Below are 52494 nucleotides of genomic sequence, written 5' to 3'. Positions count from 1 at the left end.
CGGCTGTGCGCTGCTGTCGGTCGCGATGATCGCGCTGTCGCTCGCGATCGACCCGCCGATGCCCGCGCATCGCGCCGCATGGGCGGCCGGGCTCGCGGCGCTCGGGCTGGCGAGCGCGCTCGCGTACCTGCCGTATGCGCGGCGCCGCGCGCAGCCACTGTTCCGGCTCGGGCTGTTCCGCGAGCCGAATTTCGGTTCGGGGCTGCTCGGCAACCTGCTGTGCCGGATCGGCACGAGCTCGGTGCCGTTCATGCTGCCGCTGCTGATGCAGGTGCAGCTCGGCTATACGCCGCTGCAATCGGGGCTGATGATGCTGCCGGCCGCGATCGCGGGGGTCATCGCGAAACGCTGGATCGCCCCGCTCGTGAAGCGCTTCGGCTATGCGGCGTTCCTGGTCGTGAATACGGGGATCGTCGGGTGCGCGATCGCGGGGTTCGCGCTGGTGTCGGTGCGGCCCGCGCCGCTACTGGAAAGCGCGCTGCTGATCGTGTTCGGCACCGCGAACTCGATGCAGTTCGCGGCGATGAACGGCGTGACGCTCAAGGGGTTGTCGCATGCCGACGCCGGCAGCGGCAACAGCCTGTTCACGATGATGCAGATGCTGGCGATGGGGCTCGGCGTGTCGATCGGCGGCGGCCTCGTCAACCTGTTTGGCGCCTACCGGGGCTCGATGGCGCACGGATTCATGCTGTCGTTCGCGTGCATGGGTGGAGTGACGCTGTTGTCGTCCGTCGTGTTCCGGCGGATCGACACGGTCGCGCCGGCGGCCGGTGCCGCAGCGCGCCCGTCCGCGTAAGCGCGGCCGTCAGTTCACCTGACGGCGCTCGACGACGCGCTTGAGCACCCAGCGAATCGACGAGCCGTCGGCCGGCGGCTGAGCCACGCGGTATTCGTCGATTTCGAGCGTGTACAGGTATCCGGGCTGGTACGCGAAGCCTTCGATGCCCGCGTACCACAGGCTCCACGGCTCGTTCGGGCTGTTTCGCACCTGCAGGCACTCCATCGGCGCGACGCCCGTGCATCGCGCGGATTGCGGCGCGACCTGGACGGTTCTGGTCACCGGCTTGCCGTCGTCGGCCGGGCGCACCGCGTTCGGCGCCGTGGCGACCGCGTCGGTCTGGCATCCGGCGACGAGCGTGCTGCCGGCAATGACGGCCGCGCCGAGCAGCGTTCTGGATTGGCGAATCATCTGATGTTCCTCAGGAAGCGTTGGCGGGCCGATTAGAAACCCTCGCCGCAAGAAAGTTCACAAACACCTTACGGAAACCGGGCCACCACCTTCATTCGTGGGACGCCGCGCGCGCGCCGGTACGTTACCGTGATCCGGTTCAGCCGCGCGCATCACCGCCGGCGGCTCGCACGCGCACACCGGACGACGTGGCCTGTTCAGCCCTGCCGGCCCGGTGCCCGCAACAGGAGACAACCCGAATGACCACGGCGCCCGCGGCCCCGCCGCCGTATCGCGCCCAGCACGGGCCTGCGCACGCCCGACGGAATCGAGTGCGGTTTCCGCGTGTGCCACGGCGGCAACGCTCGTTCGACGAGCACCGGCCGCCCGGAAAACCGCGACGACAACGCGCAACGCACACCAGCCACGCCGATGGCGCGGCGCGGCGAGTCACCGCCACATCGCGAAAACGATGACGCGGCTGTGCTCGCCCGCCGCGCGCTTCATTGCCCGTCTGGCAATCGCCGTCGACGGCGGGTTCACCGTGTGATGATCGTGTACCATCGACGCTTCCTGATTGGCCTGTTCGCGCCGCGTTCGTCCGCCCGCCTCCACGCGTACGATCCGCTCAGCGCACCCCGTTTCGCATGACCTCACCCGTTCCGTCCGACGCCGCGCTGCGCCCGCTGCCGATCGATGCGCTGACCGTGCCGGCCGCGCTCGATGGACGCACGGGCACCAACCGCTCGACCGGCACGCATCCGCAGATTGCCGCGACCAACGACCTCGACGCGGTGCGCGCCTGGCTCGCGCGCTTCGTCGACACACCGACCACGTTCCAGAACTACCGCAAGGAAGCCGAGCGCCTGCTGCTGTGGGCCGTGATCGCGTGCGGCAAGCCGCTGTCGTCGCTCACGCACGAAGATCTGATCGTCTACCGGCAGTTCCTGCTCGCGCCCGCGCCGGCCGAGCTGTGGTGCGCGAACGGCGGACGCAAGCATCCGCGCGACGATCCGCGCTGGCGGCCGTTCTACGGGCCGCTGTCGGCGGCCAGCCAGCGGCAGGCGCTGGTGATCCTGAACGTGATGTTCTCGTGGCTCGTGCAGGCCGGTTACCTGGCCGGCAATCCGCTCGCGTTGTCGCGCCAGCGGCAACGCCGGCCCGCACCGCGCGTCACGCGCCATCTCGGGCAACCGCTGTGGCAGTCGGTCAAGGAAGCGATCGCCGCGATGCCGCGCGACGACGCGCGGGCGAGCTTCCATGCGGACCGCGCGCGGTGGCTGTTCACGCTGCTGTATCTCGGCGGGCTGCGCATCACCGAAGCGGCCGACACGACGATGGGCCAGTTCTTCTGCCGGCGCGACGCGGACGGGCGCGACCGCTGGTGGCTCGACGTGACGGGCAAAGGCGGCCGGCAGCGGCTCGTGCCGGCGACCGACGAAATGATGGCCGAGCTGTCGCGCTACCGGCGCGCGCACGGCCTGCCCGCGTTGCCGTCCGACGGCGAGCCCACGCCGCTCGTGCTGCCGGTCGGCCAGGCGCACAAGCCGCTCACGCGCGCGGCGCTGCACCGGATCGTGAAGCAGGTGTTCCGGCATGCGGCCGACCGGCTGCGTGCGAACGGCGAAGCCGGCGAGCAGCAGGCACGCGTGCTCGAACAGGCATCCGCGCACTGGCTGCGCCACAGCGCGGGCTCGCACATGGCCGACGGCCGCGTCGACCTGCGGCTCGTGCGCGACAACCTCGGCCACGCGTCGCTCACGACGACGAGCCAGTACCTGCATGCGGACGACGACTGGCGGCATCGCGAGACGGAGGAGAAGCACCGGATCGGATGGTAGGCGCGCACCGGCCTGGCGGCTCCCGGCTCGCACGCCACGCCGGCGCTCAGTGATCGAGTTCGAGCCCGCCCAGGCCGCCGTTGCTGCGGCATTTCGCGCGGTCGCTTTTCGCCGGCACGTCGATCTGGCCGCACAGCACGTCGATGCGCTTGCGGTAGCTGTCGATCAGGCACTGCGTCGTCGTGCAGCGGTTACGCGTCTTCAGCCACGCCCTCTGCGTCGCCATGAACTGCTCGTACTCGGGCGGATCCTCGACCGGATAGTTGCTGAAGTCGTAGAGCATGTGCTGGAAATCCGCGTTGAGCGCATCGTCGAGACGCGACAACGTCGGATTGGTGCAGATTTCACGCTCCACGAACGTGGACGCCTTCGTGCAGTTGAACGACGCGGCGTGCGCGCCGGTCATGCCGGCGACGACGGCCAGCGCAACGAGCCATGCTTTCATGTGGGTGCCGTAACGAAGAAACCGGCGGCCGCGGATCGGCTCGCCGTGGCGGACGAACGGGAATGCGCGTCGCCGGAAGCCCGTCGCCGGAAGCCCGTCGCCGGATGCCCGTCGCCACGATCCGGCAGCTTAGGGCAACGCGCATCGCAGTTCAATACGCAGCGCCGCTTCCCCGCACCCTCGCCGCACGCCGCGCGGCACGTCACGCCCGATCAGTACACGCCCACCCAGTGCCCGGGCACCCACGCCCAGTGATTGCCGGCCCACCGGTAATGCCCCTTCGCCCAGCGATAGCCCGGCGCGGGCATCGGCGGCGGCACCTCGACGACCGGCGCCGGCTGCGGCGGCCGCACGGGCTCGACCACGCAGGCGGACATCAACGTCGCACTGGCCGCTACCAGCACGGTGAGCGAAACGGAGCGGATCTTCATCATCTTGCATTCTCCCTTTTGTGTCGTGATTGAATCGGCGAGGAAGCGGCAACCCGGCGCATCACGCCGTGCCGCGAATCAGCCCGCTCATCGGCCGCATCGCGCCGCTTTCGACGAACAGCGCGGACGCGGTGCGGTGCGGATCGAGCCGCAGGCTTTCGGCGGCGGCGCCCGAGATCAGCGCGTCGAGCGACGCGGTCGGCTTCAGGTCACGCCCTTCGTACAGGTCGCCGGGCCGCAAACCCGGCCAGTCGGCGATCACGCGGCCGCCCGCGACCGCGCCGCCCGCGAGCATCGCGACCGACGCCTGCCCGTGATCGGTGCCGCCCGTGCCGTTCGCGGCGGCCGTGCGGCCGAACTCGGTCGCCACCAGCACCGTGGTCTGCTGCCATGCGGGCCCGAGACCGTCGCGCAGCGCGGCGAGCATCGTGTCGAGCGCTTTCAGCTGATTCGCGAGCCGCGCGTTCTGCGCACTGTGCGTGTCCCAGCCGCCCGTTTCGATCATCGCGATGCGCGGGCCGTCGTCGCGCGCGAGGAACGTCGCGGCGAGCTTGCCGACACCCGCCGGATCCTGCCGCGCATGCGCATCGCCGGCGAGGCCGCGCGCATCCATCGCCGACTGCCACAACGGGCCGAGCTGCGCGTCGGCCTCGTAGAGCGCCGACACGCGCGCGAGCAGGTCGTCCGGCGCGGCCGGCAAACCGGACGGCGCGTACGACGCCGCCTGCACGGTGCCGCGCAGCGCGAGCGGCACGGTCGGTGCGAACGCGATCGCGCTTTCGCGTGTCGCCGGCAGCAGCGCGGCGAGCCGGTTCAGCCATCCGTCCTTCACCTGGTACGGCGCACGGCCGCCCGTCTCGAGCACGTTCTGGCCGTCGAAATGCGAGCGGTCGCGATACGGCGACGCGATCGCATGAACGAACAGCGCCTGCCCGTCGCGGTACAACTGCGCGGTCTGCACGAGCGACGGATGCAATGCGAACGTGCCGTCGAGCCGCGTCGCGGCCGCCGTGTCGATCGCCAGCGGGCCGCGCAGCGACGCATATGCGGGTTCGGCATACGGCACCAGGGTGTTCAGGCCGTCGGCGGCGCCGCGCTGGATCACGAACACGAAGCGCCGGTCGGTCTCGACGTTCGCGAACACGATTCGCGGCGCGACGAGCATCGCGCCGGCGCCGGCGGCCGCCACGCGCAGGAATTGTCGGCGGGACAGTGCCATGGTCATCTCCGTTGGAAATCGGGCGATACGAGCAGCAACGCGAGCGACGTGGCCGCGCTTTCGGCACGCGACAGCGCGGTCGCCGTCGGCGCGCTCAACGAACCCGCGAGCAGCGTGTTGCCGAGCGTGCGCGGATCGAGCCGGTCGCCCGTGCGGGCGGCCAGCCGTTGCGCCAGCTCGACGCGGCGCACGAGCGCGTCGGGCGCGGCCCAGCTCGCGGCCACGTCGTCGTAGCCGGCCGGCGAGCCCGGCCGCCACACCGGCTGGCCGAGCTGCGCGAGCAGCGGCGCGGCCTTCAGGTCGCCCGTGTCGTGCCAGCCGAGCCCGCGCAGCGAAGAAACGGCCCACTCCCACGGCGTCTTGAACTTGCGGTTGACCGGCGACCACGCATCGGGCGCGTCGACGAGCGCGCGATAGACGGTCGGCAAATCGCCGCCGCTCGCGTCGAATGCGCGGGCGAGCCGGTCGGTCAGCGCGGGCGGCGGATTGTCGGCGACGAAATGACGGGCGAGCTGGAACGCGATATGCCGACCGGTCGCCTCCGAATGCGCGAGGTCGTGCAGGATCGCGCGGGCCTGCGATTCGCCGGGCTGGTCGTAGCTGCGCCCCATCACGATCCGCACGCCGGGCTCGTGCAGTTTCGGGCGAAACACGAACGCGCCGGGCGCCGCATCGCCGGGCTGCTGGCCGCGCCCGCCGGCGATGCTCCAGCCGGTCAGCGCGCGCGCGAATTCCGTCACGTCGGCCTGCGTATAACCCGTGCGTACGCCAAGCGTGTGCAGCTCCATGATTTCGCGCGCGAGATTCTCGTTGAGCCCGCGCCTGCTCGACGGATTGCGCGCTTCGGCACGCAGCGCGGCCGGGCTGTCGGGGCCGACCGAGCGCGCCTGGTCGAGGAACAGCTGCATCGCGGGATGCTGCTCGACGGCGACCAGCATGTCCTCGAAACGGCCGAGCACGTGCGGGCGGATCGCGTCGCGTTCGAACGCGCCCGCGTAGGCCGCCACCGGCCCCTTGTCGACCGATACCGCGAAATGGTTCGCCCAGAAATGCACGAGACGCTCGACGAACGGCGCGGGCGTGTTCAACGCACTGTTGACCCGCGCGACGACGGCACTGCGATACGTGTCGTTGCCGTCACGCCGGATCGACCGCTCGGTCGCGCGCTTCGTTGCGGGATCGTCGCCGGTCATCGCATTGCGCGCGTTCGCGAAGCGCGTGGCGAGCGCCACCGCGTCGGGCTCGCCGGCCCACGCGGCCGGCCGTACTTCGTAACGGTCGAATTGCGCGACGAGCGCCGCCTTCGGGTCGGCAGGCGGCGCTTCGTCGGCCCGCGCGCCGAGACCGAAGCGGTTCAGCGCGATGGCGGCCGGGGTGATGTCGTTCGGGTGGTCCATGACGGGGCTCGTGCGATGCGTACCCGTGTTAAACGTCGGCCGGCGGGAAATCCGTCGCCGGGAAGACGAATATTTCGGGTTTGGCGCGCGGGGGTTGAAAACGTGTGTGTCGGCGTGCGAGTTTCCTGCGCGGACTTGAATGCGTGTGTGTCGCCGTGCGAGTTTCCTTCACGGATTCGACCGACGGTGGCAACGCATCGACAGATCGCTCAGCCGCCGCAACGCGGCCCCGTGCCCCGCCGAGGGACGGGCACGCTTCGACATTCGGCCGACAGGCTTTCACCCGCCTGACCGGCGTGGGCCGGCCGGATCGTGCGTCGGCCGAAACCTCGGATGGGTCGAATGCCGCCTTGTCGCCCATATCCGCCCGGCGCTTGCCGTTCCCGGAAAGCGGCCTAGACTCAATGGAATGTATCGCTCCGGGTCACGGAGGTATCGTCGCCCCGCGCCGGAGCAAGAATTCGACGCAACCGGAGATCGGCCATGACCACGCTGCTCGCCATCCTGCTGCCGGCTCCCGTTGTCGCCTTTGCCGATCGGTTCGCATGAAGGACGACACGCGCGACCTCAAGCGCTACACCGGCGAAATCGTTCAGGTTGCCGAATCGCCTTGAACACCGCGCGTCTGGGGAACACGACGGTTCGGGCAGCCACGGCCCGGCATACTCGCGTCGACGTGGCGCCGCTACATTGAACAGGAGAAGCTGCCGCACTCCGTCCGGCCACGGTGGAATGCGCCGGCCACCGCTACGATGAATCCACTCCCTGTCAGCTTGCACGCGCGGTTTCGTTGCTTCGGTGCGAAGCGTCCGGCCATGCGCCGCGCACGCGCGTGGCTGCTCGCCATGGTGTTGGCGCTGCACGGTTATCCCGCTCACGCGCAGGGTCAGCCCAAGGTCGTCGACGTCCCGACCCGCCCCGGGGTCACCCAGCGGTTTCTCTTCATCGCGCCGGATGCGCCGAAAGCCGCGGCCATCCTTTACGCCGGCGGACACGGCGGGCTGCAACTGGACCCGTCCGGCCGGTTCGGATGGGGCGCAGGCAACTTTCTCGTCCGCACCAGGCAGCTGTTCGTGAATGACGGTATCGCTGTCGCGGTCATCGACGCACCGAGCGACCGGCAATCCGCGCCCTACCTCAACGGCTTTCGACTCTCGAAGGAACACGCCGACGACGCGCGTGCCGTGATCGCGTGGTTGAGGGAGCAACTGCACGTACCGGTCTGGCTGGTCGGGACGAGCCGCGGCACCCAGTCCGCCGCTGCCGTCGCGATCGCGCTGGCCGGCGGCGGCGGGCCGGACGGTATCGTGCTGACGTCCACGATCCTTCGTGAAGATCGAGGCGGTACCGCGGTCACAGACATGAACCTGGCCAGCCTCAGGATTCCGGTGCTCGTCGTTCATCACCAGAACGACGGCTGCAAGCATTGCCCCGTGTCCGATACGGATACGCTGTTGAAGAAACTGGATGCATCGCCGAAGGCCGAACGGATGATCGTGTCGGGCGGCACGTCCCGGGGCGATCCATGCGAAGCGTTCGCCTATCACGGCTTCAACGGCCTGGAGAGCAGTGTGGTCGACGCGATCTCCGCCTGGATGCTGGCACGTTGAGCGTCTCCGTCGCGTCACGCCGCCGTGGTCGCATTGCGATCGCTCGCGAACGCGTACCTGAAAGCATTACCGACCGGCGTTCGGCGTAGGCGTTGCGCAGCGCAGCGCAGCGCAGCGCAGCGCAGGAAACGCGCGCCGCCGCACGTCTCCCGCGCCGCGTTTCCTTACTGACTCCCCGCCTCGCCCTGCTTTTTCTGCAACTTCGGCGGCAACCGCCAGTTGCCGCTACGCCGCAACCCGTCGACGAACTTCGCGCGCTCGTCCGGCGTCAGCGTCGCCGCGAAATCGACGACGCTGCGCTCCACCTGCGCACGCAGCGCGATATCGGCCGCACGCGTGCGGTCGAGCGCGGCGTCGATCGCCGTGCGATCGAGTTGCGGCGCGGCGAGCAGATCCAGCACGGTGATCCGGTCGTCGCGCCCTTCCCGCGCGAAATCGCGACCGTCCTTGCGTGCCGCCTTCAGCGCGGCGGCGAATTCCTGCTGGCGCGTGTCCGGCAACTCGTCCGCGGCGAAACGCAATGCGGTGCGCGAAGCAGGTGCGCCCGCGGCCCGCAGGTCGCGATGCGTCGAGAACCACTGATACGCGCCGCCGCCGATCGCGCCGAGCATGAATACGTTCAGCAAGACCGAACCGACGAGAACGAATTTCCAGCCACGCTCACTCATTCATCACTCCAGTCCACGCTCGGTCCGCCGAACGTCGTTGTCAGGTAGCCCTGCTCGTGCGCAGGCGGCACGCTCCCGAGCATCAGCATCGACACGGCCACCGCGCCCGCGAGCGCGCCGGCCAGGCCCACGCCCGCGAATGCCGCGCCCGACCACCACACGGTGCCCCGCCGCCGCGTGCGCCGCGGCGCCGGGGCCGGCGCCGTCGCGACGATGCGCTCGACGAGCGCCGGCGCGGGCGGTGCGACCGTATCGTTGGCGAGCCACGCGTCGAGTTCGGCGGCCTCGTCCAGCGCCGCCAACGCGTCGCCCGGATGCGCGCGCGCCCATGCCTCGGCAGCCGCGCGCTCGCCGTCCGGCCAGCGCCGCGCATCCGAGCCGTACGCGGCGACGATGGTACGAAATCGTTCGGGTGTCATCGGATGTCCTCGCTAGGTGAATCGCCGGCCAGTTGCGCGCGCAAGTTTCGCCGCGCGCGCGCAAGCAGGCTTTCCAGCGCGTCGACGGTAATGCCCATCAGGTCGGCCGCCTCGATGTTCGACATGTCCTGATAGTACTGGAGCACGAGCGCTTCGCGCTGCCGCGCCGGCAACGCCGCGAGCGCCTGCCGCACGCGCGCGTCGCGCGAGCGGGTCTCCGCGCGGGCGGCCGGTTCCGGTTGCGGATCGGGCACGTCGGGCAACACGTCGACCGGTTCCTCGCGGCGGCCGCGCAAGCGGTCGTAGCACAGGTTCAGCACGACACGATGCAGCCACGTGTCGAACCGTGCCTCGCCCTCGCGCCAGCCCGGCGCCTGTTTCCAGATCCGCAAGAACGTCTCCTGTGCGACGTCCTCGGCTTCCGTGCGGTCGCCGAGCATGCGCGTCGCGAGTGCGAGCAGCCGCGGCAGCTTGCGCGCGACGAGCATGCGCACGGCCGACGCGTCGCGCGCGCCGACCCGTGCCACCAGCGCGGCGTCCGGATCGCCGTCGCTCAACGCGGGGCGCTCCAGCGCATCGCGCGTCTGTGCCGCGGCGCGCTCGTGAATGCGCCCGCCGTCAGACCGAAGCTCATCGTCGTGCTCTCCTTGCATGCGCCGCGCCATTACCCGGCCCCGCCACGCTGGCGGTTCGGGATCGCCGCACGCATCGCGCACGGCATCGGCAAGGTCCGTTTCATCGGCATCCGTTTCAGGCCGCATGGCGATCGTGTCGATCGGTTCGATCGGATGCCGGCCGCCCGGTCGCGCGAGCGGCGGCCGGCGCGCTCAATATACGACGACCGGCGCGGGCCGGTAATAGACCGGACGCGCCGGCACCACGACACAGCCGGCCAGCACGATGGCTGCGGCTGCCAGTATCACCACGGTTCGAAAGGGCATGGCTGCGACTCATGACGTTGCGGGAATGCGCCGCCGCGCCGGCACCGCGTGCCGTGCGGCGGCGTGCGCATCAGGCCCAGTGACCCGGAACCCAGCGCCACGCCGGACCGCGCGCGGCCCAGTGGCCCGGCACCCAGTGATAACCGACGCGAACCACTTGCCAGTGGCCTGGAATCCAGACATAACGACCCTGGCGCCAGTGCCAGTGGCCCTGGTCCCACACGTAGCCCGCGCGCGGCGCCGGCATCACTTCGACGCGAGGCGGCGGCGGCGCGTAAGGCGCGACGATGACGGCCTGCGCGAACGCAGCGGACGCAGCCAGCGCGGCCACGCATGCCGTGGCAAACCGCAACGGGATGGAAAGCTTCATGAAAGACTCCGATGTAGCAGGTATCGACCGGAAGCGGCCGTTCATGCGTTAAACGGCGCGAGTGATCAGAATCCGTCGCGATGTCGGCAAATAAATATCGGCGCGAAGCGGACGCGCGTCAGCGCGGATGGGATGCCCCGATCCGCAAGCTCGGCAGGTGCTGGCGTTCCCGCGGGGCTGCCGTGCTGTCACAACCCGGCAAAACTGCGCTCCGACAATGTCCGGCACCGGGATCCCGCTCGTTTCCGGCCCACGCCCCGGCCACGCTCACGCGCGGCCGGATGGTTCCGCATCTCGCGTCTCCACCCACGAAAACACCGACCATGTCGAACCAGGACAACTCCCCGATCCAGCCGAACGAGCCCGCCGCGTCCGTCTCGCGCCGCGGCTTCCTGAAACTCGCCGGCGTATCCGGCCTCGCCACCGCCGCCGGTGGCCTCGCGGCAGCCCGGGCCGCCGCGTCGACCCCGGACGGCACACCCGAACAGGTCCACCTGACGTGGGGCAACGACCCGACGTCGGAAGTCGTGATCTCGTGGGCATCGCTCGCGTCGGCCGTCAATCCGCGCGCGCGCATCGTCGCCGACGGCGAGCCGCCGCGCACCGTGCATGGCGTCCAGCGCCTGTACACCGACGGCCTCAACGGCGAGACCGTGTTCGCGTACCACGCGCGCGTGCACGGCCTGAAGCCGAATACGCGCTACCGCTACGAGATCACGGCCGACAACGACAGCAATGCCGCGCAGCCGTTCTCCGCGAATTTCTCGACCGCACCGCGCGGCCGCGCGCCGTTCCGCTTCACGAGCTACGGCGACCTTGCGACGCCGAACGGTGCGTGGGTGCTGTCGTCGCCGCAGAGCCGCTTCGCGGTGCAGGCCGTCGAGCAGTTCCAGCCGCTGTTCCACCTGCTGAACGGCGACCTCTGCTACGCGAACCTGAACCCCGCGCACCAGCCCGAGGTGTGGCGCGATTTCGGCAACAACAACCAGACGTCGGCCGCCAATCGTCCGTGGATGCCGTGCCCCGGCAACCATGAGATCGAGTTCAACAATGGTCCGCAGGGGCTCGACTCGTATCTCGCGCGCTATACGCTGCCGGAGAACGGCACGCGCTTCCCGGGCCGCTGGTACAGCTTCCGCGTGAGCTCGGTGCTGTTCGTGTCGCTCGACGCCGACGACGTCGTCTACCAGGATGCCGCCGCGTTCGTCGGCGGCCCCGCGCCGCTCGTGCCGGCCGCGAGCACGGGCCGCCCGCCGATCGAGCCCGGCACGTCGTTCTACGTGCGCGGCTACAGCAACGGCGAGCAGACGCGCTGGCTCGAACACACGCTGCGTCATGCCGCGCACGACGACGACATCGACTGGATCGTCGTGCAGATGCACCAGGACGCGCTCAGTTCGTCGAAGACGGGCAACGGTTCCGACAAGGGCATTCGCGAAGCATGGCTGCCGCTGTTCGACCGTTACGGCGTCGACCTCGTGCTGTGCGGCCACGATCACGACTACGAGCGCAGCTACCCGGTACGCGGCTGCAATCACCGCGCGGGCGTCGATGCGACGACCGGCGAAGTGGTCGAGACGCTGCAGCCGCGCCCGGTCGGATCGAACGACCCGGACCGCACGACGTTCGACACGAGCCACGGCACGATCCACCTGATCCTGGGCGGCGGCGGCACCAGCGCGCCGCTCGACGTATACGGCGAGAACCCGGCAACCGGCTTTGCGCGGGCGAAGGTGTTCACGAAGCCGAACCGGCCGGTGCCGGGCACGGCGCCGAATACGTTCGTGCGCCAGCCGGCCGATGCACTCGAGGATGCGATCTGGTCCGCGCGTCGCGATACGGGCACCGGCTACGGGATTGCCGTGTTCGACCACGACCCTGGCAAGCCGGGCGGGCATACGACGATCACGATGCGCTACTACCACGCGCCGGGCGCCGACCAGCACCCGACCGCCGACTACGCGCTGTTCGAAACGATCGAGCTGAGCAAGAAGCGCAATGACCGGTGATCGGTCAGGCGCCCGTTGCGACGGGCGCCTGATGCTGCGCGCGCAGGATTCGTTGCATGCGCAACGTCATGGGGCAATCAGGATGCCGCGGTTCGCGAAATAGCGGTCGAACGTGGCGCGCGGCATCGCCACGTTCCGCTGCGTGCGCACGTCGAACCCGGACGGGTTGTGGAACAGCCAGTCACCGGTGTCGCGATTCGTGCCGAACACGAGCACCAGGTGCCCGCCCCGCGACGGCGGCTCGAAGCCGTCGTGCCGGATGCCGGGATGCACCGACGCCATCAGCATGTGCCCGTCATGCAGCTTCGGTTCGAGCGCGGCCGAATCGACTCCTTCCACCACATCGCCATCGATCCCGTAGCGCTCGCGCACCCAGTGCACGAAGGGCCGGTAATGCAGGCGCTTGCCGGTGTCGCCGAGTTCGGGCCGGTAGACGCCGAACCCGACGGCCTCGCGTACCAGTTCGAGCAGCGGCACGATCGTGTTCAAACGGTATGCGAGCAGCATCTTCAGGCACGCGATACCGCAGATGTTCGGGCTCCACTGCGCGTATTCCTCCGGCGTGCTGGCGCCGGAGCGATGCCACAACGGGTCGTCCTCCGCGCGCAATTCGCGGGACACGAACCGCGAAACCAGGTGCATCGATTCCCACTGCGAGAAATACGGCACTTCCTTCATGGCTTCCCTCCCTGAAAGCGCGATACCGGCGACTGGCTGCAACGAAAACCTGACCAACTGCTCGATGCGAATCTGCTGCGCGACTATACCGCGATGGCGCACGGTGACGTGTTGTACGCCCATCACAAGCCATTGCGCGACGACACGCGGTAGACTGCGCGCCTCGTACTCCGCCATGAGCGAGACGTTCGCGACCGTCAACTGCTTCGGCGAAGACGACGGGACGACGCCGTTCGACAGCGACGAGGCGTCCGGGGTCGGCGGCCGTGACATGTCGATCTCGGTGCGCGGCCAGCACACCGGGATCGAGATCGTCCGGATCGACGTACCCGTGGGCCCTGCGCAGGCGGAACCGAATCATCCGATAGCGAATTTGAATGTTGAAACAGGCAGGACGCATGAAGCGCAAGAATAAGGCAACGCTCGCCGGGCTCGGCGCGGTGTTGTTGTGGGCCTCCGTGGTCGCTCTCGTTCGTGGAGTCAGCGAAAGCCTCGGCGCGACCGGTGGCGCCGCGATGATCTATACGGTGGCATCCGTGCTTCTGCTGTTCTCGATCGGGTTCCCCGACCTGAGCCGGTTCCCGAAAAACTATCTGCTCTGGGGCGGGCTGCTGTTCGTCTCGTACGAGGCGTGCCTGTCGCTGTCGATCGGCTATGCCAGCAACGGCCGGCAGGCGATCGAAGTCGCGATGGTCAACTATCTGTGGCCGAGCTTCACGCTAGTCGCGGCAATCGTGTTCAACAAGCAGCGCGCCAACCTGCTGGTCGTGCCCGGCGTCCTGCTGTCGATGCTCGGGATCTGCCGGGTGCTCGGCGGCGACCAGGGGCTCGATCCGGCCGGCATGCTGCACAACGTCACGGACAATCCGCTGAGCTACGGCCTCGCGTTCTTCGGCGCGCTGATCTGGGCCGGCTATTGCACGGTGACGGCGCGCATCGCCGACGGCAAGAACGGCGTCACGCCGTTCTTCATGCTGGTTGCGCTGGCGCTCTGGATCAAGTTCGCGATCGAAGGCGGCGGCGGCATGACGTTCAGCCTGCAGGCGGCCATCTACATCGTGCTGGCGGCATCGGCACTGGGGTTCGGCTATGCGGCCTGGAACACCGGCATCATGCACGGCAACGTGACGATCATCGTCGGCGCATCGTATTTCACCCCGGTGCTCGCCGCCATGCTCGCCGCGACGCTGCTGCATGCGCCACTGTCGATCGAATTCTGGCAAGGCGCATCGATGGTATGCGGCGGGTCGATCCTGTGCTGGCTCGCGACGCGCGGCCGGCGCAACGCAAAAGCCGCGCCCGTGCAGGCCGGCAATGAAGCGCAGGGCAACTGCCAGCGCTGACGATACCGGGTGCGTTCGTCACGATGCAACTCGGGAGCCCCCTGCTATCCCGCAACCCGTCGGCCACTCGCGTCAGCTGCGCGACTCCAGTGCGATACGCACGGCGAGTCCCGCCAGCACGGTGCCCATCAACCAGCGCTGAACCGACGCCCAGACCGGCCGCCCCGCCAGAAAACCCGCGATGGCGCCGGCCATGCAGGCAATCAGCGCGTTCACGCTGACGCTCACCGCGATCTGCACGCTGCCGAGCGCCAGCGATTGCGCGAGCACGCTGCCGTGCCCCGGCAAAATGAACTGCGGCAGCAGCGACAGATACATCACCGCGATCTTCGGATTCGCGAGGTTCGTGACGAAGCCCATCGTGAAGAGCCTGGCGCGGCTATCGTGCGGCAGTTGCCTGACCTGGAACGCCGAGCGGCCGCCCGGCTTCAGCGCCTGCCACGCCAGGTACGCCAGATAAAGCGCACCGGCAAAGCGCAGCACGTCGTACGCATACGGCACGGCCAACACCAGCGCGGTGATGCCGAGCGCCGCGCACACCATGTAGAAGACGAACCCCAGCGCGACGCCGCCGAGCGACACCAGCCCGGCACGGCGGCCCTGGCAGATCGAGCGCGACACCAGGTAGATCATGTTCGGCCCGGGCGTCAGCACCATGCCGAGCGACACGAGTCCGAATGCAAGCAAGGTGGGCAACGCCGGCACGGCAATCTCCTTCGGGGCAAAGCGGTCAGGGGCGAGTTCGATCAATGTATTGCATCTCGACCACCGCCGGCATGAATAAACTGCAAGCCGCCCATGAGCGCTTTTCATCGCATCGGCCGTTCGTCACCGGCTCCTTTTCGCGCGCGCGTGAATCGCCTTCGCCGCCTTCGCGCGTTGCGCGTCGACGAGCCGCACGAACGCATCGGCGATCGCATTGCCGGACGTGTTCCACGACAGCCGGACGGAACGATGCAGCCGCGGCGAAAGCGCCAGCACGCGGCCACCGAACGGCGTGTACGTGAGCGTGATGCGCGGAACGATCGACACACCCATGCCGGCCTCCGCCATCGACAGGATGGTGCGCATCTCGACCACGTTGAACGCGGCGCGAAGCGGCGTGCCGCTGCGCGCGAAGTAATCCGCGATCACCGGCCCGCATCCTGCCTTCGAGAAAATGAACGGGGCCGCGGACAACTGCTTCGCCGACACGCTCTTGCGGCCCGTGAACATGCCATCCGCCGCCACCGCGACGAAGTCCTCGTCGAGCAGCGGCAGCGTGTGCGCGAAGGTCTTCGTACCGGCCACCACGCCGACGTCGGCGGTACCGTCCTCGATCCACCCTTCGACTTCGCTGTCCGTGCCTTCGAGCAGCACCGCCGACACGCCCTGGTGCATCTCCTTCAACGCCTCGAGCGCAGGCACGACGAATGCCAGCGACACGCTCGGCAGCGACGCGACCACCAGCTTCCCTTCGAGCTTGCCGCGCGACACGCTGAACTGCTGGCGCAGCAACTGCGATTCGCGCACCACGTTCTGGATGTACGGCCACAGGCGTTCACCCGCCGCCGTCAGGACGACCGGCTGCCGGTCGCGCCAGAGCAGCTTGACCTCCGTGATGTCTTCCAGCTCGGTCAGCGCATGACTGATCGCGGATTGACTGCGGCTCAGCCGGTCGGCCGCGGCCGTGAGCGAGCCGAGTTCGACCACGGCCGCCAGGGCCTGCAACTGCGCAAGCGTCATCGGGTCTCCTTGTTCCAGTGAATGCATATCGCGCATGAGGCGACACATGGTCATGAATTATATTGAACCTCGTACCTGATCGCGCCGACGATACCGGCGGCATGCCGCGCCTCGCGCCGAATGCCCTCCGCAACGCTCGGGTAAGATGCATCCTCGAACCGCGCGTCGATTGCCTGCGCACCCGGCCGCGCAGCGGTGCGGCGCCGTGCAATCGACGCCCGGTCAAGCCGATCCAGAACACATGCGTGCAACACGCACGCGCCGCAACGGGCACCTTCGACAGCGCTCGCTGCCGGATATGCCGCGACAAGCCAATCCATGATGCATTTCAATCTGACTGAAGGTGTGCTGGTTTCCAGCCTGCAGGGGCTCGGCGCGTTCGATCTGGCCGGTATCGCCGTCGCGCTGCTGCTGGGCGGCATGGCCAAGGGGATCACGGGCATCGGCGTGCCGTTGATCGCGATGCCGATACTCAGCCAGTTCCTGCCGATCCGGCATGCGGTGCTGCTGCTGTCGATGCCGATCATCCTCGGCAACATTCCGCAGGCGCTGGAAGGCGGCCAGGTGCTGGCCACGGCACGCAGGATCGCCGCGCCGATCGCGGGCACCGTGATCGGCAATATCGTCGGTGTCGCGATCCTGCTCTCGCTCAATCCGGGTCATGCGCAGGCGGCGTCCGGCGCACTGCTGATCGTCGCCGCGACGCTGATGCTCGCCGCGCCGAAGCTCAACCTGCCTCCCGCATGGCAGAAGCCCGTCGGCTTCGCACTCGGCTTCGGCGCCGCGCTGATGGAAAGCATCGCGTCGGTTCCCGGCCCGCTGCTCGCCACCTACCTGATTTCGTCCGGCGCGACCGGGCGCGCCTTCACGAAGCAGATCGCGATCATCCTCGTGGTGTCGATCGTCACGCTGCTCACGACGTTCAGCGGCGCCGCGCACGCGAGCGCCGCCGACCTCGCGATCTCGGCGGCGGCCAGCCTGCCGGCCATTGCCGGCATGTGGCTCGTCCGCCCGTTGCGGGACAAGATGTCGCCCCGCAGCTTCAGGATAGTCGTGCTGCTCTTCGTGCTCGTCGCGGCATCGCAGATGATCTGGAAATCGGGCGTGTTCCGGCACGGCGGATCGCACGTTACCCAACTGGACAACACGCACGCGGTCAAGCAATGACGGGCGGCGGATTGCCATCGATCCCGCATGCGTTCTGAAAGCTGCCGAGCGTAGTATTCGCGGACCCGGCGTATCGCCGCGCCCGACGACGCGAACGATACGTCACCGACTGTCCTGCTCGCACGCCGATGTCCGCATCGGCGCTGCCACGCTTTCAGAGACCTGCAATGGAAACCTACGTGTTGCTCGGCTGCGGATTCGGCCTTGGCCTGTTGATCGCCATCTGGGGTATCTGGCAACTCAAGTAACGCTCGCCAGCCGCGTCCGTGCGCAAGCATTCCGTATGGAGACGGACGGGAAATCGTAGTGTGCGGCGGCACTCGTTTCTCAACTACTTCGCACTCCGACGCAGCCATCCGGCAGCTTCGGCTACCCGTGCCGGCTTCCGTTCGAAAGCAGGCGTGACCGAGCCGCCTCGAAGCGTGCGCACTCGGCCTTGAGCCAGTCCGAAAAAACCGTGGTGCGCGGATCGTCGGGATTGCGTGACAACAGCATGTAGCGCGCCGGCGCACGCACGTGCCTGCCGAATACATCCACGAGCCGTCCGCTCGCGATCTCGTCGTGTACCAGCGCGGCGCGCCCCATCGCGACGCCCTGATGGTTCAGCGCAGCCGTGATTGCCAGGCTGGAGAAATTGAACTGCGGGCCGTCAAGATGCGCCATCCACGCGGGACGAACCGCCTCCAGCCACGTCCGCCACTCCACGAACTCGGGTGCGCCGCCCCACGGAGCCGCGTCGTGCAGCAGAACGACGCCATCCAGCGACTCCCCGCCGGCAAAGGACGGATGCTGCGCCAGAAACGTGGGCGTGGCAACCGGAAACAGGATTTCGTCGAGGATGGCCTCGGCATGCAGGCGCCCGTATTGCACCGGGTCGTAGCGCACCGCCACGTCGATGTCGTCGGTCTCCATGGCCTGACGATCCAGCACCTGAAACTCGGCCTTCACGCGAACCGGCACGTCCGGTTGCAGCCGGTGAAATTCGGACAGGCGCGGCATCAGCCATTGCAGCGCGAGCGACGGCAGACAGCTCACCTGCAGCGGCGCGTCCGGCATGCCGAGCGCCTGAAGCGTGCGATGGATGTCGCCGAACGCACTCGACATCGTTCCGAGCAGGGTCGCGCCCTTCTCGGTCAACTTCAGCCCGCGCGCCTGACGCACGAACAGCGGGTAACCCAGCCGGTCCTCCAGATTCCGGATCTGCTGGCTCACGGCGCTTTGCGTCAGGTTGAACGCCTGCGCCGTCTTCGTGAAGCTCAGCAACCGGCCGGCTGTTTCAAAGCACAGCAACGCACCAAGGATCGAACCATCGAGTCGCATCGTTATAAGTCAGGCTAATGTAGCCATTAGAAATCAGCGCTTTTGCGCAACCGGTTCGAATCGTAGCATTCAAGCCTGATTCGCCGCTCATCCGACGCAAGACCGATCCATGACCTTCACGCTCCAGCCTTCCGATCTATTAGCCAAGCTGCAATCGCGCCACCCGCTGCTGTGGCTGAACCCCCACGCCGGCAGCCCGCTGCCGCACGACGCACCGGCGATCGACGCCATTGCGATGGCCGAAGCGCGGCTGGCGCGCTGCGAACCGCTGATGGCCGAGCTGTTTCCCGAACTCGCGGCGAGCGCGGGAAAAATCGAATCGCCGCTGATGCCGGCAGACAGCCTGCAGCGCAGCCTGTCGCTCCCGGCAGACGAACACGGCGCGTGGTTCATCAAGCGCGACGACGCACTGCCGGTCGCCGGCTCGATCAAGGCGCGCGGCGGCTTTCATGAAGTGCTCGCGCTCGCGGAGTCGATCGCGATCGAACATGGCCTGCTCGAACCCGCGGGCGACCGGCGGCTCCTCGCATCGACCGCCGCACGCGAACTGTTTGCCGCGCACACCGTCATCGTGGGCAGCACCGGCAATCTCGGCCTGAGCATCGGCGTGATGGCCGCCGCGCTTGGGTTCGAGTCGGTCGTCCACATGTCGACCGACGCGAAGCCGTGGAAGAAGGCGCGCTTGAGAGCACGCGGCGTTCGCGTGATCGAACATGACGGCGACTACGCGCAAGCCGTCGCGGCGGGACGCGCGCAGGCACGCCATCAGCCGCGCAGCCACTTCGTCGACGACGAAGGCTCGCTGATGCTGTTCCTCGGCTACGCGGCCAGTGCCCGGCATCTCGCCGCGCAGCTCGCCGGGGCAGGCCGCGCCGTGGATGCCGCGCATCCGCTCTTCGTCCATGTCCCGTGCGGCGTCGGCGGCGCGCCGGGCGGGATCGCCTATGGCCTCAAGGCGCTATTCGGCGAGCACGTGCATTGCTTTTTCGCGGAACCCGTCGCTTCGCCGTGCATGCTGGTCCAGCTGGCCGCCGGCCCCGGGAAGCCCGTCTCCGTCTACGACGCGGGACTCGACAACCGGACCGAGGCCGATGGCCTGGCAGTCGCGCAGGCGTCGCACCTCGTCAGCCCGCTGATGGCGTCCCAGCTGTCGGGCGTCTTCACCGTCAGCGACGCGCAGCTTTACGCGCAGTTGCTCGCGGTCCGGCGCGCGACGGGCGTGGAACTCGAGCCGTCGGCCGCCGCTGCCGTCGGCGGCCCCGGCTGGCTGGCGCACTCTCCGGCCGGAAAGGACTACGTGCATCGCCATACGATCGACCTGCGCCAAGCGACGCACGTCATCTGGGCGACGGGCGGCTCGCTCGTGCCGCCGGAAGAACATCGCCGCTTCCAGTCGCATGCGAAAGCGCTCGCCGATGCCGCACCCGGCGCGTGATCCACTCAGGCCGGCGTCCTTGACTTTGGGGAATACGTATCAGTTCGCGTACGGCGGGATTTGTTCTTTTCTCCCGCCCCTAGAGACGACAAAAAACTACTGCCGCAGTCACTGCGGTGCCTGCTAAATCTGCCCTATCAGCATTTGTTGCTTGAGACGTTTACAAATTCCATCAATTCCTGGAAATAATGTGGCTGGGGTGATACCCATGTAAGCTAAGTCGCTGAGCGCAGCCTTAGTCTCACTCACCGGAATGTCAACAGCCAACAGAAAGTCGTTGTTCGGCGTCACTACCCTAGCAGTAAGATAGCGCTCGATGTCTTTGACGGTGGATAACGTAAAAACACCTTGTTGTGCCAGCAGACGTGGATTATCGCGTGAAGATATGTGAATATATGCAATCCCAGCCTCTAATTCCGTCAATCCCACAATTGGAGGCGAATATTTTGTCGCGAAATTTTTTGTTAGCGCATACACCCTAACGTGCGTCGCATCAGAATTTTCTAATTTTTCGAGCGCATCGGAAAATGCGAAATATGCCGCGATATACGGAGAAAGCGTCCAATCTAGAAGAGGCGTAGGAAATCCATGATGCTGAGCAATGGCGATGAGTCGAGCAAAATCACCGGGGCGAGACCGATCCAAGGTTAGGGATGTTGACTCCAATTGTTGATGAAGTTGCGTGACCGCATGTGCATTGTAGTACCAGAGATCATTTCTGCCAGAACGATGAAAAGAGGATTCGAGTTTCCACCGGTTATCTGATTGACCACGAAATGCTGCCGGACACTTTTCGTCGCCTCGAACATTTGTGGCCCAAAATTTATAATCATTCCATGTTTGACACACTGGTACTTCGCCTAGTCCATGTTCGGTTTCGACAAGACCAAATCCTGCAATCCCGTTTCTCCCATCACTGATTTTCCACTCGCCCATGAACCGGCAATTTTTTTCATCGAATTTCCCGCGAAGTTCCGCGTATATCGGCTGATAGTCTTGGACAGGAAACGGCACTAAGCACGGGACCCCCTGGTCGTTACGCTGATAGAACGATTCAGCACGCGCGACAAATTCAGGAAATACCGACTCAATTCTCACTCCGATACCGTATGGCTTAGCGCCACTACTCGGCCGGGCAACGAGAACAATCCCGCGATCTTGACGATTGCGGTCGACGTTCAGAATAAATTGAGTGTCTTGCGGCGTGCCAGTGGGACCAACTGACCGGAATACGCCAAAAAACTGACCGTAGAACGCCATGGAAGCCCTTCTTGCGGGGACTGTGGGAGTTTGAAGTGTACCGCGCCGAACCGCGATGCCGCCCCTAGACGTATCCTAAAATGTGAGGCTGTGAGCGGCGTATGTCCGTCTTCATCCACTTTGGTACACTGGCCTGCCACGGAACAAACGCTGAGGTCGAAAAATCCACTTCCATCGCTCGTTAAGTTGTTGATTATTAACGAACAAAGGAAATGGTGAAGGTCCGGATGGAACAATGCCGTTATTGCCAGAGAATCCGCGATGAATGGGATTGCCACGGTGACGAATGCCGCCGGGCAATCGCCAAGGCGCTGCGCCGGCAGCGCGCGGGCCTGCCCATGGTGCCCGATCGCATCCGCAACGAACTGCCGTCCGGCGCGCCGACCCAGCAGGTGATCGCCGTGCTGTCGCGCCAGCGCCTGCGCGCGCGCCGCGGCAACGAGGAACGCCGGGAACGCAAGGAAATCGACGACGACGTCTGACCCGTCGGCAACGCAACCCTTCCGCCGCCTCTCCACCCGCGCCTTCGCCACCCGGCACCCGTCCGCGTACGCCGTCCGCGTCGCGCGCATTCGCTCCGCTCCCTTGCAAATCCAGCAACATCGAATAGGGACGGAACGCGTATATTCCGGAATTATTACTCCAGCGACAACGATCTTTCACCAAAACTCACGTTTACCCTAGGTCGACCGGCGCCTACGATGTAATCAACCGCTTACGACATGGTGTCGAACGCGGAAAGCCAATAAACATCGGAGGTCATCATGAAACCGCTCGTTTCCGCAGTCGTTGCCGCTGTCGCCCTGTCCGCTTCGTTCGGCGCATTCGCCCAAAGCACCGTGACCCGCGCGCAAGTGAAGAACGAACTGATTCAGCTCGAACAAGCCGGCTACAAGCCGAGCCAGGCGAGCCCGCACTACCCGGCCGACATCGAAGCCGCGCAAGCCCGCGTGCGCGGCGCCGACAACAGCGGCTACGGTGCGCAACCGGCCGCGACCGTCCAGGGCGGCGCACCGGCCGTCAAGGTGCAGAACCCGCGCGACTCGGTCTACTTCGGCCACTAAGCCTGCCGCCGCGCGCCTTCGCGCGCAGCCCGCACCATCAACGAGCCCGTCCCGCGACGGGCTCGTTGCGTTTGCATCGCACGTATCGTGCGGCCGGCCGTCACCGGCTTCCGCCCGACGCGACGCGGCCGGCCGCTTCATCCGCCCCGCCGCCGGCGGCACGCCCGCTGCCGACCAGCTCCTGGTAGCGCACGTATGCGCATTGCGCAGACGCCTTCGCCGCGTACATCGCCGCGTCGGCCTTGACGAGCAGTTCCTCGGCGGACGCGCCGTCGGCCGGAAACTCGCTGACGCCGATGCTCGCGCCGACGGCCATGCGCCGATCACCGAACTCCAGTTCTTCAGCCATCACGAGCTGGATGCGCGACGCGACGTCGCCGATCACCGCCGGTGAGCGCACGTCCGCAATCAGCACGATGAATTCGTCGCCGCCGAGCCGCGCGACCATGTCGCCGCCGCGCAGGACGAGGCTCAACCGCTTGGCGACCGCGACGAGCGCGCGGTCGCCGGCCGAGTGCCCGTGCTGGTCGTTGATCTGCTTGAAGCGGTCGAGATCGACGAACATCACGGCCAGCCCTTCATGCATCGCGGCCGCCCGCCGGATCGCGGCGTCGAGCTGCTCCATGAACAGCAGGCGGTTCGGCAGCGCGGTCAGCGCATCGTGGCCGGCGAGGTGCGTGAGCTCCCGCTGCTTCGCGCGCAGCATCGCGACCTGCGTGCGGATCTCGACACGCATGCTGTCGAAACAACGCGCGAGCACGCCGATCTCGTCGGCGCGCCCGACCGGCAGCTGCTCGGTGGCCGGATCGTCGAACACGTGCGTCGCCGCGCGCGCGAGCGTCTGCAGCGGCCGCGTGATCGCACGCGCGAACAGGATCGCGAGAATGACCGCCATCAGGCTCGACACGAGCACCATCCGGATGATCCGCTCGCCGAGCACGCCGGCCGGCACCAGCACGTCGGCCAGCGGACGCCCCATCCCGAGCACGACGAAGCGGTTGCCCTCGTCGTGCCCGAACGGCGTGCGCGCGAACGCGAACATCTGCCCCGGCGCATCGGCGGGATCGGTCAGGCCGTTGAGGGTAACGTTCGTGCGGGCGCTGTCGAACAGCGCGCGCGTGACGGCGAAGCGGTCCTGCATCAGCACGCGCCGCCCGCGATCGAAGCCGAACGTCTGCGACGGATCGGGGTGCACGAGGAAGTCGCCCCACTCGTTCGCGAGATACACCGCGTAGTCTTCCGGCAGATCGCGCTCGAGCCGGTCGAACACGCGCGACAGTTCGACATCGACGACGAGTGCGCCGACCGTCTGGCCCGACCCGTCGACGACCGGCGTGCCCACGCGCAGGATCGGCAGCCCCTCGGCCGCGTGCGTTCCCGTCTCGTGGTTGATCACGATCGGCGACAGGTAAATATGACCCGGTGCCGTCGCGAGCGTATCGAATACGTAGGAAAACTGTCCTTTCTCCTGGAACGCGCTGTCCGGCAGCACGACGATGCCGTGCGCATCGCGATCGACGCGAATGCGTTCGAGCCCGAAATCCCCGCGCGCGATCAGGCGAACCTGCAGGTATTCCGGGTGATTTCTCATGAAGCTGTAGAACACCTGCTCGAGCCGCGCGCGTGCCGCGCCATCCCGGTTGTCGCCGCCCGAGACCAGCGCGCACGACGGCATCTGCGCGAGCACGAGCGCATCGTCCGCAACGTCGGACAGCGCGGTGGTGAAGCGTTGCCCGAGCAGTTGCGTCGACATCAGCAGGCTGTGCTGTGCCTCCTGCACGAGCATCGCGCGGTTCGCGCGATACGCGTAATAGCCGGTCGTGCCGGACGCGATCACGCCGATGCACGCGAACAGCACCGACAGTTTCGATGTGAGCCCGAGCCGGATCATTTTCCGAACCGCTCCGGACGGTCGCCCGACACGATGCGGCTCCACAGCGATTCGCGCCGCGCGATGTCCTCGACGGGCTGGAGCCAGACGAGATGCTGGTGCCCGGTGTCGAGGCCCGGCGGCGGCGCGAACGTGTTCGCGAGGCCCTGGCGTTCGGTCAGCAGCGCACCGATCGCCGGTTCGAGCATGTAGTTGATCCATGCGAACGCGAGCTCGGGATGCTGCGCGCCGCGCGTGACGGCCCAGCAGTCGAGCCACGCGAGCGCACCTTCGTCCGGGATCACGTAGCCGACGTCCGCGCCGGCGCGCCGCAGCAGTTCCACCTGCTGCGTGCCGTAATTGCCGAACATCAGCGCCGCGCGATGCTGGACGAACAGCGCGGTCGCCTCTTCAGGAAGCGTGTAGTACGTCAGCAGGTTGCGGCGCAGGTCGATCAGCTTGTGCGCGACGGCGAGCGTCTGCGCGGGCGACAGGCGGAACGGATCGGGATAGCCGAGCGCCAGCGCCGTGAACGAAAAATTGTGCTGAGCGCTGTTGAAGTCGAGCACCTTGCCGCGGTAGCGCGGATTCCACAGCTCCCGCATCGAACGCGGCACGGCGGAAACCTGCTTGCGGTCGTAGATCAGCCCCATCGACGAATACGTAAACGGGATCGCATAGGCAGCCCCCTCTTCCACGAGCCCGTCGATCGTCGCGAGCTGCTGGAAGTTCGGCAACTGCCGCCGCCGGTTCGGGATGCGCGACAGGTCGATCGGCGCGAGCAGACGTTCGTGCGCGTAGCGCTGGATCTCGGCCGTGTTTGCGGCCAGCACGTCGTACGGCGGCGGCGCCGCGCTGTGCATCCGCGTCCACAACGCTTCGTCGGAGTCGACGAACGTCACTTCGACGCGTACGTGAAATTGCGCCTCGAACGCGCTGACGACATCGCTGTCCGCATAACCGGGCCATGCGAGCACGCGCAGCACGTTGTCGTTGACGGTTTCGGGAGAGGCGGCGAGCACCGGCAGCGCAGCGGCAAGTAAGCCTGCCGTCAAAATGATGAGCAGCCTGCGCACGGCGATACGTACGCGTGTACGTGCGCCGATTCCCCTGATCAATCGGACCCCGCGTGAATCGCCCCGCTGCATTCGACTGTCCTTTTTCGAGTCGATGCGATATCACGCAACAAGACCATAAAACCTACGGTCGCGCAATTGGAAGAAGCCGTATACGGCGCCCGCGCGCCATCAGCGACGCCGCATGCCGGTGCCGTTACGGCGGGCCGTTTCCGTCGACCGGAACGAACGTCAGCGCCACGCCTGCGTGAATTCCGCGATCACGCGCGACAGGTGTGCGCCCATCGCCTCGCGTGCAGCCGCCGCGTCGCGCGCCATGATCGCCGCGAAGATCCGCTGGTGATCCTCCTGCGATGCCTCGCGCAGCGCGCTCGAGTGAAAGTGCTCCTCGATCTTGTCCCACAGCGGATCGCTGCGCGCGCAGTCCCACATCGCGGTGACCATGTGCAGCAGCACCGTGTTGCCGGTCGACTCCGCGATGCGCAGGTGGAACTGGCGATCGGCCGCGTCGTACGCGGCCTTGTCGTCCATCTGTTCGCGCATCGTCGTCAGCGAGAAGAACAGCCGGTCGAGATCCGCATCCTTGCGTTCGGTCGCCGCGAGCGCGGCGACTTCCGCCTCGATCAATCCGCGTGCGCGCAGCGTCTCGATCGGCCCGGGGCCGCGCGGCACCTCGAACGTCACCGGCCGCGCGGCATCGGCCGCCGATACGTAGATGCCCGAACCGATCCGCACCTCGACGATCCCCTGCACCTCGAGCGCGATGATCGCCTCGCGCACCTGCGTGCGGCTCACGCCGAACTGGTCGGCCAGGCTGCGCTCGGACGGCAGCCGCGCGCCGGCCTCGAACGCACCGGCGGCCACCATCGCGTGAATCTGCCGCGCGAGGCCGATATAGGAGCGGTCCGCGGCATCGGTATCGCGGCTGGCTGGCTGGCTGGAAAGATCGGTCATCGAAAGGCTCGCAACAGGCTGGCCGTCGCCGTCGCGGCGCCGGATCGGCAAAATGGTACACCAATTTCGGCCAGCGTCCGGTTCGACGTATTGGCCGGCGCGCCGGGGTGCGCGCCGAAGCGTCATGCCACCGGTTGCGATCCCGACAACTGGTAAACCACTATCCCGCATAACTGGCATACCAATCATAATCCGCACACCGGAGACGGTCCGGCACGCCGCCGCCCGTCCGCCCGATGCATCAACCGCCAGCCAGGAGCCGCTCCAGTGAAGATGTCTTTCCGTTGGTACGGCGAGTCCGATCCGGTCTCGCTGCAATACATCCGCCAGATCCCGGGCGTCACGCATATCGTGTCGGCGATCTACGACGAACCGGTGGGCGAAGTCTGGCCCGTGGACAAGATCGACGCGCTGAAGGCGACGATCGAACGCGCCGGCCTGCAGTTCGAAGTCGTCGAATCGGTGCCGGTGCACGAGGACATCAAGCTCGGCAAGCCGGGCCGCGACCGCCTGATCGACAACTACCGTCAGACGATTCGCCACCTCGGCGCGGCCGGCGTGCGCGTCATCTGCTACAACTTCATGCCTGTCTTCGACTGGACGCGCACCGAGCTGTCGAAGACGCTCGACGACGGCTCGACCTGCCTCGCGTTCAGCACCGACGCGGTCGACCGGATCGATCCGGACGACGGCATCGCGCTGCCGGGCTGGGATTCGAGCTACCAGCCCGAACAGTTGCAGGCGTTGCTCGCCGAGTATCGCGACGTCGACGAAGCGGCGCTGTGGGCGAACCTCGAATACTTCCTGAAGGCGATCGTCCCGGTCGCCGAGGAAGCCGGCGTGAAGATGGCGATCCACCCCGACGATCCGCCGCGCCCGATCTTCGGGCTGCCGCGCATCGTGAAGAACCGCGACGATCTCGCGCGGATCGTGCGCATCGTCGACACGCCCGCGAACGGGCTGACGCTGTGCTCGGGTTCGCTCGGCGCGGGCCCGCAGAACGACGTCGAGGCGCTCGTGCGCGAATTCGGCGCGATGGGTCGCATCCACTTCGCGCATATCCGCAACGTGAAGGTCGACGCGAACGGCGATTTCGAGGAAACGGCGCATCTGTCGAGCTGCGGTTCGCTCGACATCGCCGCGATCGTGAAGGCGTACCACGACACCGGCTTCACCGGCTACGTGCGCCCCGACCACGGCCGCATGATCTGGGGCGAGACGGGCAAGCCCGGTTACGGCCTCTATGACCGCGCGCTCGGCGCGGTCTACCTGAACGGCCTGTGGGAAGCGCTCGCGAAGTTCGACCGCACGCCGTCGCCAGTCACCCGATAAGCCGCCCATCGAGGCGGCCGGCGCAGCGGATCGCCGGCCGCCCGTCACGACATTCCGCGCGGAGACACCGCATGCCACGCATCCGATGGGCCATGATCCTGATGTGCTTCCTGGCCAACGTCATCAACTTCATCGATCGCGCGAACCTCGCGATCGCGGCGCCCAGCATCCGCGCCGACCTCGGCCTCGACGCGGTCGGCATGGGGCTCGTGCTGAGCGCGTTCTTCTGGACCTACGCGTTCCTGCAGTTGCCGGCCGGCTGGTTCATCGACAAGGTCGGCGTGCGCGTGAGCCTCGCGCTCGCGGTCGGCTGGTGGTCGGCGTTCACCGTCGCGACGGGCGCCGCGCGCGGCCTCGCGCAGCTCGTCGGCGTGCGGCTGATGCTCGGCGTCGGCGAAGCGGCCGCGATCCCGTCGTTCGCGAAGGTCGCGTTCAACTGGTTCCCGCGCAGCGAACGTGGGCTCGCGAGCAGCATCTTCGACAGCGGCTCGCGCGTCGGCTCCGCGCTGTCGCTGCCGCTCGTCGCATGGCTGATCTCGATCGTCGGCTGGCGCGGGTCGTTCGTGATCACGGGCGGCATCGGCATCGTGTGGGCGCTGGCGTGGTGGTTCGTCTATCGCGACCCGGAACGCTATCGCGCGATCGCGCCTGACGCCGTCGATGCCCTGCTCGCGCAACGCGGCGCGCCGGCCGTTGCGGCCGCAACCGACGGCCCGAAGGTGTCGTGGCTCGACCTGTTCCGCTATCGCACCGTGTGGGGCATGATGATCGGCCTGTTCTGCCTGAACTTCGCGATCTACTTCTTCATCACGTGGTTCCCGAGCTACCTGCTGCAGTCGCGCGGCTTCTCGCTCGCGTCGCTCGGCACGTGGGGCATGCTGCCCGCGCTGCTCGCGATTCCGGGCGGCTGGCTCGGCGGCTACGTGTCCGACAGCCTGTTCCGCCGCGGCTGGAGCGCGACTGCCGCGCGCAAGACCTGCCTCGTGCTCGGGATGCTGCTGTCTTCGTCGATCGCGCTGTCGGCCTTCGTCGAGAACGTCTGGGCGTGCCTTGCGCTGTTCGCGCTCGCGTATGCCAGCCTGTCGTTCGCGGGCGCCAACGTATGGACGCTCGTGGGTGAAGTCGCGCCGACCCCGGCGCATGTCGCGTCGCTCGGCGGCATCCAGAATTTCGCGGGCAATCTCGCGGGTATCTTCATCACGACGTTCACGGGCGTGATGCTGTCGATCACGAAGGGCTCGTTCGTCGTGCCGCTCGCGGTGGCCGGTGCGTTGTGCGTGGTCGGCGCGCTGTCGTACCTGTTCATCGTCGGCAAGGTCGAGCCGCTGCCGCCGCTGCGCGGCGGTGCGAACCGGCGGAACGTGGAACCGAACGCGGCCTGACGCGGCAGGAACGCGCGGTCGACACGCGTGCACTTTCCTTTTCGGGCCGCGCATCGGACAATGAGCCGCGCCCGCCGGCGCGGCGCCAGTCCGGCCCGCGCGTGGCGACGGCGCGCACCACCCTCGCCGATGAAACGCTACGAAACCCTCGCCCACACGATCGCCGACGACATCCGCAACGGCAACCTCGCCGTCGGCACGCGCCTGCCGTCGCTGCGGCAGATCATCGCGCAGCACGGCGTGAGCCAGTCGACGGTGTTTCGCGCGTACTACCTGCTCGAACAGTGGGGGCTGATCCGCGCGCGCGAACGCTCGGGCTACTACGTCGCGCCCGGCGCAACGCCGGAGGCAGGCCCGGCACCCACGCGCCGCGCGAAACGGGCCGGCGCCACACGCAAGGTCGACATCAGCAGCCTCGTGTTCTCCGTCCTCGACGCGGCCACGCAGCCCGGCATCGTGCCGCTCGGCTCCGCATTCCCTTCGCCGCAACTGTTTCCGTTGCCTCGCCTCGCGAAATCGCTCGCGCAGGCCACGCGGCTCGTCAGCCCGTGGAGCACGGTCGTCGACCTGCCGCCCGGCAACGAGGCGCTGCGCCAGCAGATCGCCCGGCGCTATCTCGCGACGGGCATCTCGCAGCCCATCGACGAGATCGTCGTCACGAACGGCGCGCTCGAAGCGCTGAACCTGTGCCTGATGGCCGTCACGCGGCCCGGCGACGTCGTGGCCGTCGAAGCGCCCGGCTTCTATGCGGCGCTGCAGGCGATCGAACGGCTCGACCTGCGCGCGGTCGAGATTCCCGTCGATCCGCGCACGGGCCTCGATCTCGATGCGCTCGCGAACGCGCTCGACCGGCACGACATTCGCGCGTGCTGGTTCATGACCAATTTCCAGAATCCGACCGGCGTCACGCTGTCCACCGAAAAAAAGCGTGCGCTCGTCGAAATGCTCGCCGCGCGCGACGTGCCGCTGATCGAGGACGACGTATACGGCGAGCTGCATTTCGGCCCCGACTACCCGCTGCCCGCGCGCGCGTTCGATCGGCACGGCCTCGTGATGCACTGCAGCTCGTTCTCGAAGACGCTCGCGCCCGGCTACCGGATCGGCTGGGCCGCCGCCGGCCGGTTCGCGGAGAAGGTGCAGCGGCTCAAGCTGATGACGACGCTGTCGGCCAGCATTCCCGCGCAGGCCGGCATCGCGAACTATCTCGAGCACGGCGGCTACGACCGGCACTTGCGCAAGCTGCGCGGCGCGCTGCACACGCAGTTCGACCGGATGGACGACGCGCTGCGCCGCTGGCTGCCGGCCGGCGTCGAGTGGGTGCGGCCCGACGGCGGCTATTTTCTGTGGCTCGCGTTTCCCGACGCGATCGACGCGATGGAGCTGCATCGCCAGGCGATCGCACGCGGAATCAGTTTCGCGCCGGGGCCGCTGTTTTCGGCCGCGCACGGCTTCGAACGTTGCGTGCGCGTGAACTTCGGCCATCCGTGGAGCCGCGACATCGAACGCGCGATCCGCGTGCTCGGCGAGCTGGTCGCGCAGCCGTCGGTCCGCAAGGGCGATTGAAGCGCCCACGGTGCGCCGCCTGCGTCACGACCATGCATGCAACCGGTGCGCGGGTTACAGTGCTGATCCCGCCGCCTCTTCATGATTTCCCATGAGTCAACTGCCCTACCTCGATCACGACGCGCTGTTGAAACTGGCCACCGAAGCAGCGCACGTCACGCAGCCGTGCACCTGCACGAAAACGCCGCTCGCCGGATGGACGACCTTGCCGCTGTCGCTGCAGGACGCGCAACTGACCGAAGTCGCCACGCTCACGCCGCCCGGCGAGGCTGAGCCGACCTACGCCGAATATCATCCGGCCGGCACGCGCTACGCGTCGGACGACGCGCCGATCGCACTGCGCCATTTCCCGTACAACCGCTGCACCGTGAGCCGCTGCCGCTCGTGCGGTCGCTTGTTCCTGCGCTACCAGGAAGGCGGCGGCTACTTCATCGACCAGCGCATCCGCGCGCTCGATCCGGCGCTCGTCGTCGACGCCGACGCGTAAGCACCCGTCGCGGGCATGCACGCATGCCCGGCCCGCGCCGGCCTGCACCGGCCTCTCGCCGGCCATCTGCTGCGCCCTTTTCGTCCCGATCTGCTGCTTGTCCCGCCGCCCCGCGTTCCCTACGCTGTCTCCGGTTGCCTGACACCCGTCGCAACGTCCCCTCGAGCCGCCCGCATCGCGCCGCGGCTCCTCTCGCGTATCACGTCATGTATCGATATACCGTTTTCGACCGGGCGCTCGTGCACAGCCGCGCAGCCCAGTTTCGCGACCAGCTCGAGCGCTGGCAGCTCGGCACGCTGAGCGAAGACGCGTTCCGGCCGCTGCGCCTGCAGAACGGCTGGTACGTGCAGCGCCACGCGCCGATGCTGCGCGTGGCCGTGCCCTATGGCGAACTGTCCAGCGCGCAGCTGCGCGTGCTCGCGCGGATCGCGCGCGACTACGATGTGCCCGACGATGCCACCTACCGCGCCGCATGCGACGCGCAGGCCCTGCTCGGCACGATGCGCCTGCCGACCCGCAGCGCGCACTTCACGACGCGCACCAACGTGCAATTCAACTGGATTCCGCTCACGAAGGCCGCCGACGTGATGGACCTGCTCGCGACCGTCGACATGCACGGCATCCAGACGAGCGGCAACTGCATCCGCAATATCTCGTGCGACGAGCGCGCCGGCGTCGCGCCGGACGAGATCGCCGATCCGCGCCCGTTCGCCGAAGTGATGCGCCAGTGGACGACGCTGCACCCCGAATTCGCGTTCCTGCCGCGCAAGTTCAAGATCGCGATCACCGGGGCGGCCGAGGATCGCGCCGCGACCGACTGGCACGACGTCGGCCTCAAGCTCGTGCGCGACGACACGGGCGCACTCGGCTTTCGCGTGAGCGTCGGCGGCGGAATGGGCCGCACGCCGACGATCGCGACGCTGCTGCGCGCGTTCCTGCCCTGGCAGCACGTGATGAACTACATCGAGGCGATCGTCCGCGTGTACAACCGCTACGGACGGCGCGACAACAAGTACAAGGCGCGCATCAAGATCCTCGTGAAGACCGAGGGGCAGCGCTACATCGACGACGTCGAGGAAGAGTTCCGCCAGATCGTCGAACACGACGGCGGGCTGCACACGATCGCCCAGGTCGAGTTCGACCGCGTCGCCGCGTCGTTCGTCGCGCCGCGCCTCAAGCCGCGCGCGGTCAGCCTGCGCGACGCGAACCTGCGCGTGTCGGCCCAGGCGGCACACCATCCGGCCTTCGCGCGCTGGCTCGCACGCAATGTCGCCGATCACCGCGACCCGGCGCTGCGCATCGTCACGCTGTCGTTCAAGCGCCGCCTGCAGGCACCGGGCGACGCATCGCCGGACCAGCTCGACGCGCTCGCCGATCTCGCCGACCGTTTCTCGGCCGGCGAGGCGCGCGTCACGCATACGCAGAACGTCGTGCTGCCGTGGGTGCATGTCGACGACCTGTTCCCGCTGTGGGAAAACGCCCGCGCGATCGGGCTCGCCAGCGCGAACGTCGGACTCCTGACGGACATGATCGCGTGCCCGGGCGGTGACTTCTGCGCGCTGGCGAACGCACGCTCGATCCCGATCGCCGATGCGATCGCCGAGCGCTTCCAGGATCTCGACATGCTGCACGACGTCGGCGACATCGACCTGCACATCAGCGGCTGCATCAACTCGTGCGGCCATCATCACAGCGGCCACCTCGGCATCCTCGGCGTCGACAAGGACGGCGCCGAGTGGTACCAGGTCACGCTCGGCGGCTCGGACGGCTCGACCGCGAGCGGCCCGGCACGGCCGGGCAAGGTGATCGGCCCGTCGTTTTCGGCGGACGAGATCGTCGATGTCGTCGAAGCGATCGTCAACGCGTACCTCGACGCACGGATCGACAACGACGGCCGCAGCGAACGGTTCATCGACACCGTCCGCCGCATCGGCACGGAACCCTTCAAGGCCGCCGCGAACGACGCGCGCCATCAGGTGGAGCCCGCATGAACCAGCAAGCTTCGAACGCACACGCGCGCATCCGCCTGCTGACGCCGGCCGAACACGCCCGCGACACGCAGCCGCACGACGACACGATGCTGACGATCGGCAACGACGAGGAATTGCCGCTGCTCGCCGGGCGGATCGCGCAAGTCACGCGCATCGACCTGCAGTTCCCGTCGTTCACCGACGGCCGCGCATACAGCCAGGCGTACCTGCTGCGCAAGCGCTACGGCTTCACCGGCGACCTGCGCGCGACCGGCGAGGTGCTGGTCGACCAGTTGCTGCTGATGGAACGCACGGGGTTCTCGAGCGCGGTGCTCGGCGACGGCACGGACATCACGGCCGCACGGCGGCAACTCGACCGGTTCCCCGGCTTCTATCAGCGCGATGCGAGAACAAAGATGCCACAGCAGAACGCGGAAACGCCCGCCGCAAAATGAAACGGGCGGCACGCTGGCCGCCCGTACGAAGAACCGGAAAGGTCCGGCCGGCGCCCGCCGCGAAGCGGGCGCCGGCGTTCAGCGTGCCGCCACCGGCTTGCCGAACGCGCCGAGAATCTTCTTCTCGAGCGCGATGTAGTCGCGGCCGAAGTGGTGATCGCCCTGCGTCTTGATCACATCGGCGCCCGTGTTCGCGAGCGCCGGACACATCGTGTCCTTCTCCTCCGCGCCATAGAAGCACTGCACGAGCTGCGGCGGCACCTTCGCGATTTCCGGCGCGACCTTCAGCGCCTTGTCGCTCGCGGGCATGCCGAGCCAGCCCGTCACGCGGATCTGGAAATCGGCGGCCGGCGCGAAGCCGAGCAGCGACATCACGGCGACCTTGTCGCGCAGGTCGGCCGGCAGCCGGTTGTACGCGAACGGCATCACGTCGGCACCGAACGAGTAGCCGACCAGCGCCACGCGATTCGCATGCCAGCGCGCCATGTAGGTGCGCATCACGCGCGCGAGATCGCGGCTCACCTGCGCCGGCGGCTTCTCGCTCCAGAAATAGCGCAGGCTGTCGATGCCGACCACCGACACGCCGTCGCGCTGCAGCGCCTCGGCGATCGTCTTGTCGAGATCGCGCCAGCCGCCGTCGCCCGAGATCACGATCGCGAGCTGGCCGCTGCCGCCCTTGGCCGGCAGCTCGACGAGCGGCAGATCCGACACGTCGAGTTCGTCGCTGCTGGTGGTGTCCCGCAGGTGCGACGTGACGAGCGACACGAGCTTCGCGGAATCGCCCGCGGCCGCCGTTTCGACGAAACCCGGCATCGCGCGGCGCACGATCGTCGGATCGGGCGGGCACGGCTTGAAGCGCGGATCGAGCTTCGCGGCCGGATCGACCGATACGACGCCGGCAATCGTGTTCTCCGGCGCCATCGACAGGATCTGCTTCGCGATCGCGCCGCCCTGGCCCACGCCCGCGACGATCGGCGTGAAATAACGCGACGACTGCGCGAGGCGTTCGAGCTGGTGGCTGACCGCTTCGGCGTCGCCGTCGAGGTGGTGGCACGTCTCCTGCTTCGCGGCGAGATTCGTCGCGTAACGCTCCGAATCGACGCCGACCGTCATCGCACCGGCTTTCGCGAGCGCGTCGGCCGCCTGCTGATCGGCGGCATTCCAGCCCGCCTCACGCGAGAACAGTACGACGAATCCGCGCAGCGGCCCGCTGGGTTTGGTCACGGTGACGGGCCCATAACGACCGCCCGACACGGTTTCTGCTTTCACGGCGGCAGGCTGCGTGGCGCACGCGGCGCCGGCCAGCATCATTCCCGCGCAGGCGGCTGCCGCCCGCGCGATTCCCTTCTTCAAACTCATGAACGCCGACCTCCAGCCAGCAATGACAGATCCGCGAGCGTGACGAACACGCCGACCGTGCCCGAGGCCGCGAGGTAACGCGGCTCCCAGTGCGGTTCAAACTTGCTCTTGAAAGCGCGCAAGCCGCGGAAGTTGTAGAAACGGCCACCGAAGCGCCAGACCATCAGGCCGATCCGGTGCAACGGCGACGGCATCTTCGCCGCCCCCATCCCCGAGAACGGCGCGATACCTAGGCTCAGCTTGCGGAAGCCCGCTTCCTTCAGATGCAGCGCGAGCTGCGTAAACAGATATTCCATCGCGTACGGCGACGCGTCCGGAAGATGGCGCATCACGCCGACCGTCGCCTCGGTGTTGAGGTCGGTCGTCATGAACGTGACGAACGCGATCGGCTTGTCGGCCTGCCGCACGAGCATCACCGACTGCGTCGCGAGATAACCGTCGTGGAACGCGGCCACCGAGAAGCTCTTCTCGCGCGCGTCGCGGCTATCGAGCCAGCCGTCGGAGATGTCGCGCAAAGCCGGCAACGTGGCCGGCACGTCGGGCGGTGCGATCACCTCGACCGTCAGCGCATCCTTGTCGCCACGGCGCAGCGCGTAGCGCAAGTGCGACCGGTTCGAACCCTTCAGGTCGAACTGGTCGAGCGCGATATGCGCTTCCTCGCCGAGCTTCATCAGCGTGAGCCCCGCGTCGAGATACAGCGGCAGCGCGTTGGCGCGCACCTGGTAGAACGCCGCACGGCCGCTGTGCGCGTGTGCGAGCGCGATGAACTTGCTGATCAGCCCCGGCCACTCCTCGCGCGGCCCGACCGGGTCGTGGAGCGCGGCCCACGTTCGGCCGTTCTTGGCATACATCAGGAACGCCTGGCGCGATTCCGAGAACAGGAACGACTTGTCGCCCATCAACGCGAGGCCCGCATCGCTGCATTCCTGCGCGCGGATGATCCGTTCGGCGTCCGACAGGTCCTGCGCCGCGGGCTTCACGAAACGGCCGGGCGCCGGGCGCAGCAGTTGCCACAGCGCGAACAGCGCGACGAACACGCCGGACGCAAGCGTCGCACGCAGCGCCCGCGGCGCGCGCGCGTCGAACGAGAAATGCGACCACAGCTCGCGCGTGTACGGCACGTCGCGGAACGCGAAGAACAGCACCCACACGGCCAGCATCAGCACCATGGTCACCGACACGAACCAGCTCACCGTGAAGCGCTCGGCGAGCAGCGACGAATGGCGGTTGAAACGGCGGCGGCTGACGAGCAGCAGCACGAGCAGCGTGCCGAGCACGCCGGCCTCGACGAACGCGAGGCCTTTCGCGAGCGACAGCGCGAGGCTTGCGAGCGTCAGCGCGAAGGTCATCCACCACGCACCGTCGAGGCGGCGCAGCAGCCCGCGCGCGACGAACAGCAGCGCGACGCCGAGCACGCTGCAGATCACCTGCGAGCCTTCGAGCACCCACAGCGGCACGAGGTGGCGCAGGATCGCGATCCGGTGCCAGAACGCGGGCGTCGCGCTCGAGATCACCAGCATGCTACCGACCGCGAACGTCACGAGGCTCAGGAACACCGGCGCGAGCTGCGACACGCGCACGGCCTGCCGCGTGACGAGCCGGCGGCGCAGCGCGCGGCCCTCGAAACCGGCCAGCAGGCCGGCCGACAGCACGAGCGGCACGCCGAAATAGATTGCGCGATACGCGATGAGCGCGGCGACCATCGCGTGCGGGGGCACTTCGCGACCGAGCGTGAAGACCATCGCGGCTTCGAACACGCCGATCCCGCCCGGCGTATGGCCGATCATCCCGAGCAGCAGCGCGGCCGCATACACCGTGATGAAGGTCGGGAAGCCGACCGGCGCGGCCGGCAGCAGCACCCACAGCGTCAGGCCCGCGGCAACGACGTCGAGCACCGCGTAGACGACCTGCGCGACGAGATCGCGTCGCGCAGGCACGTCGAACGACAGCCACTTGAAGCGCGTGACGACCGGGCGCGCCGTGTTGCCGCACATCGCGACGATCGCGGCCAGTATCACGAGCAGCGCGGCGCCGCCCCACGTCAGCACGCCGGGCGCGACGTGCAGCATCGCGGCGAGCGCCTCCGGCACGCAGACCATGCCGACCGCCGTCATCAACACCATCGCGAGCGCCAGCGTGCCGCTCGTGAACACCGTCATCCGGCCGATCTGCGCGGGCGTAACGCCCGACACGCCGTACACGCGTGCGCGGACCGCGCCGCCCGTCAGGGCGCCGAAGCCGGTCGCGTTACCGAGCGCGGACCCGGCGATCGCGCCGATCCACAACGCGACGCGCGGCACCTTCGCGGCGACATAACGCAGGCCGACCGCATCGCGGGCGACGAGCGCGAGATAGCTGAGGGCCGTCGCGGCCAGCGATGCGCCCCACTCGCCGACGGACATGTGACGCAACTCGCGGATCACCGACCGGTAGTCGACGGATTCCGACAGGTGCTGGAAAACCACGATCAGCAGCAGGCCGATGCCGAGCGCGAGCAGCGGCGACAGCACACGCTCGTTGCGGATCAGCGCCCGGACACGGGCGATCACCGCCGCGGCGAGGCCGGGCGAACCAGAGTGGCGGGAAGACATAGATGTTCAGTGGTGGTGCATAGCGTGTCGCGGCGCAAGACGGCCAGGCGGCGACGTATCTGGTTGTTCTGCGTGGGCGGTCGGCCGAAGGAATTGGCAGGCGGCGCCTGGATCAGAACTTACGAGTATACGGAATTTATATTACAGAATCTTTCACGCGCTCGTTGTGCGGATTTGTAGCGCCGCGTGTATCAATGTCGTATCAAAGTTCGACGACCGATCACGCGCAAGGTGCGCATCATACCGGTAACCGACGGGGATTTTTCATCGGATGAATGACTTGTGATGCATTTGGGAGAAATCTGCCGGATGGAGCGCGAAAGGCGAGGACGAAAACATGATGGCGCGGGGCGTTTCAGGAATGGGGACAGGTTGATTCGGTGCGCTCGCATCCGCTTTGCGCCGTTACGGAATCGTACGGCGTACGGTCACTTCGCCCGCTCATGCTCCCCCAACCCGATCGCCTTGTAGTCGTAAGTCGGGTAGAACTCCGTCCGATAAGCACCCCACGCCGTATCCTCGAGCACCCGATTGACCTCGCGCACCCGCGATGCCGGCAACCGCAACACGACGATCTGCCCGATCCCCATCGTCACGGTCCAGCTCACCACTTCGACGCCCGGCGGCGGAAACGCCTTGTAGAACCCCTGCTTCGCCAGTTGCGCGTTCAGCTCGGCGAGCGGGCGCGACTGGTCGTGTTTCAGGAAGACGGTGAGCAGCACCGCATTGTCGGGCGTTGCCGCAGCCGAACCGGCGGGTACGGTCGATGTCTGGCCGATGGCCGGCGCGCTGCAGGTCACGGCCGCCACCAGCGCCGCGGCAATGGCCAAAGTACGAACCGGAAAATGAAGAGATACCGTCATGACGCGACTCCTTCGTTTCGTGGCTGGAGCCGCCATCATGCGCCGCCTCGGCCAGCGCTGCAGTCAACCGGCCGATGCAACGCTTACGCCGCGCCCGCGCCGTCGCGCTCCCGCAGCACGTCGATGAACGCGCGCAGCTTCGCCGGCACGTGCTTGCGATTCACGTAATACAGCCACATCGGCGGCAGCGTCCGGCACGCGCCCGGCAACACCTCGACGAGCGTGCCGTCGCGCAAGTCCTGCTCGATGCGCTCGCGCATGAACGCAAACGCGATCCCGACACCGGCACGCGCCGCGTCGATCACCGCATCGGCATCGTTCGTCACGAATACGCCTTCCGGATCGAGATCGACATCGCGGCGCCCGTCGTGCAGCAGCCATTTGTGCAGCCGCCCGCTCTCCGAAAACCGGAAGCGAATACAGGCATGAGTTTCGAGCGCTGCGAGCGACGCCGGCGTGCCGTACCGCGCCAGATAACCGGGCGACGCGACCAGCGCGCACGAAAGCGCCGGCGCGATCCGCACGCCGATCGTCCCCGGCTGCAGCCGGTCGGCGAGGCGAATCCCCGCATCGAACCCGTCCTTCGCGATGTCGACGAGTTCGTTCTCGTAGCGGATCTCGAGCCGCACTTTCGGATAACGCTCGCGGAATACGGCCAGCACCGGCGCGATCACGAGCGTGCGCGCCAGCGGCAGCGCGGTGACGCGCAACACGCCGCTCGGCTCGCTGCGCGCATCCTTCAGCGCGTCGCGCGCGTGCACGACCTGCCGGTACGCGGGCTCCGTCTGCCGCCAGTAGTGCTGCCCGGCTTCCGTCAGGCTCACGCCGCGCGTGCTGCGATTGAACAGCTTCACGTTCAGCTCGCCCTCGAGCTGCCCGATCGCGAGGCTGACTGCAGCCGGCGTCAGGCCGAGCGCGGCAGCCGCCCGCGTGAAGTTGCCGGCCGTCGCGACCGTCATGAACACGTGCAGCCCGGCCATCGGATCGCGTCGGCTCATCATTAGAAAAACTTGAAACTCTTTCGAGCGGAATGCGGATTCTCCCATATACCGCAACTGCCTACACTGGGGCCTGTCGTCCCACCGGAGCCTCGCATGAACCCGCTCACCGCCACGCTGCCGCTCGCAGCCGCCCGCCGTACGATCGACGCAGCACTCGCGCATGCGGCGTCGCTGCAGGTCGCCGGCGTCGCCATCGCAATCGTCGATGCCGGCGCGAACCTGCTCGCGTTCGCGCGCACTGACGACTGTTTCCTCGGCGCGATCGATCTCGCGCAGCGCAAGGCGCTGACGGCGGTCCGCTTCCGCATATCGACCGGCGCGCTCGGTGCGATGTCGGGCGACGGGCCGCTGCGCGGGATCGAGCACAGCCACGGCGGGCTCGTCACGTTCGGCGGCGGCGAACCGCTCGTCGACGGCAGCGGACGCTGCGTCGGCGCCATCGGCGTTTCGGGCGGCAGCGTCGACGAAGACACCGCGATCGCCCGGCACGGCCGCGACCGCTTTCAGGCAACCCTTCCCACCACAAGGTAAGCACATGGCACGGAAACGCATCCTCATTACCGGCGCAGGCACCGGCTTCGGCCGCGAAGTGGCGCTGCGGCTCGCCGAACGCGGCCACGACGTGACGGCCGGCGTGCGCGTCACGGCCGAGATCGACGCACTGACGGCCGCTGCCGCGCAACGCGGCACCACGCTGCGCGCCATCAAGCTCGATGTCGCGTCGGCCGACGATCGCGCCCGCGCGGCCGAGCTGGACGTCGACGTGCTCGTGAACAACGCGGGCGTCGGCGAAGCCGGCGCGCTCGTCGACCTGCCGGTCGGGATCGTCCGCGACCTGTTCGACGTCAACGTGTTCGGGCCGCTCGAACTCACGCAGCACATCGCGCGCGGGATGCTCGCGCGCCGGCACGGCAAGATCGTGTTCGTGTCGTCGATCGCGGGCCTGATCACCGGGCCGTTCACGGGCGCCTATTGCGCGTCGAAGCACGCGGTCGAATCGATCGCCGAGGCGATGCACGCTGAGCTGGCGCCGCACGGAATCCGTGTCGCGGTCGTGAACCCGGGCCCGTACAGCACGGGTTTCAACGACCGGATGATGGAAACGACGCGGCGCTGGCACGATCCGGCCGTCCACACGGTGACGCCCGAGCGGCTGACGTTCCCGCTCGAACAGCACGATCCGGAAGAAATGATCGCGAAGATGGTCGACGTGATCGACAGCGACGGCGGCGCGTTCCGCACCCTGCTGCCGCGGTCGTCGGAAACGTTCGTCCGTGCCGAACAGGCGCGCGCGTGGGAGCGTCAGCAGTAACGCAAACCGGTGGCGGCCGCCGGTTCATGTCATGCAGGAACGCCGTGCCCGCTGCCCGGCCCGTCGCGTGCGACGTTCGCCGTCGACGGCCTTCCCGGCGGCCCGGCGCGGCTCGTCGCAGGCCAACGCGTCGCCCGAAGCCGGGCCCGCAAACCGGCGGGCCGCGCCGCGTCACGCCGCACGGCTCGCGGTCAGTACACGTCCCGCATGTAGCGGCGCGCCTTCGCGAGCCGCGCGACATAGTCGTTCGCGGCTTCGTCCGACATGCCGCCGTGCTCGGCGACGACGGCCTTCAGCGCGGCATCGACGTCCTTCGCCATCCGCGCGGCGTCGCCGCACACGTAGAAGTGCGCGCCCTCCTCCAGCCACGCGAACAGCTCGGCGCCCTGCTCGCGCATCCGGTCCTGCACGTAGATCTTGTCGGCCTGGTCGCGCGAGAACGCGAGATCGAGCCGCGTCAGGAAACCGCTGTCGCGCATCGCGCCCAGCTCGTCGCCGTAGTAGAAGTCCGTCTGCGCATGCTGTTCGCCGAAGAACAGCCAGTTGCGCCCGCGCGCGCCGCGCGCCTGCCGTTCGTGCAGGAAGCCGCGGAACGGCGCGACGCCGGTGCCGGGGCCGACCATCACGATCGGGACGTCGCCGTTCACCGGCGGCCGGAAATGCGCGGATTTCTGCACGAACACGGGCACGCGGCCGTCGTCCGCGCGATCGGCGAGGAACGTCGATGCGACACCTTTGCGCGCGCGCCGGCCGTTGTGATAGCGCACGGCCGACACGGTCAGGTGGATCTCGCCGTGGTGCGCGCTCGGGCTCGACGCAATCGAATAAAGACGCGGCTGCATGCGCTTGAGCATCCCGACGAGTTCGTTGCCCGACAGCTCGACCGGAAACTCGTGCAGCACGTCCGCGAGTTGTTGCCCCCACAACCATTGCTTCAGGTCGCCCTTGCGGTCGTCGCCGAGCAGCGACTTCAGCGCGCCGTTCGCGCTGCGCGACGCGATGAACGCGAGCGTGTCCGGATGCGGGCGCGTGATGTCGAAGTGACGCGCGAGTGCGTCGCCGAGGCGCACGTCGCCGACACCCGCCACCGACACGGGTGCATCGGCCTTCAGCGCGGTAACGGACAGCAGTTCGTCGACCAGTTCCGGGCAGTTGGTCGGCCACACGCCGAGCGCGTCGCCGGTTTCGTATTCGAGGTTCGCGCCTTCGGTCGACAGCGACACGTAGCGTGTGTCCTTCGCCGCGCCCGGACGGTTGAGCCGCAGGTTCGCGACGAGCTTCGACGGCGCCGGATGCGCCTTCGACGGCAGCAGCCCGGACGGGCCCAGGCCGCCGGACGGCACCGCATGCAGCGCGGCATCGGCCTCCTTGATCCGTGCGACGACGCGTTCGAGCCATTGGTCGGCATCGCGCTGGAATTCGACGTCGCAATCGACGCGCGCGCACAGGCGCGCCGCGCCGAGTTCCGCAAGCCGCGCGTCGAGCCGGCGGCCATGGCCGCAGAACTGGTCGTAGTTGCGGTCGCCGAACGCGAGCACCGCGAAATGCACGCCGTCGAGGCGCGCGGCGCTGCCGGCCTGCAGCGCTTCCCAGAATTCGCTGCCGTTGTCGGGGGCGTCGCCGTCGCCGAACGTGCTGGTCATCAGCAGCACGTATTGCGCGCCGGCGAGCGACGCAACCGGATAGTCGGACATGCACGCGGTGCGGATCTCGAAGCCCGCGTTCATCAGTTGCGTCGCGTAATCGTCGGTCAACGATTCGATGTTGCCGGTCTGCGACGCCCACAGCAGCACGACCTTCGGCCGCGCGCGCACGATCCGCACGCCGCCGGACGCGGCGGCATCGGCCGGCAGCACGGGGGCCGCTGCGCCCGGCAAGCTCGCCGGCAGCGAGCGGCTGAACAACCCCGCGAGCATCCCGTCGAGCCAGAACCGCACCGGCGGCGTGAGCGGCGCGCCGGCCGGCAGCACCGGCACGCCGCCCTCGCGCCGGCCGGCGCTTGCCTTCAGCCCGCTGACGAACCCGGCCACATACAGCCGTTCGGTGTCCGTCAACGGCGGCGGCGCGAGGTCGGTCACGCCGAGCGCGGCCGCGAAAGTGTCGATGTCTGCCATGTCGGATTCCTGTGAAGCAGTCGCCTGCACCGTCGCCGGCGCGGGCCGTGCATCGTCGGCGCGGGCATCGGGTTGCGCCGTCTGGTCGTCGGCGGACGCGAACGCAGCGGTCTCGACGCGCCGCAGTGCGACCGCGCAGTATTTCAGTTCGGGCTGCTGCGATTCGGGATCAATCGCGTCGTTCGTCACCGCGTTGATGCACAGGTCGTCGCCGTACACGTCGTTCCAGTGCATCGGCGCGAAGCAGTCGCCGCGCCGCACGCGCTCGGTCACGACGGCCGGCAGCACCGCGCGGCCGCGCGCCGAGCGGATCTCGACGCTGTCCTTCGCGGCGATGCCGAGCGCGCTCGCGTCGTCCGGATGCAGCTCGACGAACGGGCGCGGGTTCAGCTTGTTCAGCATCGCGACCTTGCCCGTCTTCGTCATCGTGTGCCACTGATGCTGCAGCCGCCCCGTGTTCAGCACGATCGGGAACGTGTCGTCGGGTAATTCGGCCGGATCGACATGCGGCCGGGCGAAGAAGCGCGCCTTGCCCGACGGCGTCGGGAACGCGATGCGCGGCGCGTCGTCGCCGTCGGCGGCCGGGCGCAGCGGCTGGCTCACGCCGTCGTTCAGGTAGCGGATCGGGTGCCGCTCGCGCGCGGTGCCCGGCGCGACCGGCCACTGCACGGGCCCGTCGCGCAGCGCCGCATGGCTCGCGCCGCGCAGGTCGTAGCCCGTCGCCGGATTCGAGAAACGGACGATCTCGTCGAACACGTCGGCCGCCGACGCATAGTCGAACGCATCGCCGAACCCCATCGCGCGCGCGACTTCCGCGACGATGCGCCAGTCGGGCAGCGCGTCGCCCGGCGGCGCGACCGCCGCGCGCATCAGCGTCATGTTGCGCTCGGAGTTGATCATCACGCCGTCGCCCTCGGCCCACAGCGCGCCGGGCAGCAGGATGTCCGCGTAGCGGTTGGTTTCGGTATCGAGGAACGCGTCCTGTGCGATCACGAGTTCCGCGGCCTGCAATCCGGCGATCACGTTCTGCCGGTTCGGCACCGTGGCGACCGGGTTCGTGCAGATGATCCAGCATGCCTTGATGTCGCCGGCCGCCATCCGCTCGAACAGGTCGACGGTGCCGTTGCCGGTTTCCTTGCGCAACGTGCCGGCCGGCACGCGCCACAGGTGCTCGACGAAACGGCGATCGTCGTCGGACGCCACCGAGCGCTGGCCCGGCAGGCCGGGGCCCATGTAGCCCATCTCGCGCCCGCCCATCGCGTTCGGCTGGCCGGTCAGCGAGAACGGCCCGCTGCCGTCACGGCAGATCCTGCCCGTCGCGAGATGCAGGTTGCAGATCGCGTTGGTGTTCCACACGCCGTGCGTGCTCTGGTTGAGCCCCATCGTCCAGCAGCTCATCCATTCCTGCGCGTCGCCGATCCATTGCGCGGCCGTGCGCAGGTCGGCTTCCGCGAGCCCCGTGATTTCAGCCACGCGCCCGGGCGTGTAGTCGGCGAGGAACGCGGGCATCGCGTCCCAGCCTTCGGTGTACGCGTCGATGAACGCGCCGTCGGTGCGGCCGTTCGCATGCAGCAGGTGCAGCAGCCCGTTGGTCAGCGCGAGATCGGTGCCCGGCCGGATCTGCAGGAACAGGTCGGCCTTGTCGGCCGTGCCGGTGCGGCGCGGATCGACGACGATCAGCTTCGCGCCGGCCTTCACGCGGTCCATCATCCGCAGGAACAGGATCGGATGGCAGTCGGCCATGTTCGCGCCGATCACGAAGAACAGGTTCGCGCGATCGAAGTCCTGGTACGACCCGGGCGGGCCGTCCGCGCCGAGCGACTGCTTGTAGCCGGTGCTCGCGCTCGCCATGCAGAGGCGCGAGTTCGACTCGATGTTGTTGGTGCCGACGAAACCCTTCGCGAGCTTGTTGACGAGGTATTGCGCCTCGATCGACATCTGCCCCGACACGTAGAACGACAGCGCGTCCGGCCCGTGCGCATCGAGCACCGCCCGCAGGCGGCGCGCGGTGTCGGCGATCGCGTCGCGCGCCGGCAGCGGCACGAGGTCGTCCTCGCGCGCGCGGCGCACGAACGCGCGGTCGAGCCGCCCCGAGCGGCGCAGCGCGACGTGCGCCGACGAACCCTTCGTGCACAGCCGCCCGAAGTTGGCCGGATGGTCGGCGTCGCCGGACACCTTGACGACTTCGCCTTCCTCGACGTGCAGCACCATCCCGCAGCCGACGCCGCAGTACGGGCACACGCTCTTGACGGGGGTGGCGGTCATGCGCGCTCCGGGGCGGTCAGGCCGCGATCCACACGAAGCCGTCCTCGACCCGCGACGGATACGTGCTCACCGACTGCCCGGGTGCCTCGAGGCATTCGCCGGTGCGCAGGTCGAAATGCTGCTTGTACAGCGGCGACGCGACGACGACGCGCTCGCCGAGGCTGCCGATCAGCCCGCGCGACATCACGGCCGCCCGCGACACGGGATCGACGTTGTCGATTGCGAACACGCCGCCTTCCTCGGCATGCGCGACGTGAAAGACCGCGACCTGCTCGCCGTTGACGAGGGCACACACGCCGGTGTTCGGCACGATGTCGTCGAGCGCGCACACGCGGGTCCAGGACGGCGGAAGACGATCGTTCATGATGGGCTCCTTGAAGTGGTGCGGATATCGGTCAGGCGGTTGCGGGTTCGGTCACGGCTTGCGCCGCGCTTTCGGCGACGACGGGAATCGACACGGGCTTGCCGCCCGCCCGTTCGCCGGGCATCGCGGGCCGGATCTGACCGCGCGTCTCGACGAATTCGATGGTCGTGTCCGGCGCATCGCTGTTCACGAAGTGACGGAAGCGCTTGCGCGTGTCGGGATCGGTGACGGCCCGCTTCCACTCGCACTCGTAGGTGTCGACCACGTGCTGCATGTCGGCTTCGAGTTCGGCGCCGATCCCGAGCCGGTCGTGCACGACGACGTCGATCAGGTAGTCGAGGCCGCCCTCGAGGTTGTCGCGCCAAACGCTCGTGCGCTGCAGCCGGTCGGCCGTGCGCACGTAGAACATCAGCAAACGGTCGATGTAGCGAACCAGCGTCGCGCGGTCGAGGTCGGACGCGAGCAGTTCCGCGTGGCGCGGCTTCATCCCGCCATTGCCGCACACGTACAGGTTCCAGCCCTTCTCGGTCGCGATGACGCCGACGTCCTTGCCCTGCGCTTCCGCACACTCGCGCGTGCAGCCGGACACGCCGAACTTGATCTTGTGCGGCGCGCGCAGCCCCTTGTAGCGATTCTCGAGGTCGATCGCGAGGCCGACCGAATCGCCGACGCCGTAACGGCACCACGTCGAGCCGACACACGACTTCACGGTGCGCAGCGCCTTGCCGTATGCGTGGCCCGATTCGAAACCGGCCGCGATCAGTTCCTCCCAGATCGACGGCAGCTGCTCGACGCGCGCACCGAACAGGTCGACGCGCTGGCCGCCGGTAATCTTCGTGTAGAGCCCGTACTTCTTCGCGACCTGACCGACCGCGATCAGCCCTTCCGGCGTGACCTCGCCGCCCGGCATGCGCGGCACGACCGAATACGTGCCGTCGCGCTGGATGTTCGCGAGGTAGTAGTCGTTCGAATCCTGCAGCCCTGCGTGCTCCTTCTTCAGCACGAACTCGTTGAAGCACGACGCGAGGATGCCCGCCACCGCCGGCTTGCACACGTCGCAGCCGAGGCCATGGCCGTGCTTCGCGAGCAGCGCGTCGAAGGTCGTGAAGCGCTCGACGCGGATCAGGTGGAACAGCTCCTGGCGCGAATACGGGAAGTGCTCGCAGATATGGTTGTTGACCGCGAGGCCCTGCTTCTTCATCTCGGCCTTCATGATCTGCGTGACGAGCGGCACGCAGCCGCCGCACGACGTGCCGGCGCCCGTGCACGACTTCAGCGCGCCGAGGCTCGTCGCGCCGTCGGCGACCGCCGTGCAGATCTGCGACTTCGACACGTTGTTGCACGAGCAGATCTGTGCACCGTCAGGCAGCGCGTCGACGCCGAGCGCCGGCTTAGCGGCGCCGTCCGACGACGGCAGGATCAGGAATTCCGGCGACTCGGGCAGCTCGATGCGGTTCAGCATCATCTGCAGCAGCGTGCCGTATTCGGCCGCGTCGCCGACCATCACCGCGCCGTGCAGGAACTTGCCGCAGTCGGACACGACGAGCTTCTTGTAGACCTGGCGGCGCTCGTCCGCGTACTGGTAGGTGCGGCTGCCGGCCGTCGTGCCGTGCGCGTCGCCGATGCTCGCGACGTCGACGCCCATCAGCTTCAGCTTCGTGCTCATGTCGGCGCCCGCGAACGTAGCCCCGGCCTCGCCGTCCGCATCGCCGCCCAGTTGCTTCGCCACCACGCGCGCCATGTCGTAGCCGGGGGCGACGAGGCCGTACACCATGCCGTTCCAGGCCGCGCATTCGCCGATCGCGTAGATGTCGGCGTCGCTCGTGCGGCACGCGTCGTCGATCGCGACGCCGCCGCGCGGGCCGATTTCCAGGCCGCACGCACGTGCCAGTTCGTCGCGTGCGCGAATGCCGGCCGAAAACACGATCATGTCGGCGTCGAGATGGGAGCCGTCGGCGAACGCCATCCGGTGCGTGCCCTCTTCGCCGTCGACGATCTCGAGCGTGTTCTTGCCCGTATGCACGGTCACGCCGAGCGCCTCGATCTTCGCGCGCAGCATCCGGCCGCCGCCGTCGTCGACCTGCACGGCCATCAGCCGCGGCGCGAATTCGACGACGTGCGTGTCGAGCCCCATGTCGCGCAGCGCCTTCGCGCATTCGAGGCCCAGCAGCCCGCCGCCGATCACGACGCCGCGCTTCGCGTGCGCGCCGCACGCCTGCATCGCCTCGAGATCCTCGATCGTCCGGTACACGAAGCAGCCCTCACGATCGTGCCCCGGCATCGGCGGCACGAACGGGCGCGAACCCGTCGCCAGCACCAGCTTGTCGTACGCGAGCGTTTCCCCGGACGCGAGCGTGACCGTATGCGCGGCGCGGTCGATCGACGCGACGCGCGCGTTCAGGCGCAGGTCGAACTGCGGATGACGCTCGAAGAAGCCGGGTTCGACGAGCGACAGGTCGTCCGCCGACTTGCCCGCGAAGAACTCGGACAGGTGCACGCGGTCGTAGGCCGGGCGTGGCTCCTCTCCGAGCACGGTGACCTGCAGCGCGCCCGCCGCGCTCGCTTGCGCCGCGACGCACTCGAGCAGCTTGTGGCCGACCATGCCGTGGCCGATGACGATGAGTTTCATGATGACGTTTCCCTCGGTCGATCAGTTCGCGACGCTGCCGGCAGCCAGCGCGCGGTCGCGCAGCTCGGCTTCGCGTGCCTTGTGTTCCTCGCTGAAGCGCACGGCCATCGCGCACAGCGCGGTCGCGGTGACGGCAAGGCCGAGCAGGCCGAGCGTGTGCTGCACGTCGCCGACGCCTTTGAGCAGGAAGCTCGCGGCGACCGCGCCGACGTTGCCGCCCGCGCCGACGATCCCCGCGACGCCGCCGAGTGCCTTGCGGTCGATGAAGGGCACCAGCGCGTAGGTCGCGCCGCACGCCATGTGCGTGAAGAGGCCGAACGCGAGCATCGCGACGAGTGCGATGCCGACGCTTTGCGCATGCGAGAACCAGATCAGCCCGAGCCCTTCGCCGACGATCAGCGCGCACAACAGCATCGCGCGCACGTCGAGGTTGCGGCGCGCGGCGACCTTGTCGGACAGCCAGCCGCCGAGCGCACGGGCGAACAGGGCGAGCAGCCCGAACATGCCGACCGCGAAACCGGCGTCCTTCAGCGACAGGCTGAAGTGATCGACGTAGTACAGCGCGGCGATGTTGTGGATGAACACCTCGACGCCGAAGCACGCGCCGTACGTGATGAACAGCATCCACACGCGATAGTTGCCGCAGGCCGCGAAGAAGCTCGCCCAGCCGCCCTTCTTGCCGTTGTCGACCGTCACGCCTTCCTTGCGCAGCGCGGCGAAGTCGCCTTGCGGGCAATCCTGCGTGAAGCGCCAGTACGCCCAGGCCATCGCGAGCATCGCGACGCCCGGCACGACCAGCGCGATACGCCACGACGAATCCTCGCCGAAGCCGAGCATCAGGCCGGCGGCGACGAGCAGCGGCATCAGCGCCTGCGTCGCGCCCGCGCCGGCATTGCCCCAGCCGGCCGTCGTCGCGTTCGCGGTGCCGACCACGTTCGGCGCGAACATCACCGACGTGTGGTACTGCGTGATCACGAAACCCGCGCCGATCGCGCCGATGCCGAGCCGGCAGATCAGGAACGACAGGTAGTCGTGCGTGAACGACACCGCGAACACGGGGATCGCGCCGAGCAGCAGCAGGCCGACGTATATGCGGCGCGGGCCGAAGCGGTCGCACAGCGGGCCGACCAGCAGCCGCACGGCAATCGTCGCGGCCACGGCCGCGATGTTGATGTTGGCAACCTGCGCCGCGCTCAGGTGGAATTCGCGTGCAATCAGCGGCATCAGCGGCGCGCACGCGAACCATGCGAAGAAGCACACGAAAAACGCCATCCACGTCAGGTGGAACGCGCGCATCGGCGCGGTGCGGAGGCTGAAGAGATCGATACGGGTAGCTTTGTCGGTCATGTCATCCGCCAAACGAAAAACGGCGTCCTGCGCACCCGGTCTCGTCGAGACCCGATGCGTAGGACGCCGTTGCCCATGAAGCCCGTTGCCGGGCGCGTCTGTAATCGGTACTGCCGGACGAATCGCCATTGATTCGCCCGAACCGGCTTACGCAAACGCCGTGCCATGTCGCCGCAAATCGGGCCCGCAGTCCCGCCGCGCAAGGCTCGTCCGGCGTCGCGCGGCGCGCGGCGACAGTCGGCACACGATGCGCGGTGATGCAGAGAGGCACAGATGTGGTGCGATGCAGCACTGTCGCCGTGCGACATCGCGGTGCGTACGGGCGGGGCACGATGCACGCCGATGCGGCATTGCGGGTGCCGGCGCGCGGCGGCCGCGCGCCGGCACGGGGGTCGTACTTGGCCCGCGATTGGCCCATATTCGGCCCGCATTTCGCCCTCACATGACCATCGCGCGGCATGGTGCGCGCCGTTCCCGCCGCGCGGGCGCGACGGGCGATGCCGGTTGGCCCGGATATTGCTGAACCCGCTGCATGACACCGGCAACGGCGCCGGTGGGCAGTCCCCGCAAAACCGGGCCCGTCGTGCAGGCGGGCCGCTCAGGACAACGGCGTCCTTCCGTGCGCGGCACGGCCGGATGCCGATACGTCGACCGCCCGCCGCCGCGCAACAACGCGCTATCGGCCGCCGCATGCAGGCGGCACTGGAACACGACATGACGACAGGCAAAGTCACCCTGCTGGGCGCCGGCCCCGGCGATCCCGATCTCCTCACGCTCAAGGCCGTGAAAGCGCTGGCCGCTGCCGACGTGCTGCTGCTCGACGATCTCGTCGCGCCCGGCATCGTCGAACTCGCGCCGCAGGCGCGCGTCATCCGCGTCGGCAAGCGCGGCGGTTGCCGCTCCACGCCGCAGGCATTCATCGAGAAGCTGATGCGCCGTTACGCACTGCGCGGCGCGCATGTGGTGCGTGTAAAAGGCGGCGAGGCGCTGCTGTTCGGGCGCGCCGGCGAAGAACTCGCGACGCTGCGCGCCGCCGCGATTCCGGTCGAGATCGTCAACGGCATCTCGTCGGGGTTCGCCGCCGCCGCGAGCCTCGGCATCTCGCTCACGCACCGCGCGCATTGCCACGGCGTCACGTTCGTCACCGCCCATCGTCAGGACCACGGCGAACCCGACTGGGCGCGTCTCGCCGCGACCGGCACCACGCTCGCGATCTACATGGGCATGAGCCGCGTCGACAGCATCGCCGCCGGCCTGCTCGCCGTGCTGCCGGCATCGACGCCGGCCGCGGCCGTGCAATGGGCCGGCACGCCCGACGAACGCCGCTGGACCGGCACGCTCGGCGATCTCGCGCGCGGCATCGACGCAGCCCGGCTCGGCAGTCCGGCCGTGATCCTCGTCGGCGGCGCGATCGGCGAAACGGCCGTGCATGAGGTGCCGGGCGCGGGCGCAGCGGGGGCCGCGATCGACACGGTCTTCTCCCGGGCCGCGTAGCATGCGCGACACCACGCGGCACCCGCCGCCCACCTGTCATGAAAACAGCGGCGCCGTTCGCACCGGCTGCCGGGTCGCCGCGCGCGGCGCCGGCACGACGTGCGCGCGGGGCCGCCTCCGATCCGCGCAACGCGCCACGATTTCGCCGCCGTTCGCATCATGAGTGCGCCCGCTTCCTCCCCCCGCCTGCGCGTGCTGCTCGTCACCGATACCGACAAACCGATCGGCGAGCTCGGCGACGCGCTCGCGCAGCTCGGCTACGACATGCTGAACGACGTCGCGACGCCCGCGCGCCTGCCGGCCGCCGTCGAGGAGCAGCATCCCGACGTCGTGATCATCGATACCGATTCGCCGTCGCGCGACACGCTCGAGCAGCTCGCGGTCATGCATGCGACCGCGCCGCGCCCCGTGCTGATGTTCAGCCACGACGCCAACCAGTCGCTGATCCGCGCGGCGGTCGGCGCGGGCGTCAGCGCGTATCTCGTCGAAGGGCTGTCGGCCGAACGCCTTGCACCGATTCTCGAAGTCGCGCTCGCACGCTTCTCGCACGACGACGCGCTGCGCCGCCGGCTTGCCGATGTCGAGCGCGAACTCGCCGAACGCAAGCTGATCGACCGCGCGAAGCGGATGCTGATGGACCAGCGCAGGCTGTCCGAACACGACGCGTATGCGGCGCTGCGCAAGCGCGCGATGGATCAGGGCCTGCGCATCGTCGACGTCGCGCGGCAATTGCTCGACGCGTCACCCCAGTCATGACCGCCATGGACACCACCTCTCCCGTCGCGCCGGAACGCGCGCATCTTCGCCTCGGGTTCGTCGCGCTGAGCGACGCGGCCCCGCTGATCGTCGCACAGCGCCTGGACCTCGGTGCGCGGCACGGCCTCACGCTCGAACTCAGCCGCCAGCCGTCGTGGGCCGCCGTCCGCGACAAGCTGCTGAGCGGCGAGCTCGACGCCGCGCATGCGTTGTACGGGCTGGTCTGCGGGCTGCAGCTCGGGATCGGCGGCCCGCAGGCCGACATGGCCGCGCTGATGGTGCTGAACCGCAACGGCCAGGCGATCTCGTTGTCGCGCGGCCTCGCCGACGCCTATCGCGAAAGCGGCAGCGTGCGCGACGCGTTCGCGACGCTCGGCCGCAAGCCGCTCCTCGCGCAGACGTTCCCGACCGGCACGCACGCGATGTGGCTGAACCACTGGCTCGCGTCGCACGGCGTCGATCCGCTGCGCGACGTGCGCAGTGTCGTGATCCCTCCGCCCGAGATGGTGGCCGCGCTCGCGGGCGGCGAACTCGACGGCTTCTGCGCCGGCGAACCGTGGCATGCCGTGGCCGAGGCCTGCAACGCGGGGCGGACCGTCGCCGTCACGAGCGAGATCTGGCCCGATCATCCGGAAAAGGTGCTCGCGGCCCGGCGCGATTTCGTCGCGCTGTATCCGGCCACCGCGCGCGCGCTGATCCGCACGCTCGTCGATGCGTGCGCGTGGCTCGACAGTGCCGCGCACCGTCGCGAGGCGGCCGGCTGGCTCGCGTCGCCCGACGCGCTCGGCGTGCCGGCCCGG

46 protein-coding genes are annotated in these 52494 nt (G+C 68.2%); 21 read left to right on the top strand and 25 right to left on the bottom strand.

Annotated features, from left to right (window positions below; all coding sequences use genetic code 11):
* Window positions 1-796: MFS transporter (locus L810_RS35285; protein WP_042977488.1), on the top strand; the 796-nt coding region annotated here is incomplete at its 5' end.
* Between the two features lie 9 nt (window positions 797-805).
* Here the strand turns inward: L810_RS35285 and L810_RS35280 are convergent.
* Window positions 806-1189 (bottom strand): DUF4377 domain-containing protein, encoded by a 384-nt coding sequence (locus L810_RS35280; protein ID WP_021162960.1) that lies wholly within the window; start codon window positions 1187-1189, stop codon window positions 806-808.
* 626 nt (window positions 1190-1815) lie between these two features.
* Here L810_RS35280 and L810_RS35275 point away from each other — a divergent pair.
* Window positions 1816-3009 (top strand): tyrosine-type recombinase/integrase, encoded by a 1194-nt coding sequence (locus L810_RS35275; RefSeq protein WP_021162958.1) that lies wholly within the window; start codon window positions 1816-1818, stop codon window positions 3007-3009.
* A 46-nt stretch (window positions 3010-3055) separates the two neighbouring features.
* Here L810_RS35275 and L810_RS35270 read toward each other — a convergent pair whose 3' ends face one another.
* The 4 genes from L810_RS35270 to L810_RS35255 form a co-directional block, all read right to left on the bottom strand.
* Window positions 3056-3454: a lysozyme inhibitor LprI family protein gene (locus tag L810_RS35270; protein ID WP_021162957.1), complete on the bottom strand. Its 399-nt coding sequence runs from the start codon at window positions 3452-3454 to the stop codon at window positions 3056-3058.
* 212 nt (window positions 3455-3666) lie between these two features.
* On the bottom strand, window positions 3667-3885 hold the full coding sequence (locus L810_RS35265; protein WP_027791772.1) for a YXWGXW repeat-containing protein: 219 nt from the start codon (window positions 3883-3885) through the stop codon (window positions 3667-3669).
* A 61-nt stretch (window positions 3886-3946) separates the two neighbouring features.
* Window positions 3947-5104: a DUF1501 domain-containing protein gene (locus L810_RS35260; protein ID WP_021162955.1), complete on the bottom strand. Its 1158-nt coding sequence runs from the start codon at window positions 5102-5104 to the stop codon at window positions 3947-3949.
* Between the two features lie 2 nt (window positions 5105-5106).
* Window positions 5107-6501, bottom strand: a complete 1395-nt coding sequence (locus tag L810_RS35255) for a DUF1800 domain-containing protein (RefSeq protein ID WP_021162954.1) — start codon at window positions 6499-6501, stop codon at window positions 5107-5109.
* An 815-nt stretch (window positions 6502-7316) separates the two neighbouring features.
* On the opposite strand from L810_RS35255, the gene L810_RS35250 reads away from it, so the two are divergent.
* The gene (locus L810_RS35250) at window positions 7317-8111 is read left to right on the top strand and encodes an alpha/beta hydrolase (RefSeq protein WP_021162951.1); all 795 of its coding nucleotides are present in this window, start codon (window positions 7317-7319) and stop codon (window positions 8109-8111) included.
* Window positions 8112-8275: 164 nt separating this feature from the next.
* Here the strand turns inward: L810_RS35250 and L810_RS35245 are convergent, their stop codons facing one another.
* The 4 genes from L810_RS35245 to L810_RS35230 form a co-directional block, all read right to left on the bottom strand.
* Window positions 8276-8779, bottom strand: a complete 504-nt coding sequence (locus L810_RS35245) for a periplasmic heavy metal sensor (RefSeq protein WP_021162950.1) — start codon at window positions 8777-8779, stop codon at window positions 8276-8278.
* Window positions 8776-9198 (bottom strand): hypothetical protein, encoded by a 423-nt coding sequence (locus L810_RS35240; protein WP_021162949.1) that lies wholly within the window; start codon window positions 9196-9198, stop codon window positions 8776-8778. Before L810_RS35240 ends, L810_RS35245 begins: the two co-directional genes overlap by 4 nt.
* Window positions 9195-9959 (bottom strand): RNA polymerase sigma factor, encoded by a 765-nt coding sequence (locus tag L810_RS35235; protein WP_021162948.1) that lies wholly within the window; start codon window positions 9957-9959, stop codon window positions 9195-9197. Before L810_RS35235 ends, L810_RS35240 begins: the two co-directional genes overlap by 4 nt.
* Window positions 9960-10209: 250 nt before the next feature.
* Window positions 10210-10509 (bottom strand): YXWGXW repeat-containing protein, encoded by a 300-nt coding sequence (locus tag L810_RS35230; protein WP_027791779.1) that lies wholly within the window; start codon window positions 10507-10509, stop codon window positions 10210-10212.
* Between the two features lie 323 nt (window positions 10510-10832).
* Here L810_RS35230 and L810_RS35225 point away from each other — a divergent pair, with 323 nt between their 5' ends.
* A complete protein-coding gene (locus tag L810_RS35225) occupies window positions 10833-12518 on the top strand; it encodes a purple acid phosphatase family protein (protein ID WP_021162944.1) in 1686 nt (561 codons plus the stop codon).
* Between the two features lie 66 nt (window positions 12519-12584).
* Here the strand turns inward: L810_RS35225 and L810_RS35220 are convergent, their stop codons facing one another.
* Window positions 12585-13196, bottom strand: a complete 612-nt coding sequence (locus L810_RS35220) for a C39 family peptidase (RefSeq protein WP_021162943.1) — start codon at window positions 13194-13196, stop codon at window positions 12585-12587.
* A gap of 175 nt (window positions 13197-13371) precedes the next feature.
* Between L810_RS35220 and L810_RS35215 the strand changes: the two genes are divergently transcribed.
* Together L810_RS35215 and yddG are read left to right on the top strand one after the other, a co-directional pair.
* Window positions 13372-13611: a hypothetical protein gene (locus L810_RS35215; RefSeq protein ID WP_021162942.1), complete on the top strand. Its 240-nt coding sequence runs from the start codon at window positions 13372-13374 to the stop codon at window positions 13609-13611.
* A complete protein-coding gene (yddG, locus tag L810_RS35210) occupies window positions 13595-14539 on the top strand; it encodes an aromatic amino acid DMT transporter YddG (protein ID WP_021162941.1) in 945 nt (314 codons plus the stop codon). The genes L810_RS35215 and yddG overlap by 17 nt, the downstream gene beginning before the upstream one ends.
* Window positions 14540-14611: 72 nt before the next feature.
* Here the strand turns inward: yddG and L810_RS35205 are convergent, their stop codons facing one another.
* Both L810_RS35205 and L810_RS35200 read right to left on the bottom strand, forming a co-directional pair.
* A complete protein-coding gene (locus L810_RS35205) occupies window positions 14612-15244 on the bottom strand; it encodes a LysE family translocator (RefSeq protein WP_042977494.1) in 633 nt (210 codons plus the stop codon).
* A 123-nt stretch (window positions 15245-15367) separates the two neighbouring features.
* Window positions 15368-16264: a LysR family transcriptional regulator gene (locus L810_RS35200; protein ID WP_021162939.1), complete on the bottom strand. Its 897-nt coding sequence runs from the start codon at window positions 16262-16264 to the stop codon at window positions 15368-15370.
* Between the two features lie 318 nt (window positions 16265-16582).
* On the opposite strand from L810_RS35200, the gene L810_RS35195 reads away from it, so the two are divergent.
* Window positions 16583-17431 carry a sulfite exporter TauE/SafE family protein gene (locus L810_RS35195; protein ID WP_021162937.1) on the top strand — a complete coding sequence of 283 codons (849 nt, stop codon included), beginning with the start codon at window positions 16583-16585 and terminating at the stop codon, window positions 17429-17431.
* Between the two features lie 369 nt (window positions 17432-17800).
* Here L810_RS35195 and L810_RS35190 read toward each other — a convergent pair whose 3' ends face one another.
* Entirely contained in the window at window positions 17801-18751 is a 951-nt protein-coding gene (locus L810_RS35190) for a LysR substrate-binding domain-containing protein (protein WP_021162935.1), read from the bottom strand.
* Between the two features lie 109 nt (window positions 18752-18860).
* On the opposite strand from L810_RS35190, the gene L810_RS35185 reads away from it, so the two are divergent.
* Window positions 18861-20186 carry a D-serine ammonia-lyase gene (locus tag L810_RS35185; RefSeq protein WP_042977485.1) on the top strand — a complete coding sequence of 442 codons (1326 nt, stop codon included), beginning with the start codon at window positions 18861-18863 and terminating at the stop codon, window positions 20184-20186.
* A gap of 123 nt (window positions 20187-20309) precedes the next feature.
* Here L810_RS35185 and L810_RS46225 read toward each other — a convergent pair whose 3' ends face one another.
* Window positions 20310-21446 (bottom strand): FRG domain-containing protein, encoded by a 1137-nt coding sequence (locus L810_RS46225; RefSeq protein ID WP_081712940.1) that lies wholly within the window; start codon window positions 21444-21446, stop codon window positions 20310-20312.
* A gap of 227 nt (window positions 21447-21673) precedes the next feature.
* Between L810_RS46225 and L810_RS35180 the strand changes: the two genes are divergently transcribed.
* Window positions 21674-21928, top strand: coding sequence for a hypothetical protein (locus L810_RS35180; protein ID WP_027791787.1), 255 nt, complete (start codon window positions 21674-21676; stop codon window positions 21926-21928).
* Window positions 21929-22210: 282 nt separating this feature from the next.
* On the top strand, window positions 22211-22510 hold the full coding sequence (locus tag L810_RS35175; protein WP_042977484.1) for a DUF4148 domain-containing protein: 300 nt from the start codon (window positions 22211-22213) through the stop codon (window positions 22508-22510).
* A gap of 100 nt (window positions 22511-22610) precedes the next feature.
* On the opposite strand, the gene L810_RS35170 is transcribed toward L810_RS35175, so the two are convergent.
* From L810_RS35170 to L810_RS35160, 3 genes are all read right to left on the bottom strand, one after another.
* Window positions 22611-24401 carry a sensor domain-containing diguanylate cyclase gene (locus L810_RS35170; protein ID WP_021162932.1) on the bottom strand — a complete coding sequence of 597 codons (1791 nt, stop codon included), beginning with the start codon at window positions 24399-24401 and terminating at the stop codon, window positions 22611-22613.
* Window positions 24398-25528, bottom strand: coding sequence for an extracellular solute-binding protein (locus tag L810_RS35165; protein WP_042977483.1), 1131 nt, complete (start codon window positions 25526-25528; stop codon window positions 24398-24400). The genes L810_RS35170 and L810_RS35165 overlap by 4 nt, the downstream gene beginning before the upstream one ends.
* Window positions 25529-25687: 159 nt before the next feature.
* Window positions 25688-26410 carry a FadR/GntR family transcriptional regulator gene (locus L810_RS35160; protein ID WP_042977492.1) on the bottom strand — a complete coding sequence of 241 codons (723 nt, stop codon included), beginning with the start codon at window positions 26408-26410 and terminating at the stop codon, window positions 25688-25690.
* Window positions 26411-26677: 267 nt separating this feature from the next.
* Between L810_RS35160 and uxuA the strand changes: the two genes are divergently transcribed.
* The 6 genes from uxuA to L810_RS35130 all read left to right on the top strand — a co-directional run bounded on the left by uxuA (window position 26678) and on the right by L810_RS35130 (window position 33599).
* Window positions 26678-27742: a mannonate dehydratase gene (gene uxuA, locus L810_RS35155; RefSeq protein WP_021162929.1), complete on the top strand. Its 1065-nt coding sequence runs from the start codon at window positions 26678-26680 to the stop codon at window positions 27740-27742.
* 71 nt (window positions 27743-27813) lie between these two features.
* Window positions 27814-29124 (top strand): MFS transporter, encoded by a 1311-nt coding sequence (locus L810_RS35150; protein ID WP_042977481.1) that lies wholly within the window; start codon window positions 27814-27816, stop codon window positions 29122-29124.
* 129 nt (window positions 29125-29253) lie between these two features.
* On the top strand, window positions 29254-30687 hold the full coding sequence (locus L810_RS35145) for an aminotransferase-like domain-containing protein (RefSeq protein ID WP_021162927.1): 1434 nt from the start codon (window positions 29254-29256) through the stop codon (window positions 30685-30687).
* A gap of 91 nt (window positions 30688-30778) precedes the next feature.
* Window positions 30779-31174, top strand: coding sequence for a hypothetical protein (locus L810_RS35140; protein ID WP_021162926.1), 396 nt, complete (start codon window positions 30779-30781; stop codon window positions 31172-31174).
* Between the two features lie 206 nt (window positions 31175-31380).
* Window positions 31381-33165 (top strand): nitrite/sulfite reductase, encoded by a 1785-nt coding sequence (locus L810_RS35135; RefSeq protein ID WP_021162925.1) that lies wholly within the window; start codon window positions 31381-31383, stop codon window positions 33163-33165.
* A complete protein-coding gene (locus L810_RS35130; protein ID WP_021162924.1) occupies window positions 33162-33599 on the top strand; it encodes a DUF934 domain-containing protein in 438 nt (145 codons plus the stop codon). The genes L810_RS35135 and L810_RS35130 overlap by 4 nt, the downstream gene beginning before the upstream one ends.
* A gap of 78 nt (window positions 33600-33677) precedes the next feature.
* Here L810_RS35130 and L810_RS35125 read toward each other — a convergent pair whose 3' ends face one another.
* From L810_RS35125 to L810_RS35110, 4 genes are all read right to left on the bottom strand, one after another.
* A complete protein-coding gene (locus L810_RS35125; RefSeq protein ID WP_042977480.1) occupies window positions 33678-34958 on the bottom strand; it encodes a virulence factor family protein in 1281 nt (426 codons plus the stop codon).
* Entirely contained in the window at window positions 34955-37549 is a 2595-nt protein-coding gene (gene mprF, locus L810_RS35120) for a bifunctional lysylphosphatidylglycerol flippase/synthetase MprF (RefSeq protein ID WP_021162922.1), read from the bottom strand. The genes L810_RS35125 and mprF overlap by 4 nt, the downstream gene beginning before the upstream one ends.
* A 428-nt stretch (window positions 37550-37977) precedes the next feature.
* The gene (locus tag L810_RS35115; RefSeq protein WP_021162920.1) at window positions 37978-38412 is read right to left on the bottom strand and encodes a hypothetical protein; all 435 of its coding nucleotides are present in this window, start codon (window positions 38410-38412) and stop codon (window positions 37978-37980) included.
* Window positions 38413-38495: 83 nt separating this feature from the next.
* Window positions 38496-39410 carry a LysR family transcriptional regulator gene (locus tag L810_RS35110; RefSeq protein ID WP_042977489.1) on the bottom strand — a complete coding sequence of 305 codons (915 nt, stop codon included), beginning with the start codon at window positions 39408-39410 and terminating at the stop codon, window positions 38496-38498.
* Window positions 39411-39506: 96 nt separating this feature from the next.
* Between L810_RS35110 and L810_RS35105 the strand changes: the two genes are divergently transcribed.
* Together L810_RS35105 and L810_RS35100 are read left to right on the top strand one after the other, a co-directional pair.
* Window positions 39507-39944, top strand: coding sequence for a GlcG/HbpS family heme-binding protein (locus L810_RS35105; RefSeq protein WP_042977478.1), 438 nt, complete (start codon window positions 39507-39509; stop codon window positions 39942-39944).
* 4 nt (window positions 39945-39948) lie between these two features.
* Complete coding sequence (locus tag L810_RS35100) at window positions 39949-40725, top strand: SDR family oxidoreductase (RefSeq protein ID WP_042977476.1); 777 nt, start codon at window positions 39949-39951, stop codon at window positions 40723-40725.
* A 191-nt stretch (window positions 40726-40916) separates the two neighbouring features.
* Here the strand turns inward: L810_RS35100 and L810_RS35095 are convergent, their stop codons facing one another.
* Genes L810_RS35095 through L810_RS35080 form a run of 4 tightly spaced genes read right to left on the bottom strand, consistent with a single transcriptional unit; the run spans window position 40917 to window position 49444 of the window.
* A complete protein-coding gene (locus L810_RS35095) occupies window positions 40917-45104 on the bottom strand; it encodes a bifunctional nitrate reductase/sulfite reductase flavoprotein subunit alpha (RefSeq protein ID WP_021162918.1) in 4188 nt (1395 codons plus the stop codon).
* A 16-nt stretch (window positions 45105-45120) separates the two neighbouring features.
* A complete protein-coding gene (gene nirD, locus L810_RS35090) occupies window positions 45121-45468 on the bottom strand; it encodes a nitrite reductase small subunit NirD (protein ID WP_021162917.1) in 348 nt (115 codons plus the stop codon).
* Between the two features lie 31 nt (window positions 45469-45499).
* On the bottom strand, window positions 45500-48097 hold the full coding sequence (gene nirB / locus L810_RS35085; protein WP_021162916.1) for a nitrite reductase large subunit NirB: 2598 nt from the start codon (window positions 48095-48097) through the stop codon (window positions 45500-45502).
* A 21-nt stretch (window positions 48098-48118) separates the two neighbouring features.
* Window positions 48119-49444 carry an MFS transporter gene (locus L810_RS35080; protein ID WP_021162915.1) on the bottom strand — a complete coding sequence of 442 codons (1326 nt, stop codon included), beginning with the start codon at window positions 49442-49444 and terminating at the stop codon, window positions 48119-48121.
* A gap of 714 nt (window positions 49445-50158) precedes the next feature.
* Between L810_RS35080 and cobA the strand changes: the two genes are divergently transcribed.
* From cobA to L810_RS35065, 3 genes are all read left to right on the top strand, one after another.
* Window positions 50159-50938, top strand: coding sequence for a uroporphyrinogen-III C-methyltransferase (cobA, locus tag L810_RS35075; RefSeq protein WP_021162914.1), 780 nt, complete (start codon window positions 50159-50161; stop codon window positions 50936-50938).
* Between the two features lie 159 nt (window positions 50939-51097).
* Window positions 51098-51694 (top strand): ANTAR domain-containing response regulator, encoded by a 597-nt coding sequence (locus L810_RS35070; protein WP_042977474.1) that lies wholly within the window; start codon window positions 51098-51100, stop codon window positions 51692-51694.
* Window positions 51695-51699: 5 nt separating this feature from the next.
* Window positions 51700-52494, top strand: a 795-nt coding sequence (locus tag L810_RS35065) for a CmpA/NrtA family ABC transporter substrate-binding protein (RefSeq protein WP_042977472.1), incomplete at its 3' end; no start/stop codon positions are given.

This window comes from Burkholderia sp. AU4i (assembly GCF_000466765.1).
Classification (GTDB): domain Bacteria; phylum Pseudomonadota; class Gammaproteobacteria; order Burkholderiales; family Burkholderiaceae; genus Burkholderia; species Burkholderia cepacia.
The sequence above is the reverse complement of the archived record's forward strand: the minus strand, read 5'-3'. Positions and strand labels throughout refer to the sequence as shown.

Coding starts and splice junctions, on each gene's coding strand:
- L810_RS35125 (WP_042977480.1), bottom strand. CDS start 34,958: ATGAGTTTGAAGAAGGGAATCGCGCGGGCGGCAGCCGCCTGCGCGGGA.
- L810_RS35150 (WP_042977481.1), top strand. CDS start 27,814: ATGCCACGCATCCGATGGGCCATGATCCTGATGTGCTTCCTGGCCAAC.
- L810_RS35115 (WP_021162920.1), bottom strand. CDS start 38,412: ATGACGGTATCTCTTCATTTTCCGGTTCGTACTTTGGCCATTGCCGCG.
- L810_RS35250 (WP_021162951.1), top strand. CDS start 7,317: ATGCGCCGCGCACGCGCGTGGCTGCTCGCCATGGTGTTGGCGCTGCAC.
- L810_RS35190 (WP_021162935.1), bottom strand. CDS start 18,751: ATGCGACTCGATGGTTCGATCCTTGGTGCGTTGCTGTGCTTTGAAACA.
- L810_RS35095 (WP_021162918.1), bottom strand. CDS start 45,104: ATGACCGCCACCCCCGTCAAGAGCGTGTGCCCGTACTGCGGCGTCGGC.
- L810_RS35070 (WP_042977474.1), top strand. CDS start 51,098: ATGAGTGCGCCCGCTTCCTCCCCCCGCCTGCGCGTGCTGCTCGTCACC.
- L810_RS35145 (WP_021162927.1), top strand. CDS start 29,254: ATGAAACGCTACGAAACCCTCGCCCACACGATCGCCGACGACATCCGC.
- L810_RS35130 (WP_021162924.1), top strand. CDS start 33,162: ATGAACCAGCAAGCTTCGAACGCACACGCGCGCATCCGCCTGCTGACG.
- L810_RS46225 (WP_081712940.1), bottom strand. CDS start 21,446: ATGGCGTTCTACGGTCAGTTTTTTGGCGTATTCCGGTCAGTTGGTCCC.
- L810_RS35100 (WP_042977476.1), top strand. CDS start 39,949: ATGGCACGGAAACGCATCCTCATTACCGGCGCAGGCACCGGCTTCGGC.
- L810_RS35225 (WP_021162944.1), top strand. CDS start 10,833: ATGTCGAACCAGGACAACTCCCCGATCCAGCCGAACGAGCCCGCCGCG.
- L810_RS35105 (WP_042977478.1), top strand. CDS start 39,507: ATGAACCCGCTCACCGCCACGCTGCCGCTCGCAGCCGCCCGCCGTACG.
- L810_RS35235 (WP_021162948.1), bottom strand. CDS start 9,959: ATGCGGCCTGAAACGGATGCCGATGAAACGGACCTTGCCGATGCCGTG.
- L810_RS35265 (WP_027791772.1), bottom strand. CDS start 3,885: ATGAAGATCCGCTCCGTTTCGCTCACCGTGCTGGTAGCGGCCAGTGCG.
- yddG (WP_021162941.1), top strand. CDS start 13,595: ATGAAGCGCAAGAATAAGGCAACGCTCGCCGGGCTCGGCGCGGTGTTG.
- cobA (WP_021162914.1), top strand. CDS start 50,159: ATGACGACAGGCAAAGTCACCCTGCTGGGCGCCGGCCCCGGCGATCCC.
- L810_RS35240 (WP_021162949.1), bottom strand. CDS start 9,198: ATGACACCCGAACGATTTCGTACCATCGTCGCCGCGTACGGCTCGGAT.
- L810_RS35275 (WP_021162958.1), top strand. CDS start 1,816: ATGACCTCACCCGTTCCGTCCGACGCCGCGCTGCGCCCGCTGCCGATC.
- L810_RS35170 (WP_021162932.1), bottom strand. CDS start 24,401: ATGATCCGGCTCGGGCTCACATCGAAACTGTCGGTGCTGTTCGCGTGC.
- L810_RS35200 (WP_021162939.1), bottom strand. CDS start 16,264: ATGACGCTTGCGCAGTTGCAGGCCCTGGCGGCCGTGGTCGAACTCGGC.
- L810_RS35110 (WP_042977489.1), bottom strand. CDS start 39,410: ATGAGCCGACGCGATCCGATGGCCGGGCTGCACGTGTTCATGACGGTC.
- L810_RS35215 (WP_021162942.1), top strand. CDS start 13,372: ATGAGCGAGACGTTCGCGACCGTCAACTGCTTCGGCGAAGACGACGGG.
- nirD (WP_021162917.1), bottom strand. CDS start 45,468: ATGAACGATCGTCTTCCGCCGTCCTGGACCCGCGTGTGCGCGCTCGAC.
- L810_RS35175 (WP_042977484.1), top strand. CDS start 22,211: ATGAAACCGCTCGTTTCCGCAGTCGTTGCCGCTGTCGCCCTGTCCGCT.
- L810_RS35260 (WP_021162955.1), bottom strand. CDS start 5,104: ATGGCACTGTCCCGCCGACAATTCCTGCGCGTGGCGGCCGCCGGCGCC.
- L810_RS35160 (WP_042977492.1), bottom strand. CDS start 26,410: ATGACCGATCTTTCCAGCCAGCCAGCCAGCCGCGATACCGATGCCGCG.
- L810_RS35165 (WP_042977483.1), bottom strand. CDS start 25,528: ATGCAGCGGGGCGATTCACGCGGGGTCCGATTGATCAGGGGAATCGGC.
- L810_RS35180 (WP_027791787.1), top strand. CDS start 21,674: ATGGAACAATGCCGTTATTGCCAGAGAATCCGCGATGAATGGGATTGC.
- L810_RS35185 (WP_042977485.1), top strand. CDS start 18,861: ATGACCTTCACGCTCCAGCCTTCCGATCTATTAGCCAAGCTGCAATCG.
- L810_RS35245 (WP_021162950.1), bottom strand. CDS start 8,779: ATGAGTGAGCGTGGCTGGAAATTCGTTCTCGTCGGTTCGGTCTTGCTG.
- mprF (WP_021162922.1), bottom strand. CDS start 37,549: ATGTCTTCCCGCCACTCTGGTTCGCCCGGCCTCGCCGCGGCGGTGATC.
- nirB (WP_021162916.1), bottom strand. CDS start 48,097: ATGAAACTCATCGTCATCGGCCACGGCATGGTCGGCCACAAGCTGCTC.
- L810_RS35270 (WP_021162957.1), bottom strand. CDS start 3,454: ATGAAAGCATGGCTCGTTGCGCTGGCCGTCGTCGCCGGCATGACCGGC.
- L810_RS35255 (WP_021162954.1), bottom strand. CDS start 6,501: ATGGACCACCCGAACGACATCACCCCGGCCGCCATCGCGCTGAACCGC.
- L810_RS35220 (WP_021162943.1), bottom strand. CDS start 13,196: ATGAAGGAAGTGCCGTATTTCTCGCAGTGGGAATCGATGCACCTGGTT.
- L810_RS35135 (WP_021162925.1), top strand. CDS start 31,381: ATGTATCGATATACCGTTTTCGACCGGGCGCTCGTGCACAGCCGCGCA.
- L810_RS35140 (WP_021162926.1), top strand. CDS start 30,779: ATGAGTCAACTGCCCTACCTCGATCACGACGCGCTGTTGAAACTGGCC.
- L810_RS35280 (WP_021162960.1), bottom strand. CDS start 1,189: ATGATTCGCCAATCCAGAACGCTGCTCGGCGCGGCCGTCATTGCCGGC.
- L810_RS35230 (WP_027791779.1), bottom strand. CDS start 10,509: ATGAAGCTTTCCATCCCGTTGCGGTTTGCCACGGCATGCGTGGCCGCG.
- L810_RS35195 (WP_021162937.1), top strand. CDS start 16,583: ATGATGCATTTCAATCTGACTGAAGGTGTGCTGGTTTCCAGCCTGCAG.
- L810_RS35080 (WP_021162915.1), bottom strand. CDS start 49,444: ATGACCGACAAAGCTACCCGTATCGATCTCTTCAGCCTCCGCACCGCG.